This window comes from Blastococcus mobilis, assembly GCF_900188025.1.
GTDB classification, from domain to species: Bacteria; Actinomycetota; Actinomycetes; order Mycobacteriales; family Geodermatophilaceae; genus Blastococcus_B; species Blastococcus_B mobilis.
This window is the reverse complement of sequence record NZ_FZNO01000001.1, coordinates 224,076-281,746: the sequence shown is the minus strand read 5'-3', so window position 1 is coordinate 281,746 and position 57,671 is coordinate 224,076. Positions and strand designations below refer to the sequence as shown.

Annotated in this window: 43 protein-coding genes and 2 pseudogenes (1 of these 45 only partly in view); 21 read left to right on the top strand and 24 right to left on the bottom strand. The window is 72.5% G+C overall.

What is annotated here, in order from left to right; translation table 11 throughout:
- Positions 1-152: 152 nt before the first annotated feature.
- Positions 153-413: a hypothetical protein gene (locus CHB94_RS01310; RefSeq protein WP_141137390.1), complete on the bottom strand. Its 261-nt coding sequence runs from the start codon at positions 411-413 to the stop codon at positions 153-155.
- Positions 414-1,494: 1,081 nt separating this feature from the next.
- Between CHB94_RS01310 and CHB94_RS01300 the strand changes: the two genes are divergently transcribed.
- The 6 genes from CHB94_RS01300 to CHB94_RS01275 all read left to right on the top strand — a co-directional run bounded on the left by CHB94_RS01300 (position 1,495) and on the right by CHB94_RS01275 (position 7,744).
- Positions 1,495-2,076 carry a flavin reductase family protein gene (locus CHB94_RS01300; RefSeq protein ID WP_176445349.1) on the top strand — a complete coding sequence of 194 codons (582 nt, stop codon included), beginning with the start codon at positions 1,495-1,497 and terminating at the stop codon, positions 2,074-2,076.
- 158 nt (positions 2,077-2,234) lie between these two features.
- Positions 2,235-3,608, top strand: a complete 1,374-nt coding sequence (locus CHB94_RS01295) for a hypothetical protein (RefSeq protein WP_089334754.1) — start codon at positions 2,235-2,237, stop codon at positions 3,606-3,608.
- Positions 3,605-5,698, top strand: coding sequence for a tetratricopeptide repeat protein (locus CHB94_RS01290; protein ID WP_089334753.1), 2,094 nt, complete (start codon positions 3,605-3,607; stop codon positions 5,696-5,698). Before CHB94_RS01295 ends, CHB94_RS01290 begins: the two co-directional genes overlap by 4 nt.
- A gap of 40 nt (positions 5,699-5,738) precedes the next feature.
- Entirely contained in the window at positions 5,739-6,551 is an 813-nt protein-coding gene (locus tag CHB94_RS01285; protein WP_089334752.1) for a PIG-L family deacetylase, read from the top strand.
- Positions 6,552-6,872: 321 nt separating this feature from the next.
- Entirely contained in the window at positions 6,873-7,079 is a 207-nt protein-coding gene (locus CHB94_RS01280) for a hypothetical protein (RefSeq protein ID WP_089334751.1), read from the top strand.
- Positions 7,080-7,168: 89 nt separating this feature from the next.
- Positions 7,169-7,744: an RNA polymerase sigma factor gene (locus CHB94_RS01275; RefSeq protein WP_089334750.1), complete on the top strand. Its 576-nt coding sequence runs from the start codon at positions 7,169-7,171 to the stop codon at positions 7,742-7,744.
- A gap of 34 nt (positions 7,745-7,778) precedes the next feature.
- Here the strand turns inward: CHB94_RS01275 and CHB94_RS01270 are convergent, their stop codons facing one another.
- Entirely contained in the window at positions 7,779-10,475 is a 2,697-nt protein-coding gene (locus CHB94_RS01270; RefSeq protein WP_141137389.1) for a CHAT domain-containing protein, read from the bottom strand.
- Positions 10,476-10,598: 123 nt separating this feature from the next.
- On the opposite strand from CHB94_RS01270, the gene CHB94_RS01265 reads away from it, so the two are divergent.
- Positions 10,599-11,963: a S8 family peptidase gene (locus CHB94_RS01265; protein ID WP_089334748.1), complete on the top strand. Its 1,365-nt coding sequence runs from the start codon at positions 10,599-10,601 to the stop codon at positions 11,961-11,963.
- Between the two features lie 81 nt (positions 11,964-12,044).
- Here CHB94_RS01265 and CHB94_RS01260 read toward each other — a convergent pair whose 3' ends face one another.
- The 6 genes from CHB94_RS01260 to CHB94_RS01235 all read right to left on the bottom strand — a co-directional run bounded on the left by CHB94_RS01260 (position 12,045) and on the right by CHB94_RS01235 (position 22,214).
- On the bottom strand, positions 12,045-12,497 hold the full coding sequence (locus CHB94_RS01260; protein ID WP_089334743.1) for a hypothetical protein: 453 nt from the start codon (positions 12,495-12,497) through the stop codon (positions 12,045-12,047).
- 976 nt (positions 12,498-13,473) lie between these two features.
- Positions 13,474-15,165 (bottom strand): ABC transporter family substrate-binding protein, encoded by a 1,692-nt coding sequence (locus tag CHB94_RS01255; protein ID WP_141137388.1) that lies wholly within the window; start codon positions 15,163-15,165, stop codon positions 13,474-13,476.
- A gap of 111 nt (positions 15,166-15,276) precedes the next feature.
- Complete coding sequence (locus CHB94_RS01250) at positions 15,277-17,361, bottom strand: dipeptide ABC transporter ATP-binding protein (RefSeq protein ID WP_217899111.1); 2,085 nt, start codon at positions 17,359-17,361, stop codon at positions 15,277-15,279.
- A 56-nt stretch (positions 17,362-17,417) separates the two neighbouring features.
- Entirely contained in the window at positions 17,418-18,377 is a 960-nt protein-coding gene (locus tag CHB94_RS01245) for an ABC transporter permease (protein ID WP_089334745.1), read from the bottom strand.
- 22 nt (positions 18,378-18,399) lie between these two features.
- Complete coding sequence (locus CHB94_RS01240) at positions 18,400-19,386, bottom strand: ABC transporter permease (protein WP_089334744.1); 987 nt, start codon at positions 19,384-19,386, stop codon at positions 18,400-18,402.
- 176 nt (positions 19,387-19,562) lie between these two features.
- A complete protein-coding gene (locus CHB94_RS01235; RefSeq protein ID WP_217899110.1) occupies positions 19,563-22,214 on the bottom strand; it encodes a CHAT domain-containing protein in 2,652 nt (883 codons plus the stop codon).
- 103 nt (positions 22,215-22,317) lie between these two features.
- Between CHB94_RS01235 and CHB94_RS01230 the strand changes: the two genes are divergently transcribed.
- The gene (locus CHB94_RS01230; protein ID WP_176445348.1) at positions 22,318-23,565 is read left to right on the top strand and encodes a S8 family peptidase; all 1,248 of its coding nucleotides are present in this window, start codon (positions 22,318-22,320) and stop codon (positions 23,563-23,565) included.
- A 44-nt stretch (positions 23,566-23,609) separates the two neighbouring features.
- Here CHB94_RS01230 and CHB94_RS01225 read toward each other — a convergent pair whose 3' ends face one another.
- From CHB94_RS01225 to CHB94_RS01215, 3 genes are all read right to left on the bottom strand, one after another.
- A complete protein-coding gene (locus CHB94_RS01225) occupies positions 23,610-24,062 on the bottom strand; it encodes a hypothetical protein (RefSeq protein ID WP_089334743.1) in 453 nt (150 codons plus the stop codon).
- Positions 24,063-24,255: 193 nt separating this feature from the next.
- Positions 24,256-25,494, bottom strand: a complete 1,239-nt coding sequence (locus tag CHB94_RS01220; protein ID WP_254920324.1) for an FAD-dependent oxidoreductase — start codon at positions 25,492-25,494, stop codon at positions 24,256-24,258.
- Between the two features lie 99 nt (positions 25,495-25,593).
- On the bottom strand, positions 25,594-27,297 hold the full coding sequence (locus CHB94_RS01215; RefSeq protein WP_089334879.1) for an esterase/lipase family protein: 1,704 nt from the start codon (positions 27,295-27,297) through the stop codon (positions 25,594-25,596).
- A gap of 411 nt (positions 27,298-27,708) precedes the next feature.
- Between CHB94_RS01215 and dhaK the strand changes: the two genes are divergently transcribed.
- The 3 genes from dhaK to dhaM are packed head-to-tail and all read left to right on the top strand — an operon-like array spanning position 27,709 to position 29,783.
- Positions 27,709-28,710, top strand: coding sequence for a dihydroxyacetone kinase subunit DhaK (gene dhaK, locus CHB94_RS01205; RefSeq protein WP_089334740.1), 1,002 nt, complete (start codon positions 27,709-27,711; stop codon positions 28,708-28,710).
- Between the two features lie 2 nt (positions 28,711-28,712).
- Entirely contained in the window at positions 28,713-29,348 is a 636-nt protein-coding gene (gene dhaL / locus CHB94_RS01200) for a dihydroxyacetone kinase subunit DhaL (RefSeq protein WP_089334739.1), read from the top strand.
- Positions 29,349-29,351: 3 nt separating this feature from the next.
- Positions 29,352-29,783 (top strand): dihydroxyacetone kinase phosphoryl donor subunit DhaM, encoded by a 432-nt coding sequence (gene dhaM / locus CHB94_RS01195; protein WP_089334738.1) that lies wholly within the window; start codon positions 29,352-29,354, stop codon positions 29,781-29,783.
- A 53-nt stretch (positions 29,784-29,836) separates the two neighbouring features.
- Here the strand turns inward: dhaM and CHB94_RS01190 are convergent, their stop codons facing one another.
- The gene (locus tag CHB94_RS01190) at positions 29,837-30,439 is read right to left on the bottom strand and encodes a hypothetical protein (RefSeq protein ID WP_089334737.1); all 603 of its coding nucleotides are present in this window, start codon (positions 30,437-30,439) and stop codon (positions 29,837-29,839) included.
- A 261-nt stretch (positions 30,440-30,700) separates the two neighbouring features.
- On the opposite strand from CHB94_RS01190, the gene CHB94_RS01185 reads away from it, so the two are divergent.
- From CHB94_RS01185 to CHB94_RS01165, 6 genes and pseudogenes are all read left to right on the top strand, one after another.
- On the top strand, positions 30,701-30,970 hold the full coding sequence (locus CHB94_RS01185; RefSeq protein WP_089334736.1) for a hypothetical protein: 270 nt from the start codon (positions 30,701-30,703) through the stop codon (positions 30,968-30,970).
- 142 nt (positions 30,971-31,112) lie between these two features.
- A pseudogene (locus CHB94_RS26630) lies at positions 31,113-31,586 on the top strand (DUF5996 family protein); the annotation flags it as partial.
- Positions 31,587-31,729: 143 nt separating this feature from the next.
- A complete protein-coding gene (locus CHB94_RS25560; RefSeq protein WP_217899109.1) occupies positions 31,730-31,900 on the top strand; it encodes a DUF5996 family protein in 171 nt (56 codons plus the stop codon).
- A 65-nt stretch (positions 31,901-31,965) separates the two neighbouring features.
- Complete coding sequence (zwf, locus tag CHB94_RS01175) at positions 31,966-33,456, top strand: glucose-6-phosphate dehydrogenase (RefSeq protein ID WP_089334735.1); 1,491 nt, start codon at positions 31,966-31,968, stop codon at positions 33,454-33,456.
- Between the two features lie 125 nt (positions 33,457-33,581).
- Positions 33,582-33,863 (top strand): annotated as a pseudogene (locus CHB94_RS27005) (hypothetical protein); the annotation flags it as partial.
- Between the two features lie 292 nt (positions 33,864-34,155).
- The gene (locus CHB94_RS01165) at positions 34,156-35,802 is read left to right on the top strand and encodes a PHA/PHB synthase family protein (RefSeq protein ID WP_089334878.1); all 1,647 of its coding nucleotides are present in this window, start codon (positions 34,156-34,158) and stop codon (positions 35,800-35,802) included.
- A 47-nt stretch (positions 35,803-35,849) separates the two neighbouring features.
- Here CHB94_RS01165 and CHB94_RS01160 read toward each other — a convergent pair whose 3' ends face one another.
- The 4 genes from CHB94_RS01160 to CHB94_RS01145 form a co-directional block, all read right to left on the bottom strand.
- A complete protein-coding gene (locus CHB94_RS01160; RefSeq protein ID WP_089334734.1) occupies positions 35,850-37,814 on the bottom strand; it encodes a 3-oxoacyl-ACP synthase III family protein in 1,965 nt (654 codons plus the stop codon).
- A gap of 35 nt (positions 37,815-37,849) precedes the next feature.
- Positions 37,850-43,357: an ATP-binding protein gene (locus tag CHB94_RS01155; protein WP_089334733.1), complete on the bottom strand. Its 5,508-nt coding sequence runs from the start codon at positions 43,355-43,357 to the stop codon at positions 37,850-37,852.
- A gap of 68 nt (positions 43,358-43,425) precedes the next feature.
- Positions 43,426-44,241, bottom strand: a complete 816-nt coding sequence (locus tag CHB94_RS01150; RefSeq protein ID WP_089334877.1) for a beta-ketoacyl-ACP reductase — start codon at positions 44,239-44,241, stop codon at positions 43,426-43,428.
- Between the two features lie 509 nt (positions 44,242-44,750).
- Positions 44,751-45,923, bottom strand: coding sequence for a YncE family protein (locus CHB94_RS01145; protein ID WP_089334732.1), 1,173 nt, complete (start codon positions 45,921-45,923; stop codon positions 44,751-44,753).
- A 194-nt stretch (positions 45,924-46,117) separates the two neighbouring features.
- On the opposite strand from CHB94_RS01145, the gene CHB94_RS01140 reads away from it, so the two are divergent.
- Both CHB94_RS01140 and CHB94_RS01135 read left to right on the top strand, forming a co-directional pair.
- The gene (locus CHB94_RS01140; protein WP_089334731.1) at positions 46,118-47,581 is read left to right on the top strand and encodes a protein adenylyltransferase SelO; all 1,464 of its coding nucleotides are present in this window, start codon (positions 46,118-46,120) and stop codon (positions 47,579-47,581) included.
- A 74-nt stretch (positions 47,582-47,655) separates the two neighbouring features.
- Positions 47,656-47,982: a hypothetical protein gene (locus CHB94_RS01135; RefSeq protein WP_089334730.1), complete on the top strand. Its 327-nt coding sequence runs from the start codon at positions 47,656-47,658 to the stop codon at positions 47,980-47,982.
- Positions 47,983-48,031: 49 nt separating this feature from the next.
- Here the strand turns inward: CHB94_RS01135 and CHB94_RS01130 are convergent, their stop codons facing one another.
- From CHB94_RS01130 to CHB94_RS01115, 4 genes are read right to left on the bottom strand one after another with little or no spacing between them, the layout of a single operon-like run.
- Positions 48,032-49,171, bottom strand: a complete 1,140-nt coding sequence (locus tag CHB94_RS01130) for an amidohydrolase family protein (RefSeq protein WP_254920323.1) — start codon at positions 49,169-49,171, stop codon at positions 48,032-48,034.
- A 2-nt stretch (positions 49,172-49,173) separates the two neighbouring features.
- Complete coding sequence (locus CHB94_RS01125; protein WP_089334729.1) at positions 49,174-50,475, bottom strand: aspartate aminotransferase family protein; 1,302 nt, start codon at positions 50,473-50,475, stop codon at positions 49,174-49,176.
- Complete coding sequence (locus tag CHB94_RS01120; protein ID WP_089334728.1) at positions 50,475-51,917, bottom strand: APC family permease; 1,443 nt, start codon at positions 51,915-51,917, stop codon at positions 50,475-50,477. Before CHB94_RS01120 ends, CHB94_RS01125 begins: the two co-directional genes overlap by 1 nt.
- Positions 51,918-51,956: 39 nt before the next feature.
- The gene (locus CHB94_RS01115; protein ID WP_089334727.1) at positions 51,957-53,336 is read right to left on the bottom strand and encodes a type I glutamate--ammonia ligase; all 1,380 of its coding nucleotides are present in this window, start codon (positions 53,334-53,336) and stop codon (positions 51,957-51,959) included.
- Here CHB94_RS01115 and CHB94_RS01110 point away from each other — a divergent pair.
- Together CHB94_RS01110 and CHB94_RS01105 are read left to right on the top strand one after the other, a co-directional pair.
- Positions 53,271-54,257 carry a class II glutamine amidotransferase gene (locus CHB94_RS01110; protein WP_089334726.1) on the top strand — a complete coding sequence of 329 codons (987 nt, stop codon included), beginning with the start codon at positions 53,271-53,273 and terminating at the stop codon, positions 54,255-54,257. The two genes, CHB94_RS01115 and CHB94_RS01110, sit on opposite strands and share 66 nt — an antisense overlap.
- A gap of 4 nt (positions 54,258-54,261) precedes the next feature.
- The gene (locus CHB94_RS01105; RefSeq protein WP_176445346.1) at positions 54,262-55,107 is read left to right on the top strand and encodes a MurR/RpiR family transcriptional regulator; all 846 of its coding nucleotides are present in this window, start codon (positions 54,262-54,264) and stop codon (positions 55,105-55,107) included.
- Positions 55,108-55,247: 140 nt separating this feature from the next.
- Here the strand turns inward: CHB94_RS01105 and CHB94_RS01100 are convergent, their stop codons facing one another.
- The 4 genes from CHB94_RS01100 to CHB94_RS01085 all read right to left on the bottom strand — a co-directional run.
- Positions 55,248-55,949 carry a hypothetical protein gene (locus CHB94_RS01100; RefSeq protein ID WP_089334724.1) on the bottom strand — a complete coding sequence of 234 codons (702 nt, stop codon included), beginning with the start codon at positions 55,947-55,949 and terminating at the stop codon, positions 55,248-55,250.
- Positions 55,950-56,258: 309 nt separating this feature from the next.
- Positions 56,259-56,882 (bottom strand): DNA-directed RNA polymerase subunit alpha C-terminal domain-containing protein, encoded by a 624-nt coding sequence (locus tag CHB94_RS01095; RefSeq protein ID WP_176445345.1) that lies wholly within the window; start codon positions 56,880-56,882, stop codon positions 56,259-56,261.
- A 112-nt stretch (positions 56,883-56,994) separates the two neighbouring features.
- The gene (locus tag CHB94_RS01090) at positions 56,995-57,246 is read right to left on the bottom strand and encodes a hypothetical protein (protein WP_089334722.1); all 252 of its coding nucleotides are present in this window, start codon (positions 57,244-57,246) and stop codon (positions 56,995-56,997) included.
- Positions 57,247-57,326: 80 nt separating this feature from the next.
- Positions 57,327-57,671 carry the 3' portion of a M14 family metallopeptidase gene (locus tag CHB94_RS01085; protein WP_089334721.1) on the bottom strand. It continues 798 nt past the right edge of the window, so only the last 345 of its 1,143 coding nucleotides appear in the window; the start codon falls outside the window, past its right edge; its stop codon occupies positions 57,327-57,329.

The following is a 57,671-nucleotide window of genomic DNA, read 5'->3' as shown; positions in this document are numbered from 1 at the left end:
GGCAGACGGGGCACGGCAGGCCGTACCGCCGGGCCGGCCGCGGACCGGGGCTCGTTCGTCGCCCGGTTCGGAGTGCGCGGTCCCCCGACGGAGGACCCGACGACGCCGGCGCGCTGACCGCGGTCCTGCCCCCCGTGCCGTGGCAGGGCGCGTCACACCCCCGACGTGACCTGCGTGTTGATCAGCTCGACGAGTTCCCTGGGCGTCGTACACCGGAGGGCCTCGGGCAGCAGCGGGACGAAGAAGCACGTCTCCAGGACGGCGATGACCTCGGCGAAGCGGTCGGACGGCAGCCCCAGGCAGTTGGCCTCCCGGGACCACTCCCGAGCCGTTCCCAGGTGCACCGGATCGCCGTCGCACACGGTGGCCACCACCTCGGTCAGCTCCCGCATCGTCAACGGGCCCGTGATCATGCTCCGCCCCGCATCCGGTCGATCCCGGCAGCGCGACCGTGTCGACGCTCCACGGGGCCACCTCCTCGATCAGATCCGCATCGCCCGCTGGGAAGAGCGGCCCCGGTCGTGACCGGTGGCCTCCTGGGGCTGCGAGAGGCAGAGCCCAGGTCGGGCGCACCTGATACCTCGCCGGGACGTGCCGGCCCGAGGCCCCGGTCGTCCCGGTCCGCCGACCGGCGGGGGTGTATCAGGGGCCTCCGGCCCGGTTCTGTCAGGCAGGTCGGCGAGCCGACGGCTCCTCCCGGAGCGGAGGCCCACCGGGCGACCGCCGACCCGAGCCGACCGTCCACGACAGGTCCGTGGCGACCAACCGGAAGCGAGGACCGACCCATGAAGCCGAACAGGCCGTGCGTCAGGCATTCGCACGTGTGGATGGCACGGTGCCCCGACTGCACCGCGTGGCACCTGCCTCTCGAGATCGCCCGCCGCACCGCGACGGACGCACGCACGCCCCGCCCACCTGTCAGCCGGGTGCCCTGAAGGCGCCAGACCGGCCGCGCCTCGACTGCTCACCCGCCGGTGCGACCGACTTCCCGTCACTCATCCCCGGGAGCACGTCATGACCTCTCCGACCACGGACCTCCGCGCGGAGTTGGAGGCCGACTTCGGCCGAGCCCGCGAACGGCTCGTCGAAGCCCGGCGCCGCCAGCAGGTGAAGGACACACCGCGCCACCGGGCGGCAGTCGCCGATTGCCGAGCGGGGATCGACATGGTCCTGGATCTCTACCTGACCGTGGTCGCGGCGCCGGCGGAACTGCCCGCCGCGCCTGCCGCGCCGCCACGTTCGTCCGGGCCTGTCGCGACCGCTGCACTGCGACCCGCCTGCGGAGCCGCTCCGGGGGCAGCGTGAGCGCGCCACGCCGAGGATCGGAGGCACAGACCCACGACCTCGGCAGGCGCGGCCGGCCGTCGGAGCGGCGCGGCTGGTCGCCGGAATTCCCACCCGCGCGCTGTATCTCGGCTCCCGGCTGCGCCTCCGGTGTGGAGTGACCAGTCCCGTGCGCCGAGCGCACCGCCCGCGACCCGGCGTGGGTCTCCCGTGACCGCCGTCGTCGCCGACGCCGTCGCCGACGACGGGGCAGCACGCGGCGCCTGGGCAGCAGCGGCCCGCCGGTGCGCCCGGGCCGTCACCATCCTCTCGGTCGCAGCCGGTCAGTCCGTCCACGTGGTCACGGCCGCCACGTTCGGCGTCGTCTCGGTCGATCCCCCGCTGGTGCAGGTCACCGTTGCCGCCCGTGGCCGCACCCGTGCCCTCATCGAGCGCGGCGGCGGCTTCGGTGTCAGCCTGCTGTCCGCCGAGCAGGAGTCCGTCGCGTCGGGCTGCGCCGTGCCGGGCCGCCGGCTCGGCTGGGCTCACCTGCCCTCAGGACTCTGGTGGCCTGCCCCGGGCTCGGGCGCCCCTCTGCTGTGCGGCGCGCCGGCCTGGCTGGACTGCCGCCTGCACTCCGTCGTCGACCTCGCTCCTCAGGCGCTGGTCGTCGGCTCCGTCGAGCACGCCGGCACCGGGCCCGCAGCGGCCCCACTGGTGCGCTTCGACGGCACGTACCGCCCGCTGCACGCGGATGGCTCTCTGGTCGCCGGAGAGGGGGTGACCCATCGTGAAGAAGATCCCGGTTCGTAAGGCCGGCGAGATCCGGCTCACTGCCCGCGGCTGCTACTGCTACTGCTGCTGCTGCTGCGGCGCTGTGGCCATGCAGTGAACCCACGAACCGGCGGGCGCGGTCGTGGCCGCGCCCGCCGGTCCCCCCTGACCGATCCAGCGCAGGGAGACACCCCGGCATGCCCGTAGCCAGCGACAGGGCGTCCCAGCGAGGCGAGGGTCCGCCCGGGCCACTGCGCTTCCCGTCGCTGACGTTCCTCGACGAGGGCGAGGACGTCGTCGTGGGCCGAGCCGACACCGACTCCTACGTCGTGCTGCCGGCCGACGGCGCAGCCCTCCTGCGCCGGCTGTGCGACGGCGTCGACCCCGCCGAGGCCGCGGACTGGTACGCGCGCGAGTTCGGCGAGTCCGTCGACATCGACGGATTCCTGGACACGCTGCGCGAGATGGACCTCGTGTCGGACGCTCCCGACGCTGCTCGAGCGGGGTCGGACGCGCCCGCGGATGCCTCCGGAGGACCGACCGCCGTGCGGTACAGGCGCCTCGGCGCTGCGGTGTTCTCCGGGCCGGCGTGGGTGGTCTACATCGCCGTGCTGATCGCCGGCGTGGCCGTCGTCGTCGCCGATCCGAGCCTCGCGCCCCGGCACGAGCACGTCTTCTTCAGCGACTCCCTCGTCGTCGTCGAGCTGAGCCTGCTCGTGCTCACGTTCCCGCTCGTCGCCGTGCACGAGCTGGCCCATGTGCTCGCGGGGCGCCGGCTGGGTCTGCGCACGCGGCTGCGCGTGTCCCGTCGGCTCTACTTCGTGGTCTTCGAGACGGTGATGAACGGGCTGGTGGCGGTCCCCCGCGCCCAGCGCTACCTGCCGATGCTCGCGGGGTTGCTCGCCGACCTCGTCCTGGCCGCCGCGTTCACCGTCACGGCCTGGCTGGTCCGTGGCCCAATCGCCGAGATCGGCTGGCTGGCCGGGGTCTGTCTGGCGCTGGCGCTCACGACCCTGCTGCGGGCGGCCTGGCAGCTCTACTTCTTCCTCCGCACCGACCTGTACTACCTGGTGACCACCGTCCTGGGCTGCGTGGACCTGCACACGGTCGCACGGGAGTACCTCCGCAACGCCGTGAACCGACGGCTCGGCCGCTCGCACCGACTGGTGGCGGAGGACCGGTGGCACCCGCGCGACCGTCGGGCGGTCCGCTGGTACGCACCGCTGGTGGTGGTCGGCTACACCCTGGCCATCGGCCTGCTCGTCGTCGTCATGCTCCCGGTCGCCTGGACGTTCCTCTCGCAGGCCTTCGGGCGGGCCTTCCTCGGGCAGTCGTCGTCGACCGCGCAGCTCTGGGACTCCGCCCTCCTGCTCCTGCTCAACGCGGCCCAACTGGGCGCGGCGGGTGCCGTTGCGGTGCGCGACCGACGACGCATCCTGCGGCAAGCCCGCCACCGCGCCCCCCGCGTCCGCCGGCCCCGTGCCGGGCGCCGCCTCCGCCCCGCGCCGTACGCCGGCGCCCCCAGTACCGCAGCCTGGTCCGCCGCCGCACGCCCCTTGGAGAGCTCATGACGTCGCCATCCCGCCACCTCTGGGTCACCGGCCCCGATGCCCCGTCGGCGCGGTCGCTGTCCGCCGTCCACGCCCTGCCACCGGCGCTGGCGGAGGTCAGCGCCCACCGACGGCTCCGCGGCCCCTACTCCGCGGCCGGGGAGGTGGTCCGGACGGTCACCCCCTGGGTGCTCCGGAACAACCCCGCCGTCGTGAGCCACCACGACATCGAACTGGTCGCCGTCGCTCCACAGCTCGCGGCGGCCCTGCCCCACCGTCGGGCGACCCTGACCACGCTGACCAGCCCCACCAACCGGACACGCTTCTACCCCGGGGGGCGGACCACTCGCCTGGCCCACGGACTGGTGGAGTTCCTCGGGAAGTGCGCGCGGCTGCACGGCAGCCCGCGCAGCCTCGTGCTCACCGACGTCGACGACGCAGACATGACCGACCTGGAGTGGGTGGGAATCCTGCTGCGCCGGACGGATCCGCAGATCCTCCGCGTGGTGGTGCACACCCGTGGTACCGACGTCCCCGGACCTCTCGGAGCCGCGCTGCGGGCCTTCACCGATCGGCACGACCTGCCGGCCGACCGGTCCGTGGGGCCGATGACCCAGGATGTAGCCACCCTGGCCGCGGCCTACGTCTCCGGCGACGGCACGTCGCGGGACCCGGCGCTCCTCGCGGCGTACGAGGCGACCGATCCGGCGACCCGGGCCGCGCTGCACGACGCGCGGGCCGATGAGCTGGAGCGCGTGGACCCGAGCAGCCTGGCCCTGGGCGCCATCCCCTACCACCGTGAGCGCGGCAGCGACCCCGCCGGAGCCGGAGCGGAGGCGCTGCTCGAGGCGATCGAACGCTGCGTGCTGGAGGGCTTCTACGACGCCGTCGTAGATCTCGCTCCGCGTTGCCTGGCTGTCCTGGACTGGCGGACCCGCGTCACGGACTGCTGGCTGGTCGTCGCCAAGGTGACCACGGCGCTGACCGCCCTAGAGCGTCCGGATGAGGCGGAGGCCTACTACGACCAGGCCTGCGCCGCCACCACCGACCCGAGCGTCCATCTGCAGTCGGCGTACGGCCGGGCGATGCTGTTGACCCGGTTCTACACCGACGCGCGCCGCAACCACGCGAAGGCCAAGTCGTGGGTCAACACCGCGATCTGCATCTCGGCCCTGCTACCGGACGAACAACGGCGTGCCTTCAACCTGACGTTCAACGAGAACGGCCTGGCCCTGGTGGAGATGCACCTGGGCAACCTGGAGGAGGCTCTCCGGCTGGTCGAGGCCGGGATGGCGCGCCTGGACGCGCAGGTCGACCCCGATCAGCACACCCAGCACCGTTCGGTGCTGGCCTACAACCGGGCCCAGCTTCTCGCAGCGATGGGTTCGCTCGACGCGGCGCTCGCGGAGTACGGGGCGGTCATAGCGGAGGACCCGCACCACTCGGAGTACTACTTCGAGCGCGCCTCGGTGCTGCGGCGGATGGGCCGGCTCGACGAGGCCGCCAGGGACTACGAGACCGCCATCGCGGAGAGTCCCCCCTATCCCGAGCCGCACTACAACCGGGGGGACCTCGCCGCACAGCAGGGAGATCTGGAGACGGCCATCTCCGAGTTCTCCTACGCGCTGGAGCTCGAGCCGACCTTCGTCGATGCCTTCGCCAACCGTGCGGCGCTCCGACTGCAGACCGGTGACGTCGCAGGGGCCGACGCCGACGTGTCCGCGGGCCTCCGGCTGCGTCCCGACTCCGCGCAGTTGCAGTGCCTGCGCGGCCTGGTGGCCCTCGAGTCGGGCGACCGGGCGACGGCGCTGGGAGCTCTGGACCGGTGCCTGGCCCTTGACCCCGCCCTCGCCGAAGCCCTCGCCAATCGGGCGGTCCTGCGCTTCGAGGACGGCGACACCGCCGGGTCGATCGAGGACCTCACCGCGGCCCTGGAGCTGACCGACGACCCGGCCATCCGGGAGAACCGGGCCCTGGCCTACAGGGAGGCCGGCCGGCTGCGCGAGGCCATCGCCGACTGCGAGCTGGCGGTCGCACATCCCGACGCCGATCACCAGTCGATCCGCGCGCTGAGGGCCAGGTGCGAGGCCGACCTGGCCCTGCCGGCCTGACGGCGGACGCGCCACCCACGGACACCGCATCGGAGCTCTGATGTCCCCACACCCCGAACGGCGTGACCTCACGGGGCGCACGGCCGTGTTCCTGCACGCGCACCCGGATGACGAGGCCATCTTCACCGCGGCGACCATGCACCGGCTGGCCCGGCGGGGGGCCCGGGTCGTGCTCGTCACCGCGACCGCCGGCGAGGAGGGCAAGCCACTGATCCCGGTGCCCCGCGGCACCAGCCTCGCCGAGCTGAGGACCAGGGAGCTGGAACGGGCGTGCACGGAACTGGGGGTCGCGCGGCTCGTGCTGCTCCCCTTCCGCGACTCCGGGATGGCGGGCACGCCACCCAACGACCACCCACGTGCCTTCGCGCGGCACGCCGACCGCACGGTGGCCGACCTGGCGAACCTGCTCCACGACGAGGCTGCGGAGACGCTCGTCCACTACGACAGCGGTGGCGTCTACGGCCATCCCGACCACGTCGCGGTGCACCGGCTCGGGCGCGCCGCGGCGCGGGCCACCGGAGCCAGCGGCTACCAGGCCACGGTCGATCGCACCGCACTGCCCGCCGTCGGCCGGCACCTGGTGGAGGGAACCCGGCCGCGGCACCTACGCAGCGCGATCGGTCGCACCTCCGTGAACATCAGCACGGTGGTCCGGGCCGACGCCGCCGACCTGCGGGCCAAGCGGGCGGCGATGCGGGTCCACCGCAGCCAGATCCCGATGTCCGCTCTCGCCCGCACGCGGTTCGCTGGCACGTACGGCACCGAGTGGTTCGTCCGCGAGGGGCGCCCCGGCCTCCTCGACGTCGTGGCGGATGACAGCTCCACGGGGGACACACGGGCCGCGGAAGGCTGACCACCAGGCGCTCGGGGACGCCCGCATTCCCGACGCCCCCGGGAGCGAGGTGACGCCGGACAGGTCGGCCGGCGGCCTGACCGGGTCGGCGCGGCCGCATCGAAGTCCAGGGCCGCCGGTCGATCCGGTATCAGCCGATTCCTCCCGGGCTCCGAGGAGGTACAGCGCGTCGACCGTGGCACGGCCGGTGATCGGACCGTGGACCACAACGCAGAACGCGCCCATCGGAGGTGGATCTGCCGTGCTGACCGTCTCCTTTCCGGCATGCCCGTCCGTGGGGCAGTCCGCTGTGCCGGTCATCCCCACCCACCGAGGACCACGATGAACGATCAGACGGCTGCCGGCTCCACGGCCTTCCGGCACCTGAGCCTGGCGGAGAAGCTGGAGTACCTGCAAGTTCTCTCCGACGTCGTCTCCGACATACGCGCGGAGCTGGCCCGGGCGGAGGCCGAACGGGCCGCGCTGACCAGCAGCGTCCTCGAGTCCGATCTGCACCGGGTGTCCGCCGTCCGCGGCACCCCCCACTGAACACCGACGGCGGGTCCGCGCGGCCTCGCTCCGACAGCGACGCCGCTACGCTGGCCTGCACCGTCACAGCCCCGCGAGAGGGGGGACCGTTGGATCGCGACGGAGACGAGAACCCGGTCTCGCAGCTCGTGGCCGCCGCTCTCGACGGTGACCACGCGTCCTGGAACGCCCTCGTCGACCGGTACACGCCGCTGGTGCTGTCGGTCGTCCGCCGGCACCGCCTGCAGGGCAGTGACGCCGAGGACGTGGTCCAGACCGTGTGGCTGCGGCTCGTGGAGAACCTCGGCGGCATCCGGGAACCCGCGGCGCTGCCCGGCTGGATCGTCACGACCACGCGCAACGAGTGCCTGCACGTGATCAGGAAGCAGCGGTTGGTGTCCCCGGCCGATCTCGGGGAGGAGGGGTGGCCGGACGGGGCCGGCGAGCCCGCCGTGGACTCCGACCTGCTCGCGGCCGAGCGGCACGAGGCGCTGCTCATGGCCCTGGCCGAGCTGCCGGAACGGCAGCGGACACTGCTGCTGCTGCTCGTCGAGGACCCGCCCGTGTCCTACGACGAGATCAGCCGGCGCCTCGGCATCCCGATCGGGAGCATCGGACCCACTCGGGCCCGCGCCCTCTCCCGGGTGCGCGCCTTCCAGGCCGTTCAGGCGCTGCTCAACGCCTGAGCCGCCGACGGCCGACGGCCGACGGCCGACGGCGCTACCCGGCCCCCAGGCACACGAACGCTGCGGCGGCAGCTCGGGAGGCGGTGTCCTCGGCGTCGAGCCCCGACTGGGCGGCCGCGAGTGCCTCGGCCGGCGACCGACCGGTCCGCAGCCCCTCGTGGTAGGACCGCATCAACGGCACCGTCGCGGCGTCCGGTACCGGCATGACGGGCGCGACCAGCGTCGCGGTACCACCGCCGAGCAGTGCGGCGCCGAAGCCCAACAGCTCCTCGCCGGCGACGATGTGCGGCCGACCGGTGTCGCAGGCGGCCAGGATCACGTGATGGGGCGGGTGGGTCAGGCGTTCCAGCTCGTACACGGTCAACGGACCGTCCGCGAGCGTCAGCGACGAGAACAACGGGTTGTCCGAGCGCATGTTGCCGTGGGCGGCCAGGTGCAGCACGGCGGCGCCGTTCATGTGCGCGGTCAGCCTCGGGGCCGTCGCCGCCGCGCCGGACAGCAGGATGGAGCCGCGGTACAGCTCCGCGATGGCCGAGGCTTCGATCGTCGCACCCGGCAGGCCGGGACCGGCCACGACGACGACCGGAGCGCCGTCCGGCGGGCGGGGCCGGCTGACCGCCTGGTGCCACATCGTCGCCGACGGACTGACGGTCACCGGCCGGCCCCGGCAGGAGGGCAGGACCGACCAGGGCAGCGACTGCAGGGCACCGGTGGGGACCACGACGAGCGGGCGATCTCCCACCTCGCGCCGCAGAGGGCCCAGCAGCAGGTCGTCGAAGCCACTCGCCGCCCGCTGGAGCACCGCCTTGGCCGCGGCCTCCCGACCGGCCTCCCGACCCGCCGAGCCGGCCCGGGGCTTGACCAGCCGGTGCAGGGCGAAGGGCACGTGCGTCAGCACCTGTCGCACCGTCTCCGTGCGGCCGAGGAAGTGCATCCGGATGCGGCCACCGGCGATCGTGACGGCGTGGAGGTCACCCTCCAGTTCGACGTACTCCACGAGAGCGGCGTCGCCGAGGGGTTCGGTCAGCTCGCTCACGGAGTGCCGGCGCATCCGGCGCTCGCCGTCGTCACCAGCCGTGAGGGTCCGACAGCGGTCGCGGATGCGGCGCTCGAGCACGACCTGACGGGCGACCAGCGCGTAGTCGGAACGGCCCTCCCCGCGGGCCGCTTCGATCTCCGCCATCGTCGACCGGAGGTCCGCCAGGTCGCGGGCGAGCTCCGGGTGGTCCGGTGGCTGGGCAGGGCGAAGCCGCAGGGCACTGGCGCGCCCGCGTTCGGCCCACCAGAGCACGCCCCGCGGATCCTGGCCCTCGAGCGCCATCCGCAGGCCCACCCGGGCGATCGACCCACGCTGGAGGCTGACGTGCGCCCGGAGCTCGGTCGCACCCAGGGTGGCCTGGTACTCCTCGACGATGCGCAGCCCGGCCCGCAGCGCCGACAACGCGGCTGTCCGGCGCCCGTCGGCGCGGCGGAGCAGCGCCTCCGCGTGCCATGCGCGGGCACGAGCGTCGGCGGGGCCGGCGTGCCTGGCGCGGCTGGCCGTCGACAGATGGTGGCGTGCCACGGCCGGGCGGCCCTGGTCCAGGGCCATGCGGCCGGCCAGGACGCGCGCCTCGAGAGCCGGAACCTTCCAGCTGGCCGCCTCCAGGTCCGCTGCGACCCGTGCCGCGCGCTCCGGGCTGATGCCCCGGGGGTCGGCCGCCACCTGGGCCTGCAGCCGGGCGAACCGGGCCAGGGCCAGCGAGTTCGCTCGTCCCAGCCGGCGGAAGCCGGCCACCGCGGCGTCGGCGCTCGCGGCGGCGGTCACCGTGTCCCCCTGGACGAGAGCCACGGTCGACAGCAGAAGCTGCGCCTCGGGCTGGTGGACGTCGCGCTTCTGTTGCTGGTAGGCGACCACGGCGGCCTCGACCGTCTCCCGGGCCTCGTCGAGCAGTCGCACGGACAGCAGGACCTCGGCCCTGTCGACCAGCAGCGACGCCTGCACCACACCGCACCGCCGGTAACGCTCCTGGGCGGCGTCGAAGTGCCGCAAGGCGACCGGCACATCGCCCCGCTTGGCCTTGACGCAACCGAGGTTCTGCTCGGCGAACGCAACCAACAGGTCGAGATCATGATCGAGGGAGAGCCGACGGGCGTCGCGCAGGTCCGCCTCAGCCGCCCCGAATGCACGCCGCCCGGCGTGGATCAGGCTGCGGTTGGAGAGAGCGCGGACAGCCCACTCGATCTCGCCGGCCTGCCGGAGCACCGGTAGGGTCCGGCGGAGCTCCTCGAGCGCGGCGTCGTCCTTTCCCAGTTCCTGCATGATCGCCGCCCGCTGGACGCGCGCGCGGGCAGCCTGCACTCCCTCGAGGTCGCGGACGGCCGCGTCGATCTCGCGGATCGCCGGGCCGGCCTGCCCGCGCAGCACGAGCGCCGAGGCCAGGCTCATCCGTGCCTCTCCCGTGCGGGCCCGGGAACGGGCCCGCGCCCCCGCCGCCACCGCCGCCCGCAGGTGAGCCACCGCCACGTCGATTTCGTTGAGGTTCATGGCCGCGACCCCGAGGGCGCGTTCGGCCAGGCTCACCGTCTGCCAGGCGCCCATCCGGCGAGCAGGCTCCACCACCGGCGTGCCGATGGCACGCGCCTCCTCCGGGCGGGTGGCGGCCAGCTGCATCGCCCGGGCCGCCGATTCCCGCAGCTCTCCGTCGGGGTCGGGCGCTTCCTGCGTGAGCAGGTGACCCACGGAGCTCATGTGACGACGGTGCGCTCGCGGCACGGGTCAGTCAACCGGCTTCGCGGCCCCCGTGATTCCGCCCAGGTGCCATGGACCGCGAGACTCGCTGACTCAACGGGCACACCGGCGTAGGGGGCAGTCATGGGCGAGCCACAGGGGGAACGCAACGCCTTCTACAGGACGGCGGACCTCGTCGTGGCCCTCGAGCACGCAGATCTCGTCGTCGCGACGCTGGAGGACCTCGGCGTCGACTTCACCGAGGCCGAGCGCAGCGACGACCTCGGCCTGGCTCTCCTGCGACTCAACGACGAGGACACAGCGAACCGCATAGCGGCGAAGATCGAGGAGCGCACCGAGCAGGAGCAGGCCCCGCATGCCCGGACCGCCCTGGACCGGGACCTGACGGCGCTGCGCGACTACTTCGCGGCCAGGTACGCGGGATGGACCCCGACCCTGGGGAAGAACCGGCTGGTCGGGCGCGTCGAAGGTGCCGGAGAGACGGGACAGATCGGGCACGGCGGCGAATCCGACCCCGAACCGCCGACCGGGGGGCCGCGGCCGCGGCCGCGGATGGCCCATCGGCCGGGACTCGGCGCCCGCGTCGCGGTGCTGGACACGGCGGTGTTCGCGCATCCGGACCTCGAGGGACGCTGCATCGGTTCCCCTGCGGACTTCCTGGATGATGAGCCCGAGTCCTCGATCGGCTGCCATGGCACCTTCGTCACCGGCCTCGTGCTGAGTATGGCGCCCGGCTGCACGGTCGAGGTGCGGAAGGTGCTGGGCGAGGAGGACGGTGCGGCCGAATCCTGGGACCTCGCCAAGCAGATCGTCGCGGTCGGCAGGACCGGCGTGGACGTTCTCAACCTCTCGATCGTGTGCTACACCGAGGACGGCCAGCCGCCCCTGGTCCTGGCCACCGCGATCGACCGCCTCGACCCGGACATCGTGGTGGTGGCCGCCGCCGGCAACCACGGTTACCCGGAGAAGGAGAAGCGTTCCTGGGAGAAGAACAAGCCTGCCTGGCCGGCGGCACTCGACGACGTCATCGCCGTCGGCGCGGCGGGCAACGAGGGGAAGCCGGCGAAGTTCACACCGGACGACGCTCCCTGGATCGACGTGTGGTCCAACGGCGTGAAGGTCACCTCCGCCTTCCTGCACGGAGACATCCCCGTTCGCACCGACGACGCACGGACGAAGGAAGCGCCCGAGGCGCAGACGAAGGAAGAGCCCGAGGTGCGGACGTTCGAGGGCTACGCCACGTGGAGCGGCAGCTCCTTCGCGGCCGCCCTGGTGAGCGGAGCGATCGCCGCCGGGACCGTGCCGGGGCGTACGTCCGCGCGAGCCGCATGGAAGGAGCTCTCGGAGCGGGCGGCGAAGGAATCCGCGAAGGCGCGGGCTGCCGGGGCACCCCAGCCCGTCGTCACCGCGCGCAAGGGGCCGGCTGCCGAGGAGGCGCGCCCGAAGCCGGCCCCTCGGCGACCGCCGTTCCTGCGCCTCCTTGCCTGAGGCTGCTCGCGCCAGGGAGGACCAGAGGGGCGCCGGCGACGCCGGACGATCGAGGCGGTGCAGGGCCCGGTGGGTCGAGGGTCAGAGTCGGAACCAGTCGGTCAGCAGCGCACCGGACCCGGTTCGGCAGCGCAACCGGACCGGACCGGCCGCCGACGACTCGAAGCAGAAGCAGCCCAGCTCGTCGATCTCGGCATGCGCCAGCTCCGCCCCGTCGGGCCCCAGCAGGGACACCTCCCCGGCGGCCGGCGGCAGCAGCTGACCGACCAGGCCCTCCTCGCCCTCGTCCAGCTCCACCGACAGCCGCCGCCCCTCGAAGACCAGCGACCGCGGCGCCGCCTCCCCGCTGCGGACCAGCACCGACTCCCCGGCCAGCGAATCATGGGTGAGCGCGGCCAGCTCGGCGTCCACCGTCCGCCAGGAGAACGCCGCCTCCCCCGCGGCGACCATCCTCGGCGTCGGCGCCCCGGCCCGACGCAGCGCCGTGCGCAGCTCCTCCAGCAGGTCGTCCTCGTCCCAGCCCTGCGATGTCACCGGCGATGACCACCCTTCACCTGGGTCCAGGCCTGCTGGTGCATCGTGCACCCCCACGCGACGGACCGCCAGGAACTGCCCGTCGCACTCCCACCCCTCCACCGAGCCAAGCCCTCGCACAGACGGATACCGCACACACCCGCCCGGATACGCGGTCCCGGAAGTGCGCCCCGCCGGCCGACGATCGATGGCCTCCGTCCGCGACGGCGCGCACCGGTCGGCGACCGGCGCGGGACTCCTGCGCCCGGGGCCTCCCGAGTCAGCCACCCACTCCCCCATGGGCTGCGCGCCGCAGGGTCCGCCTCCCACGCATCGTCCTCCCCATGCATCGTCGTCCCGACGCTCGCCCGTCTCTCTCGCTCCGAGTCGTCCGCGAGTCGATGCGTACGTTTCCGCGGCATTTCCGCGGACTCGGACGGGTCGACCTTCCCTCTCCGGAAGTCACCCGATCACGAGGACCGTTCCCACCCGTCCGGACCGGGCCGGAGGCCTGGTCGAGCCGGATTCCGGGCCGGTATCAGAAGACATCGGCTCGGCTCTGAGAAGCAGGTTCGCCAGCCACGTCCTCTCCGGAGGAGCGACCCGCGGACCGACCGGCCACCGCGATCCGGCGGCGACCCGTGTGGCCCCCGGGCTACCGCGCAAGGCACAGGAGGAATCGGTGAACACCTACGATCCTGCCGACGCGATTCTCTACGTCCACATGACCCGGGAAACGGATCCGTACGCCATTCCCGTCGAGAACCGGCGCACCTGCACCCGACTGCCGGCCGGATATCCGAACCATTCCGCCCGAACCCGCATCCGGGGCCCCCGGATGTGCCGGTAGAGGCTGCGACGCGATCCGCTTCGTCGGCTGACGGGGAGAGCGCCGATACGGCTTCAGCCGGTCGTCCCGGACCGTCGCACGTGAGTTCTCCCGAGGTCCGTCCGTCCTCCGCGCCACCGTCCCCCGGCGGCCGGAGGCGGGCGGACCTCACTCGGTGAAGCCGATGTCCTGGTACCGGACAGAGGCGAATCCCAGCGCGCCGTAGTTGGCCAGGGTGTCCGCGGCCGCGACGACGTCCGGCCGCTGGTAGAGGGGCAGCGAGTGGACCTCCTCCCAGATGAGGGCGTCGATCCGGTTGGCCGTCTCGCGGGCCTTGTCCGGGTCCAGCTCCTGGATCGCCTGGGCGAAGAGGTCGTCGATCTCCTGCGTGCCGATCCGGGCGTAGTTCTGCTGGATCTCGTCACCCTCCGGCTGCTCGTAGAACGATGCGGCGGCACTGATGGGGAACGGCGTGCCGTACAGGGAGAACACCGTCATGTCGAAGTCACCGGGGAAGACGTAGGTGTCGAAGAAGTCCCCGACCGGGACGGTCTGGATGTCGACCCGGGCTCCGACCTCTTCGAGCATGCCCTGTACCAGCTGCGCCTCCTGAGTACCGATGGCGACGGCGGAGGGGATGACGAAGCGGATGACCAGCTCCTGGCCGCCCTTGGTGCGGGTGTCCCCGCCCTCGCGGGTCCAGCCGGCCTGTTCCAGCCGCGCGTTGGCCGCCTCGATGTCGGGCTCGGAGAGGTCTCCGGCGTTGTCCTGGTAGCCCGGCTGATTGGGCACGAAGATGTGGTTGTCCAGCTTCGCGGGGTCCCCACCCAGCGGGCCGATCAACGCGTCGGCGATGGCCTGGCGGTCGATCGCCGCGGCCAGGGCCTGCCGGACCGCGACGTCGGACAGCACCGGAGACGTGCCGTTGAGCGTGATCACCCGGAAGCTGGGCCCACGAGCGCGGCGGATCTCGATGCCGTCCGAGCCCTGCGCCCGCTGCAGCTTGTTCACGTCGGGTCCGACGTTGATGAAGTCGAGCTCGCCGTTGATCAGGGCGTCGACCTGCGCGTCGGGGTCGAGCGTCCGATAGATGATCCGGTCGAGGATCGGCGGGTCGCCCCACCACTCCGGGTTGCGCTCCAGCGTGATCGTCTGGGCGGTGGGGTCGACGCCCTGCAGCCGGAACGGCCCCGCGGTCACCTGTGGCCGCTGGACCCATCCGGTGTTGAACACGTCCGGGTCGCCGTTCGTGGACGCCGGATAGAGCGGGTCGAACAGCCCCCGCCAGTCCGTGTAGCGGTTGGCGAAGGTCACGACAGCCTGCTTGTCGTCCTCGCCCTGCTCGACCGACGCGATGTCCTCGTAGCCGGTCGCGACGGAGATCCGGTACGCCGGATCACTGCCGTTCAGAGCCCGCCATTGGGCGGCGAGGTCGGCGACGGTGATCGGGGTGCCGTCGGACCAGACCGCGTCGGGGTCGACGTCGTAGGTGACGACCTGGGGGTCCTCCGAGGTCAGCTCGATGCTCTCGAAGTAGTCCGCGTTGACGCTCGGTGTGCCGTCCCCGGTGAAGGTGAACGGCCTGGGCATCAGCGCGAACACGACCTGGGCGTTGCTGAGGAGCACGCCGTCGAGATGGTTGTAGTTGTAGTTCGGCGGCAGCTGATCGAGCGGCCACCGCAGGTCTCCGCCTCCGGCCAGGTCGGTCCGGTCGACCGGGTTGACGTCGTTCCCGGTCGCCGAGACGGCCGAGCCGCCGCCTTCCGCATCGCCCGGGTCCGAGCCGCCGGTGCAGCCCGCCAGCACGAGGACGGCGGCGGCGAGGGCAGCCGCGGCAGCCTGGGATCGAGGTCGTCCCACGAGGTCCTCCACGGTGCGGACCGGCGCCGGGTGAACGAGCCTGGTGAACGGTCGGTGGGCTCGGACGTCCTGAGAGTAGGCCCGGAATCCCACGGTGCCGTCACTTCCGCCCTAATCAGTGTCGGATCGACCGGTCCTGCTCCTGCCGGCCCCCGCGGGCAGGATCGGGTTGTCGCGGGCCCAGTGACATGCCGACTGATGGTCACCGGTGCTGCGCGGCTCCAGCGGTGGGTCGACGTCGCTGCAGCGCCGCCGTCGCTCGGGGGGAAGTCGGGCGAACAGCGGGCAGCGCGACCGGAACCGGCAGCCTGACGGCAGGTCCGCCGGATCGGGCAGGTCCCCATCCAGCAGGATCCGGGTGCGCTGCCGCTCCGTGCCCGGCTCAGGGATGGGGACGGCGCTCAGCAGCGCCTGCGTGTACGGATGGGTGGGGTGTCCGAACACCTCGTCTGCGTCGCCGACCTCCACGAGCCGGCCCGCGTACATCACTGCGACCCGGTCGGCGACGTGGCGGACCACCGACAGGTCGTGGCCGACGAACAGGTACGCCAGCCCCAGATGGACCTTGAGGTGCTCGAGCAGGTTGAGCACGCCGGCCTGGATGGAGACGTCCAGGGCCGACACCGGTTCGTCGAGCACGAGGAGGCGTGGCTCCAGGGCCAGTGCGCGCGCGATGCCGATCCGCTGCCGCTGGCCTCCGGACAGGTCCGCCGGGTACCGGTTGGCGTGCTCAGCGCTCAGACCCACGAGGTCGAGCAGGTCCCGCACGCGTCCGTGGCGCCGGTCGAGGGACACACCGAAGGCCCTTAGCGGCTCGGCGATGATGTCGCCTACGGGCAGCCGCGGGTCGAGTGAGGCGAAGGGGTCCTGGAAGACCACCTGGACCTCCCGACGCAGGTGCTTGCGACCGTCGCGGCTGAGGGAGGCGATGTCCCTGCCCAGCATCGACACCCTGCCCTCCTCGGGCGCGGCCAGTTCGAGCAGCTGCATGACCGTCGTCGTCTTGCCGCAGCCGGACTCGCCCACCAGGCCCAGCGCCTCACCCTCGCGGATGTCGAAGCTGATCCCGTCCACCGCGGTGATCGTGCCGATCCGGCGGCGCAGGACCACTCCTGTGGTGATCGGATGGCGCTTGACCAGCTGGCGCACCTCGAGGACGGCGGGACGGCCGTCCCGGGGACTCTCCTCCCGGGCGGAGGCGATCTCCGGAAGGGGAAACACCGGTGCCCCACCGATCCGGCCGAACGCGATCTCTCCGCGGCGGTGGCAGGCGGCGCGACGGTCGCTCCTGGCGACCGGCTCGAGGGCGGGCTCGATCGTCCGGCAGACGGGGACGTTCACCGGGCACCGGGAGACGAACGGGCAGCCCTGCGGCAGCCGCGCGAGGTCGGGCGGTGCCCCCTCGATCGGCGTCAGCGGCCGCCCGGGACGGTCCAGTCGGGGCACCGAGCCCAGCAGGCCGATCGTGTAGGGCATCCGTGGATCGGCGTACACCGGCACGACGGGACCGCTCTCCACGGCCTTGCCCGCGTACATGACGACGATGCGGTCCGCGATGCCGGCGACCACGGCCAGGTCGTGGGTGATCACCACGGTGGCCGCACCGGTCATCCGCCGGGCGGTCTCGAGCAGGGCGAGGACCTGGGCCTGGACGGTGACGTCCAGCGCCGTCGTCGGCTCGTCGGCGATCAGGACGTCGGGGTCGTTGGCGATCGCCATGGCGATCATGACCCGCTGCCGCATGCCGCCGGAGAACTCGTGCGGATAGGCCCTGGCCCGCTGCGCGGCGTTCGGGATGCCCACGGCGTCGAGCAGCTCCACCGCCCGGTCGTGCGCCGCGGCCGCGGAGACACCCTGGTGGATCCGGACCGCCTCGGCGACCTGATCACCGATCCTGTGGACAGGTGTCAGTGCCGACAGCGGGTCCTGGAAGACCATGGCGATCCTGCTGCCGCGGATCCGCGCCAGCCGTCGGTCGGACAGCCCGAGCAGCTCCTCGCCGCGCAACCGGACGCTCCCCGACACGGTCGCCGACGACGGCAGGAGGCCCATGACCGCCAGCGCGGAAGCCGACTTCCCCGACCCGGACTCCCCGACGATCCCGAGCACCTCGCCCCGGGAGAGCGCATAGCTCAGTCCGCGGACGGCGGGAACCGGCCCGGACTCCCCCACGAACGCGACCGTCAGGTCGCGCACCTCGAACAACGGTGCTGTCCCCTCCGGGGCCCGCGACGTGGTCGGTTCCTGCCGGATCACCGGCCCGCCCTCCGCGTCGAGCCGGGGTCGAGCGCGTCGCGGAGCCCGTCGCCGAGGACGCTGACCGCCAGCGTGGTGAGCACCAGCAGGCCGCCGGCGAACATGAACAGCCACGGAGAGGTGAATGCCGACGGGGTGCCTACGGCGATCATGCTGCCGAGTGAGACGTCGGGAGGCCGGACCCCGAACCCGAAGTAGGACAGCCCGGACTCGGCGATGATCGCCGTCGCGACCGTGATCGTGGCGTCGATGATCAGCAGGGAGGACATGTTGGGGATCAGGTGCCGGAAGACGATGCCCGGCACCGACACCCCCGAGAAGCGGGCGGCCAGGACGAACTCCCGCTCGCGGAGGCTCAGCGTCGTGCCGCGGACGATCCGAGCGGTGATCATCCAGGCGAAGAGTGCGATCAGCAGCGTCAGGACGGGCCAGCCGGCCTCGCCGAGGCCACGACCGAGGACGGCGACGACGAGGAACGCCGGGATCACGAGCAGCAGGTCGACCAGCCACATGAGCCCGCGGTCCACCCAGCCACCGAGGTAGCCGGCGAACGCGCCCACGACCGCCGCCAGGCCGGTCGAGATCACCGCCGCCAGGAAGCCGATGAGGAGAGACTTCTGCAGACCGCGCAGCGTCTGGGCGAAGACGTCGACGCCGATCAGCGTGGTGCCGAACCAGTGCTCGGCCGACGGGGGCTGCAGGAGTGCGGTGCGGTCCTGGCCGATGTAGCCCCACCCGGTGATCCAGCGGTAGGTCACCGGGCCGAGCACAGCGGCGACCACCAGCAGGACGAGCACGACCAGCGCGGCCATGGCGGCCCGGTTGCGCCGGAGCCGGGCCAGCACCAGGCGACGCCGCCCGAGGACGACGACGTCCTCCGGTGCACCCGTCCTTCCCCCAGCGCTGGGGACGAGCCGGTGGTCGGCGGCGAGGAAGGGGTCGGTGGGCAGCGACATGGTCGCCTCATTTCCGCCGGGCTCACGCGGTGACCCGCACGCGCGGATCGAGGACGGCGTGGAGGACGTCGGACAGGAGAGCCGCGAACAGCACGAACACGGCCGTGAACAGCGCCACGGTCGCGGTGACGTTGATGTCGTCGCGGGTGATCGAGTCGACGACCCATTCCCCCATCCCGTGCCAGCCGAAGATCTTCTCGGTGAAGGTCGCGCCCACCACCAGCGTGCCGAACGAGTACGCCAGCAGGGGCGCCATCGGGATCAGCGCCGTCCGCAGTCCGTGCCGGTAGAGCGCCTGCCTCCGGGTCAGTCCCTTCGCCTGGGCGGTACGCAGGAAGTCGCTGTTGAGCACGTCGAGCATCGCGTTGCGCTGGTATCTGGAGACGAGCGCGGTCAGCCCCAGGGCGATGGAGAGCGTGGGCAGGATCAGGTGCGCGACCTGGTCGGTGACGGTGCCCCAGAAGCCGGCCTCCAGCCCCGGGGTCTCGTAGCCGGTGTAGAAGAGCACCGTCTCCCCCGCGGCCTCGTTGACCTGCAACGCCCCGAACTTCAGCAGCACAGCGGTGAAGAAGACCGGGGTGGCGATGAAGAAGAACGACACAGCGGTGAACAGCCGATCGATGAACGAGTGCTGCTTGACGGCACTCACCACGCCGACCAGCACGCCGACGGCGGCGCCGAGGACCGAACCGATCACCAGCAGGCGGAGGCTGACCAGGGCACGTGACCAGAGCTCGTCGTTGATGCTGCCGCCCGTGACCGTCGTGCCGAAGTCACCTCTCAGGACGCCGCCCATCCAGTGCACGTAACGCTCCGGGAGCGGGTCCTCGTCGTTCACCCCGTACTCGGAGAGCTGCGCATCGATCACGGCCGGGGGCGCCGGCGGGTTGCGCCCCTCGTACCGGGACCGCGGATCCAGGGCGAGGGAGGCGAGGACGTAGGCGAGCGTCACCGCCACGAACACCAGGACGAGGTGGTGGACCAGGCGCCTCAGCAGGAACCGCCCCACGAGATCCTCCACTGCTTCGGAGCAGGGGCCCGCAGCCGGGCAGCACGAGCGTGGCACGAGCTGCTCGCCCAGTGGGGCTGGAGCGGCACGGTCGGTCGGCGCAACCGCCACACCTGTCCGACCTCGAGCGGTGTGCCTGCTCCGCCGACGTCATCGGGCCAGGGGCCGGCCGCTCCTCACCGGATCGGCGAGGCGGCCGGCGACGCGGCGCCGAGACAGATGAACGACGACGCCGTCGCCACCGCCAGGGGGTCCTCGCCCGCGGACCGTGTCCGGCACAACGCCTCCGCGAGCGAGGCGCCGCGTCGCAGGTGGTCGTGCAGCGCCACCATCAACGAGGCCGTGGCCGCGTCGTCCACCTCGACGACGGCGGCGACCACGCTGGCGGTCCCGAGCGGGATGAGTGAGCTCGCCAGGCCCAGCAGCTCATCCGCTCCGGTCGGTGCCAGCCGACCCGCGTGACACGCGGACAGCACCAGGCGGGCCGGCGCCCGGCCGAGCCGCTCGAGGTCGTAGACGGTGAGCGGGCCGTCGTCGAGGTGGAGCGCGGAGAACAGGGGGCTGTCGGCACGGAAGGTGCCGTGTGCGGCGATGTGCGCGAGCGTCGCGCCGTCGAGGGCCGTGCAGACCGCCGCGCAGCGCGCCGCACCTCCGGCGAGCCGCACGGCACCGGGGTGGCGACGGGCGAGCTCGGCGATCTCGTGGTCGCCCCCGGGGAGTCCGGGCCCACCGACCAGCACCACTCGCTCACCCAGGGGCGCGGCGACCGCCCGCGCGCGCAGCCACGTCCTCGCCGACGGGGCCACGACGACCGGGCGCTCACGCAGCTCCGGCAGCAGCCCCCACGGGATCGCCTGAAGGACGCCCGGCGGGACGATCACGATGTCGCTCTCGCCGAGCTGCCGTCGGGCCGGGCCCAGCACCAGCTCCGACAGCCGTGCCGCCCGTGCCGTGAGCAACTCCAGGTCCCGCGGTCCGTGCCTGGACCGGCCTCTGGCGATGCGGCGCAGGGAGAACAGGAGGAACTCGAGCTCGCGACCGACGTCCTCGGTGCGACCGGCGGTGGACAGCCGGACCCGACCACCGCCGCACACCAGCACGTGGAGCGTGCCGTCGACGTCGACGATCTGCAGGAGCCGGTCCTCGCCGACCGCGTCGAGCAACCCGTCCACGTCCAGCGATCCAGGCGTTCCCGGGCCGTCCCCGGGCGCACGCAGCGCGCGGTCCCGGACGGCTCGCTCCAGCCGCGCCTGCTCGGCGGCCAGCCGGCTCGTGGGGAGCCCCTCGGCCAGGGCCCTCTCGAGCTGCACCGCGACCTCCCGCACAGCGGTCAGCTCCGCCCGTGCCGCAGCGTCGTCGACCGGCCGGGCAGGGGGAACGGCGAGCGCCGCGGCCCGCCACCGCTCGCTCCACTGCAGCACCAGGCGCGGCCGCGCCGTCCGGAGGGCGTGCCGTTGCGCGACGGCGGCGAGTTCGGCGCCGTGTGCGGTGGCGCGGGCGCGCAGCTCGGACGAGCCGAGCACGGCGCGGTGCTGGTCGAGGACGTCCAGGCCGCGGTGGCAGGCGAGCAGGAGCCTGCGCCCGTCCCCGGTGGCCTCGCAGCGCAGCGCCTCGGCGAGCCAGCCCTCGGCCCGGCGCAGGGCGGGTCCCGATCGTCTGCCCCTCGCCGCGGTTCCCAGCGCGTCCTGCGCCTGGTCCGTCGCCCCCAGTGCGAGCGCGACCCGCCCGACCAGCAGTCGGGCCAGGCCCGAGTCCGGCGACCTCAGAGCCTCCAGCTCGGCGGCGCACCGGAGCGCTGCGCCGAGCAGCCTGCGCGTCGGGGGATCTGCGTCGACCAGTGCCCGCAGCTCGAGCAGTCGGGCGTGCGCCCGCCACCACGACCGCCGCTGCACCGTGAACAGCCGCCGGGCGGCGGCCGCCCGCTCACCTGCCGCCGTGGGGCACCCGGCCGCGAGGGCGCACTCGGCCGCGGTGAGCAGCAGCTCGGCGCGCTTGCATGCCTGCTGGGGGGTACCGGCGTCGAGACGGGCGAGGACGGCGTCGGCCTCCTCGGCCGCGTCGCGAGCCAGCCCCGCGGTCAGCAGCGCCCGGCAGCGGTCGATCGTCAGATCGGGCACCGTCACGCTCAGCGCGGCATAGCGCTCGCCCGCCAGGTCCAGGCGGGTCAGCGCCTCGGGCACGTCCCCGGAGCGGATGGCCACGATGGCCCGGTTGTGCACCGCGTAGGCGACCTCCAGCTCCTGGGCCGATCCGGACAGCAGCCGCTCGGCGCGCTCCAGGTCGCCGACCGCGCGCTCGCTCGCTCCCAGCGCGAGGTGGACGAACGCGCGCGTCGTGAGCGCGCGCGGCTGCCACAGGACGTCGCCGCTGCGGCGCAGCTCCCGGACGGCGCGGGTCAGGTCGGCCAGTGCCGCGGCGTGGTCGCCCAGGACCCAGCCGGCGATCCCCCTCCGGACCAGGACCTGCCCGAGCTGCTGGGTCCGCGCCAGCCCGACGGCGCGATCGAGCACCCGCCGCCCCGCAACCGTGTGACCGGCGAACACGAGCGCGACACCGAGAGTGGCCAGCACGTCGGCCTCCCGCGCGGAGGAGCCGGCGGCGCGGGCGAGCCGCAGCGCCGCGCGCAGCTCCCCGATCGCCTCGGCGGTCTCCCCGCGGTCCCTCAGGACGATGCCGATCGCCTGCCTGGCGATCGAGGCGGCCAGGGGTGGCGGGTGGGCGGCGAGCGTCGCGCGCGCCCGCGTCAGGGCCTCGTGTGGCCGAGCGACCGCGAGGGGTAACAACCCCTCGGCGTCCGGGTCCTGGACGGGATTGACGGCAGGAGCCACGAGCTCAGGGGTAGCGGCTCGGTCGCGCGGTATCAAGCATGTGTCTCCCGGGGATCTCCCGCCTCGTCCGGTGCGGGACCGTGGGCGGTGCGGGAGGTGGACGGTGACCGAGAACTCCCAGTTCGCGGACGAGCGGTTCCGCAGGCAGTACGAGCTCATCGAGGCCTCGTACCGGGCCCAGGGCATCCCGCTCGCGGTCCATGAACGCGACGGGCGGCCGGTGGCCGTCTACGCCGCCGACCGGATCGTCGTGCGCAGGGACGCTGAGCAGGACGTACGGCGCCTCTTCGGCCCGGACGACCTCCCGCCGGCCGAGGTGCGGACCATCCGCGGCCTGGTCGTGCTGCTCGTTCCGGATGGCAGGGTGCCCGACGTCCTGGCGGTGATCGAGGGCAGGCTGGGCCCCGGCATCGCCTCGTACAGCTACGTGCTGTCGATCACGCCGGTGGCCGCCTGCCCCGCGACCGAGCCCGAGCCGCCCGCCTTCCCCGGCAACGACATCGAGCCGTCTCCGCCACCCCGGGACGGCGACGGGGAACACCCCGTCCGGGTCGGGGTGTCCGACACCGGGCTGCTGGCGGATGCCGCCAGGCATGGCTGGCTGCAGGGCGTCACGGGGGAGGCCGACGCGCTCGGTGGCGTGGACCTGGCCACGGGAGAGCCCACGATCCCGCCGTACGGGGGGCACGGCACCTTCATCGCCGGGGTGGTGCGGTGCATCGCACCGGGCGCGGAGGTGCACGTCGCGGACCACCTCCCGACGGGGAGCGCGGGGACGGCGCTGGACCACGAGGTCGTCGCGAACCTGCGTGAGCTGCTCGACCGCGGCGTCGACGTGATCAACCTGTCCGCCGGGAGCCCCACCATCGACGGCGCGGCCATGCTGGCCTTCGAGGTGTTCCACGACGAGGACCTGTCGGAGTTCCCCGAGGTCGTGATCGTCGCCGCCGCGGGGAACAACGCCGACGACGTCCCCTTCTGGCCCGCGGCGGCGGACTGGGCGACCGGCGTGGGCGCTCTCGCGGCGGACCAGCTTCATCGCGCGTGGTTCAGCAACTGGGGAACCTCGGCGGACGTCTGGGCGCCCGGAGAGGCCCTGGTCAACGCGTTCGCCTCCGGTTTGTACACCTACACCGAACCGCCCCGCACCGGCGCCCGCGAGGTCTTCACCGGGATGGCCCGCTGGAGCGGGACGTCGTTCGCCACGCCGCTGGTCGTGGGGCTCGTAGCCGCCCGGATGATCCGCACCGGGGAGACCGCACTGCAAGCTCGGGACGCCGTGCTGGCAGCGGCAGCGGCACGGGCGCTCCCCGGCCTGGGACCTGCGCTCGACCCCGCGCAGGTCATCTGACCGTGGATCCGGGCTGAGGGGGTGCGGTCGGGACGCGTCGAGGGTCAGAGTCGGAACCAGTCGGTCAGCAGCGCACCCGACCCGGTCCGGCAGCGCAACCGGACCGGACCGGCCGCCGACGACTCGAAGCAGAAGCAGCCCAGCTCGTCGATCTCGGCATGCGCCAGCTCCGCCCCGTCGGGCCCCAGCAGGGACACCTCCCCGGCGGCCGGCGGCAGCAGCTGACCGACCAGGCCCTCCTCGCCCTCGTCCAGCTCCACCGACAGCCGCCGCCCCTCGAAGACCAGCGACCGCGGCGCCGCCTCCCCGCTCCGGACCAGCACCGACTCCCCGGCCAGCGAATCATGGGTCAGCGCGGCCAGCTCGGCGTCCACCGTCCGCCAGGAGAACGCCGCCTCCCCCGCGGCGACCATCCTCGGCGTCGGCGCCCCGGCCCGACGCAGCGCCGTGCGCAGCTCCTCCAGCAGGTCGTCCTCGTCCCAGCCCTGCGATGTCACCGGCGATGACCACCCTTCACCTGGGTCCAGGCCTGCTGGTGCATCGTGCACCCCCACGCGACGGACCGCCAGGAACTGCCCGTCGCACTCCCACCCCTCCACCGAGCCAAGCCCTCGCACAGACGGATGCGCCCACACCCGCCCGGATACGTCATTCTTCGAAGTGCTCGCTCCGAAGGATCACTCCGGACCGTCACGGGCGCGGCCCCGCGCCCGCGGGGAGGGGGCGGGCGGCGTGCTCGGGCAGCACCCCCATCCCGATGGCTCGGGCCGGCAGTCCCTGCAGGACGGGGTGCCGGTCGAGGAGTCGCAGGAGCCGTGGTGTGCCGATCGGTCGGTCGCCCGCCAGGATGCGGCTGACCATCCGCGTCTGGATCTGTCGCTGCACCAGCTGGGTGACCACGGTGGGCAGCAACCGCCGCAGCCGCACCCGGCCGAGGCGCCGAGGAGGCACGACGCCGCTCCGCAAGGGAGCGGCGAGGAGGCGGGCCGCGGCAGCGGCGTCCTGCACGGCCAGGTTGATGCCCACGCCGCCGATGGGCGACATGGCATGTGCGGCGTCCCCGATGAACAGCAATCCGGGCTGGTGCCACCGGGGCAACCGGTCGACCCGCACGCTGAGAACCCGGACGTCGTCCCAGCTCCGGAGTGCTTCCAGGGCGGCGCCGTCGGGCAGCAGCCGCGCCAGGTCGGTGCGGAACGATTCCAGGCCGGCCTCCTGCAGCGCCGCGTAGCCACCCTTGGGAACGAGGTAGGCGCACTGCCAGTAGTCGCCGCGGTCGAGCCGGACGAGCATGCGCCCGCGCGTGATGCGGCCGGCGCCCCCGAACGACGGGCTGGATTCTTCCGGTCCCTTGGACAGCCGGAACCACAGCACGTCCATCGGGGCCCCGAACTCCCGAAGGCGGGAGCCGGCGTCCACGCGCAGCACGGAGTTGCGGCCGTCGGCCGCGACCGTCAGCGGCGCACGCACCTCCTGTTCGCCGCCGTCCGGGATCCGGTACCGGGCGCCGATCACCTGGCCGTCCTCGCGCAGCAGTCCGACTGCCTCGGCGTTCATCAACAGGTGGAAGTTCGGCAGACGCCGTGCCCGGTCGGCCAGGAAGTCGAGGAAGTCCCACTGGGGCACGAAGGCCAGGAAGGAGAACTTGCCGGGAAGACGGCCGAAGTCGGCCAGCACGTAGGTGCCGTCGTCAGTGGTGACCCCCAGCCGGGTCACCTCCTGGTGAGGCAACTGGAGGAACTCGTCGGCCAGCCCCAACTCGTCGAGCAGGCGCAGCGTCGAGGGGTGGACGGTGTCCCCGCGGAAGTCACGCAGGAAGTCCCCGTGCTTCTCCAGCACCATCACTTCCACGCCCTGGCGGGCGAGCAGGAGCCCGAGCATCATCCCCGCCGGACCACCACCGGCGATGCAACAGCCCACCTCGGACACACTGACCTCCCAGGCATCAGTCGGGCCCACGTGGCGGCCCGCGACCCATCGGTGGCGTACCGACCGGTCACCGTCGGAGTCCGGCACTGCTCGTGCGCGTCAGGAGTCGGTCGTCGCCACCGTCGGCGCCGGGCCGGGGATGGAGCCGGACGCTCCGGTGTCGGCCTCCACCCGGGTGAGGCTCAAGCCGAACGTGGCCTCGAAGCCCGTTCCCTTCACCGGTATGAGCCATTCCCCGTCCCCGCGCTCGCAGGCGGTGACCGACGGGTCGTCCTGGTCTCGTGCCGCCTCGTCGACGACCCCGATCAGCTCGCCGGCGTCCGCCGGGCGCTGAGCCGACAGGTAGTGCTCGCCGGTGTGCAGGTACAGCCGCAGCTCCGGATCGGAGAAGGCCTGGACGTAGTACTGCTTCTGGAAGACCAGGTTGTCGGAGAAGCCCAGCCCCCAGCTGTCCCGCTCCCCCACGTAGACGTCGAACCGGATGACGAGGTCGCTGCGGGCGGGACCGGCGCCGCCGCGGGCGCGGGTGTCCAGCCACCCCTCCCACACGAGCCGGTCGGCCGGGTCGGCCCAGTCGAAGCCGCGCTCGGAGATGTCGTCGTCGAGCTGCACGCTGGTGAACGGGCCGTAGCAGTTCTCGGCCTCGGCACTCTGGTGGAACAGCTCGAAGTCGACCCCGCGCGGCTTGACGCAGACGCCCAGGAAGAACTCGCTGCGCCCGAACGCGTCCTTGCCGCGGGTCACACGCCCGTCGGCCAGCCGCAGCCGTGCACGGACGTCGCCGTGGAGGAACCGCATCGCGACCTCGAAGGACTCCCGGCTGGTGACCAGTGAGTCCTCGCCCCCGTGGCACTTGTGGACGAACGTGCGTGGCGCCCCGGGCACCTGCGCGTTCGCCTGCTTGACCAGCCCGTCGCTGCGGTTGTACCGGGGCCCGAACTCACCCGGGACTGCCGCCAGCCGGTTGAGCAGGCTCGCTGCCCCGTTGCCGTAGGTCCGGTAGTTGGTGCCCACGACGGTGAGCAGTCGACGCGGATCCATGTGCTCGTGGAAGGTCCGGAACGACCAAGCGCCGGCGTCCGGTGAGGTGGCCGCCGGCCCGTCGGGTGAGAACGCCTCGATCTCCTCCGACGCACCCAGACCGCCCAGTTGGTCCAGTACCTGGAAGCTGATCCCCTGGTGCGGCGTCCCCAGTGTCACGATCTTGTTGATGTGCTCCTCCGCGGCTCTCGGGGCACCGCCTTTGAGGCGCGGATAGTCGACCTGCACCGCGTGCCGGACGATCAGCCCACCCATCGAGTGCGCGATGACGTCGACCTTCGGCACCGGCTGACGCAGCTCCCCGGCCAGCGCGCGGATGAAGTCGATCAGCCGCACCAGTTCGGCTCCGTAGGTCGAGAAGGAGCGATCCTCGAAGTCGTAGTAGCGGAAGACCCAGATGGTGTTGGCCACCGACCGCGTCTGCCGGACGATGTCGAGGGCCATCGCCGGGTCGGCGACCAGCCGGCCCTCGAAGAAGCTGCGCAGGCCGGTCAGCTCGGACGGCAGCACCTCCGGGGCCGTCTGCGGACGCGAGTGGTAGCTGACGATGTTCGTGGCGTCCTGGTACTGCCAGTCGGACTTCAGCAGCCGGAGGACGAGCCCCTCGTAGATGTAGTTCTCGCCGCGCTTATGCGGATACACCGTGCCGTCGTTGAAGCCCTGATAGGCGACCCGCCGCTCGTCGGCGGTGCCCAGGCCGCCGAAGCCGCGGATGAGGATGAGTGGGCGTGCCTCGTGCACGTCACCGTCCACGCTGTTCATCGCGTCCTCGGCTCCCGGTCGCACCCCGGGGCGCCCACGACCCCGGTGGCGCCGTCCAGCGACGTGGTCCGTGGGGCGGTCGCAGCATCCATCGGGGGCACCCCCTTCGGCACCTGCGGGTCCCCCGAGGTACCCAGGCACCAACTCTGGAGGTTGCGATACTCGGACTGCCGGTCGGCCCCGTCAATCGGGTCCGGTACGTGAGCGAGAGACTCGTCCGCGCAGTCACTCATGGCGGACACGACGTCACGGGGTACGTGGGGCAACGGCGAACTCCTCCTCCTGCCCTCGTCCCCTCTGCGGGCATGACCGGGCGGTCCGGCCGCTCCTTGTCCGCCGCCTCACCCGCCCCTAGCCTCCAACGCGCACCCTTCTCACCGGGCACACCGCATGCCGACGCCAGGAGCCCTGATGAAGAAGTTCATCAACGACCCAGCGGACGTCGTGGCCGACGCGCTGCGCGGCCTCGCCGCAGCCCACCCCGACCTCCGGGTCCAGCACGAGGACCGGGTCGTCCTCCGGAGGGACGCCCCGGTGCACGGGAAGGTCGGCCTGGTCTCCGGTGGCGGGTCCGGCCACGAGCCGATGCATGCCGGCTTCGTCGGCCTCGGCATGCTCGACGCCGCATGCGCGGGAGAGGTGTTCACCTCCCCGGTCCCGGACCAGGTGGTGGCCGCGACCCGCGGCGTCGACGGCGGCGCCGGGGTGCTGCACATCGTCAAGAACTACACCGGTGACGTCATGAACTTCGAGATGGCCGCCGAACTGGTCGCCGCCGAGTCCGACACCGAGGTCGTCGCGGTGGTCACCGACGACGACGTCGCCGTGCAGAACAGCCTGTACACCGCCGGCCGGCGCGGCGTCGGGGTCACCGTCCTGGTCGAGAAGCTCGCCGGCGCGGCGGCCGAGGAGGGCCGCCCGCTGAGCGAGGTCGCCGAGATCGCCCGCCGCGTCAGCGGCAACGGTCGGAGCATGGGTGTGGCGCTGACCTCCTGCACCGTGCCGGCAGCGGGCCGGCCGACGTTCGACCTGCCCGAGGACGAGATGGAGGTGGGCATCGGCATCCACGGCGAGCCGGGGCGCCGCCGGGTTCCGCTGGCCCCGGCCCGGGAGATCGCCGAGATGCTGGTCGAGCCCGTGCTCGCCGATCTGGACTTCACGGGTGGGGACGGCGTGATCGCCTTCGTCAACGGCATGGGCGGCACCCCCCAGCTCGAGCTCTACCTCATGTACGCCGAGGTGGTCGCCGTCCTGGAGAAGGCCGGGATCGGCATCGCCCGCAATCTCGTGGGCGATTACATGACCAGTCTGGAGATGGCCGGCTGCTCGGTGACCCTGCTCAAGGCCGACGACGAACTGCTGCGGCTCTGGGACGCCCCGGTACGGACGCCGGCGCTGCGCTGGGGCACCTGACGGTGGCCGACGCGCTCGACGCCGCCGCCTGCACCACCTGGGTCCGGGAGTTCGCCCGCCTGGTGCACGAGCAGCGGGATGCGCTGACCCAGCTCGACGCGGCCATCGGTGACGCCGACCATGGCTCCAACCTCGACCGCGGCCTCACCGCGGCCGTGTCCGCGCTCGACGCCGCGTCGCCCGCGAGCCCCGCCGCGGTCCTCGCCATGGTGGCGACGACGCTGATCCGCACGGTCGGCGGCGCGAGCGGCCCGCTGTACGGCACCTTCTTCCTGCGGGCCGCGGGCGCGCTCGACGGCGGGGACCGAGCCGCGCTGGCCGCGGCGCTGCGGGCGGGGCTGGACGGCGTCGCCTCGCGGGGAAAGGCGGCGCCCGGCGACAAGACGATGCTCGACGCCCTGAGCCCGGCCTGCGACGCGCTCGACGAGGCGCTGGCTCAGGGCCGACCCTTGGACGAGGCGCTGCGGGCGGCGGCGGAGGCGGCTGCGCGCGGGCGGGACGCGACGGTTCCGATGGTCGCCCGCAAGGGCCGGGCCAGCTATCTCGGTGAGCGCAGTGCCGGCCACCAGGACCCGGGCGCCACGTCGGCGGCCCTGCTGGTGGAAGCGGCCGCGACCGCGCTGGCCGGCAGGGGCTGAGGCGTGCCCGTCGGGCTGGTGGTCGTGTCGCACAGTCGCGCGCTGGCCGACGCCGCGGTCGAACTGGCGCGCGGCATGCTCCCGGGTCGTGATCTCGCCGTCGAGGTCGCGGCGGGCGACATCGACGGCGGCCTGGGCACCGATGCCACGGCGATCGCGGAGGCGATGACCGCGGCGGACAGCGGGGACGGCGTCGTCGTGCTCATGGACCTGGGCAGCGCCGTCCTGTCCGCCGAGACCGCCCTGGACCTGCTCGACGACGACGCCCGCGCGCGGGTGGTCCTCTCCCCCGCGCCATTCGTCGAGGGCCTGGTCGGAGCAGTGGTGACCGCGGCCGCGGGCGCCTCGCGCGCCCAGGTGGCGGCCGAGGCGCTGCGCGGGTCGGCACCCAAGCAGGCCCACCTCTCCGGTGGACCGGCCGATGGCACCGGCTGACCGCCCGGTCGGCGCCCCGGCACCGTCGGAGCGACGGGCCGTGCGCCGGTCTCTCAGGCGGCCCTCCGCAGCGCCGTCGACCTCAGCATGGCTCCCTTGACCGCGAGCAGTCCCTCGCCCACGGCACCGCGGACCGGGGAGGCGGTCCGCTGCTGCTCGCTCTGGTGAGCAGCGAGCACGATCAACGCACCGGTCAGGGCGGGGGACACCCACTGCAGCGGCTTCAGTGCCTGCTGCGCGGCCGCAGCGTCCTGCGGTGTCTCGGCCGAGGGTTCGGTGGCGGTGGCCGCCGGGGCCGGCGATCGTTGTTCCACCTTGACACCGAGCACACCACTGGCGGCGGTCGCACCGAGGGCCGCTGCGGTGAGCACGGTCTTGACCGCTGTGTTGGCGCGCGCGTCGCTCTGCACCGCCACACGTCCGCGGTCGGCTCGGAGCAAGCCGACCGACCCGACGAGGTGAGCGGCGACAGCGGCGGCCTGAACGGGACGCCAGGCGCCCCAGCCGATGGAGCTCAGCCGCGTCCGCTCGGAGGGGTCGCGAGCTTCGGAGGCTGCCTTGTTCACGCCGACGGCACCCATGAGGGTGCCCCCGAACCAGGCGGCCAGCCCGAGGTCGTGCAGGGAACGGAGGACGGTGTGCCGCTCGTAGGCCATGGTGGGCTCCAGGTATCGACGGTGGTGCTCCCGCCACTGCCCCCGTAGCGCCCGAGCCAACCTCCGCGGCCGGCGGCAGAACCACACGCGTCGGCGGATGGTCGCGGATGCTGCGCCGACCCGTGGCCGTGGGTAATCGGCCACCACCTCGGTGACGGGTGGGCAGCGGAACCGGACGTGGTCGGGCGTACGACATGGTGCCGACCGGGTAGTGGCTCCCCGGCTGAGCGTCGCTCAGCTGCCCCTCACGGAGGAGACGACATGTCCGACGTTCCGCAGCCCGTCACGGACAACAGCATCAAGGTCCGTCAGCTCAGCCACTACCAGTTCAGCTGGATCGCCGGAGAACCCGGCAAGCCCGGCACCTACACCCTGCAGCTGGTACTCGACCAGGGTGCATGGGAAGAGGTTCTGACACTCGACCCGGACGACGCCGACAACCTGCAGGACCTGCTGGCCAACACCGGCACCGTGCACTACGACATCGAGCGGCGCGTACTCATGTTCGGGGTGACGCCGGCCGGCAGTTGACCCGGCAGCACCAATCTGTTCGATCACGAGAACCCCCACGGTCGGTGGCCATGGGGGTTCTCGTCTGCGACGTCATGGGCTGTCGGGCCTCGGTCGCGTGGGACGGGCCAGGGACGTCGGGCCGATGCGGGTCGGTTGACCGATGCGCGGGCCCGGCCGCAGCGGGAAGCATCCTCGGATGGACGCCCCCTCCCCCGCCGCTGAGGATCAGCGCGACGGCTGGCCGGCCCTACCGGTCGCCCAGTGGCAGGAAACTCGCGACACCCTGCACCTGTGGACGCAGATCGTCGGCAAGGTCCGGCTCGCGCTCGCCCCGGCTGTCAACCACTGGTGGCACGTACCGCTCTACGTGGATGCGCGAGGGCTCACCACCTCGCTGATGCCCCATGGCGGCGGGCCGGGTATGGAGGTGGTCTTCGACTTCACCGACCACGAGTTGCTCATCGTGACCACGAAGGGAGCCATCCGGCGGATGGCGCTCGAGCCTCGCAGCGTGGCGGACTTCCACGGCGGGTTCCGCGGCAAGGCCAGCCCCGTGCACTTCTTCTGGGGCGCGTTCGACCTCGCCACCACCCGCTTCTCCGGCCGTGCGGCGCCCCGACATCCCGGTGGCGTCCCCCACTGCCCGGACCGGGTGATGACCGATGCGTACAGCGAGGAGGTGTCAGCTGCGGGTACTGGCCGGGTGGCGCCGTGGAGGGCATCTTCTAGCCCGAGCCTTCCGGCTACCGGCAGCGCGCCGTCGAGCCGGCCACGGCTGTGTTCGACGACGCGCTGGGCGAGTTCGTCCTCCCCTACGCCGATGTCCGGGCCGCGGCCGACCCCGACGAGCATCTGCTCCGGTTCCTCGGCTCGGCCCATGATGCCGCGGTGGGCACCGCCCGCTGGCCCGAGCCGGTCACCGGCCTTCCGCGGGCCGGCGGGTCATGACCGGGGCAGGAGCACGGGGCCGGGCACCTGTCCGTGGTCGGTCGACACGGGCATGCTTTCCGGACATGAACGTGGACGCGGGTCGTCGCTCCCCGCCGTGTGCCCTGGTCATCTTCGGCGCCTCCGGGGACCTCACCGAACGCAAGCTCCTGCCCGCTCTCGCGCGGCTGGCGGGCTACGGGGCCCTCCCGCCGGAGGTGGCGCTGATCGGCGTCGCCCGCACGCCCATGACCGACGACGAGTTCGCGGACCGCTGCCGTCGCAGCGTGTCCGGTGAGGGTCACCCGCGATGGAAGGACCTGACGGCGACGGCCCGGTACGTCAGCGGTGGCTACGACGATCCGGCCACCTACCAGCGGCTGGCCGACGTCCTGGCCGAGAGCGATTCCCGGCACGGGACCGCGGGCAACCGGGTCTACTACTTCGCCACACCACCCCGCCTGTTCGGTCCGATCGCGGTGAGCCTGGGCAAGGCCGGATTGTCCGTGCCGGACGGTGACAGCTTCGTCCGCGTCGTCGTCGAGAAGCCGTTCGGCTGGGACGAGGCCAGCGCCCGAGAGCTCTACGCGGACCTCTCCTCGGCGTTCGTCGAGGAGCAGATCTTCCGGATCGACCACTACCTGGCGAAGGAGACGGTGCAGAACCTGCTCGCGCTGCGCTTCGCGAACTCGATCTTCGAGCCGATCTGGAACCGGACATGGGTCGACAACGTGCAGATCACGGTGGCCGAGACCCTGGGCGTCGGCGAGCGGGGAGGCTTCTACGAGACCACCGGCGCGATGCGCGACATCGTCCAGAACCACGTCCTGCAGGTGCTCTCGCTCTTCCTCATGGAACCGCCCACCTCCTTCCACCCGGAGGCGATCCGCGACGAGAAGGTGAAGCTGCTGCGCGCCATCCGGCCGTTGGACGAGGAGGCGGAGATCGCGGCGAACGCGGTCCGCGGGCAGTACACGCGCGGGGGCACCCGCGAAGACCTCATGCCCGGGTACCGGGACGAGCCGGGTGTCGACCCGCTGAGCTCAACCGAGACCTTCGTGGCGATGCGACTCGAGGTCCAGAACTGGCGCTGGACGGGCGTACCCGTCTACGTGCGTACCGGCAAGCGGCTGCCCGCGCGGCTCACCGAGGTCGCCATGGAGTTCCGCCGCCCCCCGCAGCTTCCGCTGTTCCCCGGTACGGCGGAGCGGCTGGAGCCCGACGCCCTGATCGTGCGCGTGCAGCCCGACGAGGGGCTGAGCCTCCGGTTCGGGGCGAAGGTGCCCGGGCACGCCTTCCGGGTGCAGAAGGCGTCCATGGACTTCTCGTACGAGAGCTTCGAGGAGCAGTCCCCGGACGCCTACGAGCGGGTCATCCTGGACGCACTGATCGGCGACCCGACGCTCTTCATCCGCGCCGACGAGGTCGGCCGCTCCTGGCGAATCGTCGACCCGGTGATGCGGTACTGGGCCGGCGACGCGCGGCCCATCCCGCTGTACCAGGCGGCCACGTGGGGCCCTCCGGAGGCGGGCTCGCTGATCGCCCGGGACGGTCGGAGCTGGCGCCACTCGGCCTGACGGGTGCGGGTGCCACTGCGACAACCTGCCCCGTCGTCCCGGCCGTGGTTGCGACCGGCGCGAGCAGGGGCCGGACGCCGCACCCGCGCGCGAGACAGCCGTCCCGCCGTCCGGATCGTGCTTCGATGGCGCCACCATCCCTCGACGCCTGCCGGTCCCCGGAGCCGGTGACGGTGACGGTGACGCCGGCCGGCACGGCGTGTCGGCCACGTCCGTCATTCAGCACGCAGCAGTGGCTCAGCGGACCTCACCTCACCGCGGTCCCGGCGTGCACGTGTGGACCAACCTCATCGACAACGCCCCTCGATGCGATGGACGGCCGCGGGACGCTCCGCGTCTCGACGCACGTCGACCGGGGCACGGTGGTCCTGGAGATCGCCGACACCGGCGACGGGATGTCGCCGGAGACCCAGGAACACGCCTTCGACCCCTGCTACACGACCAAGGGCGTGGGTGAGGGCACCGGCCCGTGCCTGGCCGGGCGCCGCTCCCGACGGGCCGCACCCCCGCTACCCCGGCCGCGCCCGAAGAACGCACAGGACCGCCGCGGGCGGTTACCGTCGTCGAGTCCAGTGACCCACGTCACAAGGGGGACCCGTGTCGACCACGACGACCGTGCCGAGCCGGACCTCGACCGATCACCGCAGGCGTACCGCGGAGGATCCGGCACCGCAGACCGAATCCGAAGCGCTCGCCTCCGTGGAGAGTGGCGAACCGATCGCCCTGCCCACATCCCGAGGGATCGTCCGCGGACTGTTCGCCACCTTCGCCCGGCCCAGACCGCTGGCACGCGAGGCGGCACGCCTGGGGCGCGACACCGTGCGCATCCTCCGCGGCACCGACGAGATCGCTCCCTCGCCGAAGGACAAGCGGTTCGCCGATCCCGCCTGGTCGCAGAACCCGGCCTACCGGCGCCTGGCGCAGTACTACCTGGCACTGTCGGACTCACTGACTCGTCTCGTCGACGACTACGAGACCGGTGGCCCCGACTGGCGCGAGGTGGAGCAGGCACGCTTCGTCCTCAACGCCTACATCAGCGCGATGGCCCCCACCAACACCCTCCTCGGCAACCCGGCGGCGCTGAAGCGAGCCTTCGACACCGGCGGGCGCAGCGTCGTCCGCGGGCTGCGCCACATGCTCCACGACATCCGGCACAACGGCGGGCTGCCCACCCAGGTCGACCGCAGCGCATTCACCGTGGGCAAGGACCTCGGAGTCAGCCCCGGGGCCGTGGTCCACCGTGACGAAGTCATCGAGGTCATCCAGTACACGCCGTCCACGGCGCGCGTGCGCCAACGGCCCCTGGTCATCGTGCCGCCCCCGATCGGGCGCTTCTACTTCCTCGATCTGGCCCCGGGACGGAGCTTCGTCGAGTACGCGGTCAGCCGGGGCCTCCAGGTCTTCATGGTCAGCTGGCGGAACCCGACCAAGGAGCAGGCGGACTGGAACCTGGACACCTACGCCGGCGGCGTCCTGACCGCGGTCGACGTCGCGCGGGAGGTCACCGGCTCCCCCGACGCCACCACGATCGGCTTCTGCGCCGGCGGTCAGATCATGACGACGGCCCTCAACCACCTCGCCGCCACCGGCGACGACCGCGTGTCCGCCGCCGGCTACGCGGTGACCCTGCTCGACTTCTCGAGCCGGGCGCCGCTCGGCGCGTTCTCCGCTCCCCGCCTGCTCGACGTGGCACGACGCAACTCACGTCGGGGCGGGGTGATCACCGCCCGGCAGATGGGGTCGATGTTCACCTGGATGCGACCCGACGACCTCATCTTCAACTACCTGGTCAGCGAATGGCTCATGGGTGAGGACCCGCCCGCGTTCGACATCCTCGCGTGGAACGCGGACGGCACGAACCTGCCGGCCCGGCTGCACGAGCAGTTCCTCGAGATCTTCGGCAAGAACGCCCTGGTCCGCCCCGGGGCGCTGCGGGTGCTGGGGACCCCGGTCCACCTGAGCCGGATCACGCTGCCCACGTTCGTCACCGGTGGTGTCACCGACCACATCACCCCGTGGGACGGGTGCTATCGGACGACGCAGCTGCTCTCCGGGCCCACCACGTTCGTGCTGAGCCACAGCGGTCACATCCAGAGCCTGGTCAATCCCCCGGGCAATCCCAAGGCCAGCTACTGGACGGGCGGCGAACCCGGACCGGACCCGCACGCCTGGCGCGCCTCGGCCGAGCAGCACACCGGCAGCTGGTGGGAGCCCTGGGCCGAGTGGATGCTCGAACGTTCGGGCGACGAGGTGCCGGCGCCCACCGCATCGGGCAGCTCCGCGCACCCACCGCTGGAGCCGGCGCCCGGCTCCTACGTGCGCGACCGCCGGCCCGGGGCCGGCTGAGCCCGAGCCCTCCCCGCCCATCGCGGGCGGGGAGGGCGGCCGGCGGCTCAGCCGAAGGCCTCCCGCATCTCCTCCGAGGCCGGCGTCGGCTCCTCGGTCGGCGCCGGCATGGGAGCCTCCGTCGTCCCGGCCTCGTGCGGAGCGGGCGCCGCCTGGACGGCGACCACCGCGGGGTCGACCCGCATCACGGTGTACCCGGCCACGGCGCCCGCCCCGAAGCCCGGCGCGAAGACCCGCAGCGGCTCGGTGATCACCCCGTCGCGCACGGCGTCGTGGATGGCCAGCGGGATGCTCGCCGACGAGGTGTTGCCCACCTGCTCGATGTTGAAGTACAGCTGATCGGCGGTCAGCCCGGCGCGTTCGGCCAGCTGGATCACCATCGTCTTGTTCGCCTGGTGCGGCACGATCAGGTCGATGGCGTCCATCAGCGACCCGTCCCGGCCTTCCGGGGCGGGCAGCTTCCCGAGCTCGTCGATCATCTGGGCGAGGTAACGGCCGGCCAGCGCCTTCACCTGGGGACCGAACACCGTGATGTTGTTGTCGAACTCGGGGTTGGGCCAGAGGATCGAGTTCACCTCGCTGGCCGGGCCGCTGGCGTAGGTCTTCATGTAGTCGATGTCGCCGTCGGCGCCCTCGGGTGCCGGGCCGACGACCAGCGCCGCCGCGCCGTCGCCGAAGATCATCCGCGAGGTGCGGACGTTGCCGATCTTGTCGGAGAACTTCTCGACGCAGACCACGAGGACCGGCCGCTCGACCTCCTGCAGCATCCGCACGGCGTCGGCGACGCCGTAGGGCATGCCCGCGCAGGCGGCGATGATGTCGTAGGCGGCGTAGACCTGGTGCATCCCGAGCTGCCCGCAGAGGTAGGTGGCCAGCGACGGGATGAGCCGGGACGTGGTGCAGGTGCAGACCAGGACGCCCCCGATCTCCTCCGGCTGCCGGCCCGCCTTGTCCAGCGCCGCCTCGGCGGCCTGCAGGGCGAGCTCCTCCACCGGGAGCGTGCTGTACTCGCGCTGCTCGATGCCGGTCTTCGACGCGATCTCGTCGGCGCTCATGGGCGACCAGTTGTAGGCCGTGTTGCGGATCAGGTCGTCGTTGCTGCACACCTGGTCGCCGTGCACCGCGGCCAGTGCCTCGATCCGCGGCTGCACCGAGAAGCGTTGCCGCACGTCCAGCTCGGGGTACGGCCGCACCGGCGGCCGGGACTCCCGCGGCGCGGCGGCGTGCCGGGGCTGGGCACCGACCCGCAGCCGGCGCAGGAAGGCCCGCACCTCCTTGTCCCGTGGGTGGAAGGCGACCACGTAGTCGTCGTCCTTGAGGTCGCCGACCTCCGCCAGCTCCACCTTCGACCGGTCCCAGGGGTACTGGTTGTGCAGGACCATCGCCCAGCGGTGCAGCGCCTCGAGCTCCGGCACGTCCTCGGAGACGTCGAGGATGTCGGTGTAGTCGTAGACCGGGTAGTCCGCGTCGTAGTCCGGCAACCGGAAGGTGAGGTTCCCCGGCTGCTGCAGGAACTCCGCGACGGTCGGCTTGAGCGCCGGCAGCGTCGACGCGTGGTGCCGCCGGTTGGCGAAGACGTCGAACAGGATGTCGAAGATGCGGTCCTCGCAGCTCTCGTTCCACCGCGCCGGGAGCTGCGGATAGGCCTGCTGGACACCGGTGACCTTGGCCTCGCCGTCCTCCCAGGGCTCCAGGACCGGCAGGAACACATCGGGGCGGGTTCGCGGGACGTCGGCCCAGCGGGTCGGCCGCTTGTCGTACATGGTGATCGAGAAACGGTTGGCCCAGAACAGGTTGAGCGCCACGTCACGCATCAGGTCGTAGCGGGTCTCGTAGGCGCCCGTCCGGACCCGCTCGAGGATGTCCGTGCCGCTCGGGGCCTTCGTCTCGAAGTCCCGGCGGATGACGCTGTCGAGCTGTTCCAGGGTCTCCATGGTGGAGAAGTCCAGCTCGGGCATGATGTTCGAGGGGAACACCAGATGACCGTGGCGGTTCAGGACGAAGGCGTTCACGGAAAGTCCTTTCGGTCCGACAGGGACGACTCGGGTCAACTCCGGCCGGCGCGTTCCATCCCCCGCTCGACGGCGGCGATGAGGCGGGGCCGCAGCTCGGCGGCGGGGATGATGGCGTGCACCGAGCCCACGCGACGGGCGCGCTCGATGTCGTGGATCGACTCGAACTCGTCGGCGACCTCGCCGAGCTTCTCCGAGCGGACGGTGGCGCGAAGGCTCGCCAGCTCGGCCCTCAGGTGCGCCTGCTCGGCCCCCTGGGCCGACGCGATCGCGGCCTCGAGGTCACGCACCCGGCTGTCGGCCGCGGTGCGCTTGTCGACCTCGCGCGTGAAGACGACGGCGGCAGCAGGGGCGCCGCCGAGGACCGACGCGTAGGAGCCCTCGACGGCCAGGACCTCCATGTTGTCGTTGAGGACGCCGGCGAAGACGACGAAGGCGCCCCCGTGGTAGCGGGAGATGACGCAGAACACGATCGGGCCGTCGAAGTTGGTGATCGCCCGGCCGATCTCGGCGCCCAGCTCCAGTTGCAGGTTCCGCAACGACTCCGGTGAGCCGTCGAACCCGGACAGGTTGGCCAGCACGACCAGCGGCCGGTTGCCGCTGGCCGCGTTGATGGCCCGAGCGGTCTTCTTCGACGAGCGCGGGAACAGCGTGCCGGCCGTCCACTGGTCCGGGCCGTCGGCTGGGAAGCTGCCCCGGCGCGGGATCGGCCGGGACTCGATGCCGATGACCTCGACCGGGTGGCCGCCCAGGTGGGCGTCGTAGACGACGGCCGTGTCGGCGTCGGCCATCCCGGCCCACCGCTCCAGGACCTCGTGATCCTGGTCGGCGACGGCCTGCATGACCGTGCGGATGTCGAACGGCTTCTTGCGCTCGGGGTTGGCGTCGGCGGAGAAGATGTCGCCCACCGTGGTGAAGTCGCTCGACGGGTGGCTGTGCGGGAAGGTGCGGACGTCGCGGTCGCGCGGATCGTCCGTGTCGGCCGGCCGCGGCCAGCGCTCACCGGGCGCGGTGTAGGTGTGCTCGTAGTGCCGCACCAGCAGTTCGGTCGCTGCCGTCAGGTTCGGCGCCCAGTACTGCGCCTGGCCGTTGGGACCCATGACGCGGTCATAGCCCCCGATCCCGAAGTTGTCCTCGGCCGACACACCGCCGGAGTAGTCGAGGGAGTGCTTGCCGGTGAGCACCATCGCGCTGTCCGGCGTCATGACGAGGATGCCCTTGGTGTGCATGAGCATCGTCGCCTCGGCGTTCCAGTACGGCTGCGCACCGACGTTGATCCCGGCGACGACGACGTTGATCTCCCCGCCGGCCTGGGTGAACTCGATGATCCGGCGCAGTGTGCGCGCCACCCAGTCCATGTTCTCGGTGCCGCTGTCCATCGAGATGCGGGCCCCGGAGGACAACGCGAACCACTCGACGGGGATCCCCCGCTCCTCGGCGAGGTCCAGTGCGGCGTTGATGCGCGCGCACTCGGGCTCGGCCACGGTGCCGAGTGCCTTGGTGGGGTCGCCGAAGAGGACCACCCGGGTCATGCCCTCCGGATAGCGCTTCGTCGGCGTGCTCACGACCCCGACGACGATGCCCGCCTGGTTGTGACCAGGGGCGCGCTGCACCGGTGCCAACCGGCCCTGCTCGTCCAGGTCGTACTCGACGAACGTCCCGTCGGGACCGGCGAGCAGCGGCGTCAGTTCGTAGGGGTAGACGGCGCCGCGGGCCCGCGAGCTCAACACCTTCTCGGCGTACTCGTCGAGCGGGCGCATCGGTTCGGTCGGCCGCTCGGTCACCTCCATGCCGACACCGGTGCCCGGCCGGTAGGAGAAGCGCAGCGCCACGTCCTGGGGCGCGCCGCTCTCCTGTTGCAGCCGCGCCAGCAGCACGATCTGGTCGAGACCAGCGCCGACCGTCAGGGGTGCGGCGGTCTGCGCGAAGGTCGCCACCTCGGACAGCGGGAGCTCGATGGACGGCCAGGCATACAGGTAGATGCGGTTGTGCTGCAGCGGCCGCCGGGACCTCCGTTGCGACTGTCCCCGCCGCAGGCTGTCGAGACAGGCCGTCAGTTGCCGCTCCAGCGTCGGGAGGGTGACGATCTCGCCGGCCTCGTCCCGCAGCGGCGTCAGGTCGCGGATCTCCGCCATGGCGACGAGCCGCTCGTCGTTCGGGTTCTCCTTGCCGGTGAGGTGGAACAGGTAGGTGTCCTCGGCCGACGGCAGCCGCACCCCGTCGAAGTGCTTCAGCCGCCACAGGTTGAGTCGCTGCCCGGTCAGCGGGTGCAGGCCCCGGATGAGCCGGTCCTCGGCCAGACCACCCGGCTCCGAGTCGCCCTCCGACGGCCGGAAGGTCACCACCTCCACGTCGCCGTCGAGGGTGGAGACCGTCACCGTCACCCGACGGACGCTCTGCAGCGCCGGGAAAGCGGCCAGCCGTTCGTGCAGCTGCGCCGCCATGGTGTCGGCGTCGGCGGGACGGTCCGGCCAGGACAGGTAGAGGTCCACGAGCAGGTGCGACGGGTCGTCGACGTCCGCGACCGCTGCCGACAGGGACGTGAGGGCGTCGGGGAGTGCAGCGGCCTCGGCCATCAGGCAGATCAGGTGCAGCCGCCTGCCCTCCAGCTCGTAGTCGGCCGAGACCGACGACTGCCCGCCGAGCAGGAAGGACCGCACGTTCTGCAGGTCGCGGCTGCGGTAGTAGCGCCGGGTGAGGACCTCGAGGATGGGGTCGGGCTCCGGCGTCGGACGCCGGAACCGCTGCGCCAGCAGCCGGATCAGCGGTTCAGGGCTCGCGACCAGCGCCTCGATGCGCGCCACGCTCTCGGCGGTGTCGCCACGGGCGCCGGCGGCATCGAGCTCGTCCAGCAGCCGTTGCGCCTCGTCGAGGACCCCCTGCCGGGCCTGGCGGAGCACGGGCTCCTCGAAGAAGCGGTACCGGACCGCGCGGGCGAGGTCGCCCACGGTCGGGTAGCGGAGCTGGGTGGCGACGACGAGCCGGTCCAGCACCTCCGCCACGTCGGCGCGCGCGGAGCCGGTGGGTGGCCGTTCTGCGGTGAGCCAGCGGTCCAGCAACGCGAGCACGGCCGGCAGCTGGTCACCGACGCGCTGCTGGGCCAGGAACATCCGGTGCACCGCCTCCTGGAGGGCGAGCCCGGGCTCGAGGTCCTCGACGCCGTAGTGGGTCAGCGCCCTGGCGAGCCGGTCACGGAAGCTCTCCGGAAGGGCCTCGCGCTCGACGTCCAGGGAGTGCAGGTAGGCGTGGAAGTACTCCCGCGGGCTGTGGACCTGCTGGTCGGCCTCCTCCTCCTCGCTGGCCGGGCGGTTGCGCGACAGGTCGCAGAGGTCGGCGAACGTGGTGAGGACGGCGAGCTCGGCGTCCAGCAACTCCGGAACGTCCTCCGGGAGCTCGCGACGCGCGGTGCCGTACTCGGCCACGAGTTGCCGCCCGTAGTCGGCGCTGACGTCGTATCCCATGATGAGCGCCTGCAGTGCGCCCAGGAGCGGCACGGCGGCGTCGCGGGCGGCGCGCGGCTGCACGTCCTCGTCGTCCGGGAGCGCGGCCCGCTCGCCGGTCGCCTCCTCCACGTCGTCTCCGGCGGGCTCGATCCTCAGCAGTGCGGCACCGGCGTCGACCTGGGTGTTGGGTCCGGCGAGCACCTCACGGACCCGGCCCGCGACCGGCGCGCGGACCGCTGTCTCCATCTTCATGCTCTCCAGCACGACGACCGTCTGGCCCGCCTCGACCTCCTGGCCGACGGACGCCCGCACCGCGACGACGACCGCGGGCGCCGGGGCCCGCACCAGACCGCCCACGTCGCGTGACACGCGGTGGGTCACGCCGTCGACCTCGACCAGGTGCGATCCGGTCGCCTCGACGGATACGACGGAGAACCGGTCCTCCCCCACCGTGAGCCGGCTCTCCAGGGGGCTGAGGCGGTCCATCTCGACGTCGACGTACCGGCCGTCGAGCTCCACCCGGTAGCGGTCGCGCCCCACCTTGGCCACGCCCAGGCGATAGGGCTGCCCTCGGTAGCCGAGCTCCAGGACACGCCCCGCCTCGTGCGGCGCGCGGGGTCGACCGCCGCGGGCCGAGGCGAGGAACGCCGCACGCTCCCGCGCCTCCTCCTGGTCCGACACGTCGATCGCGACCTGGACCAGCGCCACCCAGGCCTGACCCACGGGACGGTCTCCGCCGTCGATCCCGGTGCGGTCCAGCCAGCCGGTGTCCGCGGTGCCGGCCACCACCTCCGGCCGGTCGAGGAGATCGATCAGGAACGACTTCGTCGTGGTCCCACCACGCAGCACCACGGTGGTCTCACGCAGTGCGCAGCGCAGGCGGGCCAGCGCCTCGGGACGGTCCCGCCCCCAGGCGATGACCTTGGCGATCATCGAGTCGTACTGCGGGGGGATGACGTCGGCGACGCCCATCCCCGTGTCCACCCGCACTCCCGGTCCGGTAGGCAGCCGCATGAGCTCGACCCGGCCCGGAGCGGGGGCGAACCCCTGCTCGGCGTCCTCGGCGTTGAGCCGCGCCTCCACGGCATGGCCGGACTGCGCAGGTGGCTCGCCGGTGAGCCGGCCACCTTCGGCCACGTGCAGCTGCAGCTTCACGATGTCGAGGCCGGTCGTCTCCTCGGTGACCGGGTGCTCGACCTGCAGCCGGGTGTTCACCTCGAGGAAGGTGAAGAGCTTCTCGTCCGGCTGGTAGAGGAACTCGACGGTCCCGGCCCCGACGTAACCGGCGGCCTTCACCAGCGCGACGGAGGATTCCCGCAGCGACCTGTCCTGCTCGGGGGTCAGCGCGGGAGAGCTCGACTCCTCCAGCACCTTCTGGTTGCGCCGCTGCACCGAGCAGTCGCGGACGCCGAGGGCCCACACCGTGCCGTGCTGGTCGGCGATGACCTGGACCTCGACGTGCCGGCCTCCCTCGACCAGCCGCTCCATGAAGATGACCGGATCGCCGAAGGTGCGCTCCGCCTCGGCCTGGGTCCGGGTGAGCGCCTCCCCCAGCTCGCCCTCGGAACGGACGATGCGGATGCCGCGCCCGCCGCCGCCGCTCCTGGACTTGACGATGAGCGGATAGCCGATCGCGGCCGCGTGCAGGCGGCCGTCCTCGAGGCCGTCCACGGGCCCACCGCTCCACGGCGCGACGGGCACCCCGGTCTGCTCGGCGAGCACCTTCGCCTCGATCTTGGCGCCGAGGAGGCGCATGGCCTCCGGTGGCGGCCCGATGAACACCACGCCGAGATCGGCGCACAGCTCGGCGAAGGCGGGGTCCTCCGCGACGAATCCCCAGCCGACCCACGCCGCATCGGCGCGGCTCGTGCGCAGGGCACGAGCCAGCTCGTCGTGGTCGAGGTAGGGGTTGCCCGCACCGGTCTCGCGGAGGACGACGGCCTCGTCCGCGGCGCGCACGAAGGTCGCCCGGCGCTCGGCCTCGGTGTGCAGTGCGATGACACGTGTCCCGCCGCCGTGCTCTGCGTTGAGCTCGCGCACGGCGCGGATGAGCCGAACGGCAGGCTCGCCCCGATTGATCACTGCGATTCGGCCGAACACCCGTGCACCTCTCCCTTGTGGTCAGTCCACGTCGACGCCGGTGGGCCGTGCCTTTGCTACCTGTCCAACTACATGTCCAGGCCGCCGTTGACGCCCCAGACCTGTCCGGTGATGTACGCGGAGGCGTCCGCGGCCAGGAAGTGCACGACGCGGGCGACCTCCTCCGGCTCCCCCAGCCGGCCGAGCGGGATCTTCGACCTGAGCGCGTCCAGGACCTTGTCCGGAACGCTCTCGAGCATCTCCGTCGAGGTGTAGCCCGGGGTGACTGCGTTGACCGTGATCCCGAGCCCGTCGGTGGCGCCCATGCGCTGCACCTGCATCGCGGCCTCCCGAGCGAGGGTCTTGGTCAGCCCGAACAGCCCCGCCTTGGCCGACGCGTAGTTGACCTGCCCGATGCCGCCGGTCTCGCCGATGACCGAGGAGATCATCACGATCCGCCCGCTGCCGCGCTCGAGCATGTGCCTGAGCGCGGCCTGGGAGAGGTAGAAGGCGCCGGACAGGTTGACGTCGATCACCCGACGCCAGTCGTCGTCGGTCATCTTGAGCACGGTGCGATCCGCGGTGATGCCGGCGTTGTTGACGAGGATGTCCAACCGGCCGTGCCGCTCGATGACCTCCGCGACGGTGCGGCGGCAGTCGTCCGGGTTCGCGATGTCTCCGCGGTGGACGCTCATGTGGCTCTCCGGGTAGGCGCCGGCGAAGTCCTGGGCGAACATCTCGGCCCGCTCCTGGTTGCCGCTGTAGCCGGCCGCGACGTCGGCGCCCTGCCTGGCCATGCTCCGGCAGATGGCGGCGCCGATCCCCCGGGTACCGCCCGTCACGAAGGCCACCCTGCCGAGCAGCTTGTCGCCGGTCCTCGTCGTGCTCGCCTGCGTTGCTGTCACCGGGTCCTCCTCGGAGGCGGGCATCGCCGCCTCGATCCAGGTCCGGAGCCGGGTGGCGGACGAGGCCCTCCGCTCAGGCGCCGGTACGGGCAGCATCCTGCGGCGACAACGCCCTAGCAAACGGGGCCCGGTGGACGCCTTCGGCGGTGGATCACCACCCGACGGTGGGTCCCCACGCGGCACAGCCGGCCGGCCACGCGGAGTCACACACCTGCGGCCTCGGCAGCCGATCCACGAGACGTTCGACGGCGTGTGCGAACAGCCCGTCTCCCTCCGAACACCGGCAGAACTGCGACCGACCGGCCCGGGGCTCCGTCGTCCAGGGCGGCTCCGGGGCCGGGTGTCGGTCGCTGCCGTGCGTCGCGGGAACTGTCCGGCGGGCCGGAAGAGAACTGGGCGAGGGTCGCCTCCGCCCTCGCGCTGATCCCATCGGCGGCGGTGGGGGGCTGCCCCGCGCGATGTCCTGCCCGACCCCGCCTCGTCCGAGGTCCTCGCCGGTCCCTCGTCCGCTAGCCGGCAGCGGCTGTGTCGATCAGGCGCACGGTGCCGTCCTCGAAGTTCGAGACGAGCGCCTGCCGCCCGTCGGGCAGCACCGACACGCTGGTCGGGCTGTCACCGGTGGCGAGCCGAGCGGTCACGACACCGCTCTCGGCATCGACCACGGCCACGGTCCCCTCGTCGACGTTCGCCGTGTAGAAGTGCCGGCCGTCCGGGGCGTAGGTGATGTCCTGCGGTCCGGCGCCCACCTCCGGCACGGTGCTGACGACCCTGTTGGTGGCCGTGTCGATCACCGAGACGTCGTCGCTGATGTAGTTGACGACCGAGACCCGGGTCCCGTCCGGGGACAGCTCGATGCTGTGTGGACCGTCGCCCACCGGGATCGTCGTCACCACGACGTTGTTCCGGAGATCCACGACCGTCACCACGTCGGAGAAGTGGTTGGTGACGTATCCCGTCCGGCCGTCCGCGGTCACGGCGATCCAGTGTGGGCTGGGCGCCGTCGGGATGCGGGCCACCAGGTCGCCGGAGCCGGTGTCGATCACGTCCAGGTAGTCCTCGTCGTAGTAGGGCACGTAGAGCAGTCGCCCGTCCGGAGTGGTCGCCGCCGCGTACGGGCCCCTCCCCACCGGGACGGCCTTGACCACGGTCTCGGTGCGCGTGTCGAGGAAGACGACGTGGTTCCCGGTGAAGTCGTCGCCGTAGATCGAGACGTAGGCCCGCGATCCGTCGGGTGCGAAGGTGACCATCTGCGGGGGACCGTGCGGGATCGGGATGACGACCATGGGCTCGTCCGCCCTCGTGCTGAGCCGGATGACGGCGCCGGCGGCCGGATCAGCGACATAGGCGAACGTGCCGTCGGGTGAGACCGCGACGTGGTGCGGCGCCCGTCCGACGGTCATCGCCGTCCCGACCGCAGGGCTGGCCCCGCTCGCCGCCGGCGGAGGAGTGCCCGTCGACGTCGCCGGCGCGTGCTGGTGCGCCCGGCTCGAACTCTCCCCTACGGGGCGGGGAGCCGAGGCCTCCGCGCGGCCCTCCGAGGGCATGTCGACCCGGCCCCCCGCCAGCACCACGACGACGAGCACACCTGCGAGCACCGCCAGGACCACGACGGTGAGGGCGGCCTGGCTCCCGCTCGGCCGCCGTCGGTGCCTTCCATGGACGACCGGGTCGTTGCGGTTCATGGAAGATCTCCATCCGACGCTCGTGGAGATGCATGCCCGTGGAGTTGCATGGTCGAGCGGCGCGGCACCGGTCGCAAGGGAGTGATGCGCCGTTCGGACGCAGACGGACCCATGGCGACGGCTTTCCGCGCACGTCCCGAGGTCCGGACGCCGGGGCGGCTCCCCGGTCCGGTTGTCCACGTAGTCTCGGTCGGGTGAGCGTCGCCCCGCCACCGACCGTCAGCCTCGACGACCGCTTCGCCCGCGAGCTTCCGGAGATGGCCCTTCGCTGGCAGGCCGAGGAGGCTCCCGACCCCCGGCTGCTCGTGCTCAACGAGCCGCTGGCCGATGACCTCGGACTCGACCCCGCCTGGCTGCGCAGCCGCGCAGGCCTGCGCCTGCTCGTCGGCAATCTCGTTCCCGACGGTGCCACCCCGGTGGCGCAGGCCTACGCCGGGCACCAGTTCGGCGGCTTCGTCCCGCGCCTCGGGGACGGGCGCGCGCTGCTGCTCGGCGAGCTGTCCGACGGCGAGGGCCGGCTGCGCGATCTCCACCTCAAGGGCTCCGGGCGCACGCCGTTCGCGCGGGGCGGCGACGGCCTCGCCGCGGTCGGCCCGATGCTCCGCGAGTACGTCGTCAGCGAGGGGATGCACGCGCTCGGCATCCCCACCACCCGCTCCCTCGCCGTGGTGGCAACGGGACGGCAGGTGCGGCGGGAAACCCTGCTACCCGGAGCCGTGCTCGCCCGGGTGGCCAGCAGCCATCTGCGCGTCGGGAGCTTCCAGTACGCGGCGGCCACCGGCGACGTCGAGCTGCTGCGTCGCCTCGCCGACCAGGCGATCACCCGCCACCACCCCGCCGCCGCGCAGGCCGGGCACCCGCACCTGGCGCTGTTCGAGGCGGTCGTCGCCGCGCAGGCGTCGCTGGTGGCGCAGTGGATGCTCGTCGGCTTCGTCCACGGGGTCATGAACACCGACAACATGACGATCTCGGGCGAGACGATCGACTACGGGCCGTGCGCCTTCCTGGAGGCCTTCGACCCGACCACGGTCTACAGCTCCATCGACCACGGCGGGCGCTACGCCTACGGCAACCAGCCGCTGGCGGCCGAGTGGAACCTCGCCCGGCTCGCCGAGGCCCTGCTCCCCCTCCTCTCCGCGGACCGGGAGGAGGCGGTCGCACTCGCGGTCGAGTCCCTCGGCACGTTCCGTCCGCAGTACGACGCAGCCTGGTCGACCGGCATGCGCGCGAAGGTGGGCCTTCCCGCAGGCCTCGACGACGCGGTCGTGTCCCCGCTGGTCGACGAGCTGCTCGCCCTGCTCCAGGGCAACCATGTCGACCACACGTCGTTCTTCCGCCTCCTGGGCGCGGCCGCACGCGGCGACGTCGAGCCGGCGCGCCTCCTGTTCCTCGATCTCGCCGGATTCGACCGCTGGGTGGCGCGCTGGCGCGACCTCGGTCCGGAGGCCGACGGGATGGACCGGGTCAACCCCGTCTACATCCCGCGCAACCACCTCGTCGAGGAGGCCCTCACGGCCGCCGGCGAGGGCGACCTGAGTCCGCTCGACCGCCTTCTGGAGGCGGTGGCCGCTCCCTACGACGAGCGCCCCGGTCTCGAGCGCTACGCCGCCCCCGCACCGCAGGACTTCGGCGCCTATCGGACGTTCTGCGGCACCTGAGGCCGGTGCGGCCGTCGGCCTTTCCCCGGGTGTCGAGCGTTCCGTCCGTGACGGGGAGTGCCGATGACACAGGCATGCGTCCCAGCCCTGTCGCCACCTTCGCTGCCGTCGCCGCCGGCGTGACCGTCGCGGTCGCTCTGCGCCGACGTGCCGGCCGTCGCCTCGTCGCGACGACGACGGCTCCCTCTCCCCTCGCTCCCGTGGAGCCGGGAGAGCCGGTCGCCGTCCGCGAGGCCGTCGTCCTCCCCTTCCTCCGTCCGGTCGTGCCGGCACCGGCCACCGAGCAGCCGGCGGCGCCGGCCCGCTGCGGGGACAGCGGAGGCCGGACGAAGGCGGGTGTCCCGTGCGCGGCCCGGGCGACCACCGGTGGGCGCTGCCACCGCCACCCGATCGCCGCCTGAGCACGGCAGCTGCCCGCATCGAACCCGCCTGCCGGTCAGGCGAGCGGTCTCAGAGGCGGTAGACGCGCTCGGCGTTCTGGTGACCGACGAGACGAAGGACGCGCTCGGCGTCGCCGCGGGACCAGTCCCCGTCCCGCACCCACATCCCGACGATCCGGCTCATCCCGCGCCGCCACAGCAAGGAACCCAGGAAGTGCAGTTCGCTCGGTCCCCAGGCGTCCGACGAGTACAGCTGCTTGGTGAACGGAGCCACCTCGAGGGACTCGGCGATGAGCTGGGGGCTCTGGCTGCCGGCGTAGTTCAGCCCCAGGCCGATGTCGAAGTAGACGTTGTCGAACATCTGCGCCAGGTAGCCGGCCTCACGGTGGTACGGGTAGTTGTGCAGCAGCATGACCGGGACCGCGGTCGACTCCACCTGGCGCAGCCAGGGCATGAGGAGCAGTGGATTGGCCCGGTGCAGATCGAGGTCCGGATCCCCGTACCCGCTGTGCAACTGCAGCGGCAGACCACGGTCGACGCCGCACCAGAGCAGGTACCGCAGCAGCACCGGGTCGTCGAGCCGGATCTCGTCACCGAGCGACCGCAGCAGGCGTTCGGCGGCCGCCGCGACGTCGTCGTCGGACGGGCGTCCGGGGTCGACGTCGAAACCCGCGCGGTAGGCGATGATGCTCTTGGTCCCGACCGCCGACCGTGTCGCCTCCGCGAGCACCGACGGGTAGTCGGCAACGAACGCGCGCCCCGACGCCACCCGCTGGAGGAGCCCCTCGGCCACCGTCTCGAGCCGGACGACCTCGCGGGCGTCGGCAGCCGCCACCTCAGCGTGCTCCGCGGGCGTCAGGACGGCGTCCCCGAGGTAGCCGGTCTCGATGAGGTAGTTCGCGGTGCCCGCCGCCCGCAGCAGGCGCCGGTTCACCTCGTCCTCCCCCAGCGCGCACCGGCGCTCCCAGTAGTCGTCGGCGGACGCGTGCGGGTCCAGATCGAGGAGGGGTGCGCACCAACGTCGGATGGCGAAGCCGATCTGCGAGTCGAACTGGGTCCCCGCCGAGGGCGCCTTCGGTCCCTCGCTGATCATCGACTCGAACGTCGGCCGGTCGACCGACGCCCGCAGCGCGCCGTGCACGTGGTGGTCGACGAGCGGGAGGCTCGCGACCGTCTCCCCCAGTGGCCCGGGGTACGCCTGCAGATCCACCGTCACCACCCCGCGAACGGCGCGACCTGGGCGTCGCTGACCTTGCCGGCGGCCGCCTCCTCGATGCCCTGCGCGAGCAGTTCCACGGCCCGGTCGACCTCCTCGTCGGTGATCACCAGGGGCGGGGTCACCTCGAGGACGTTGCCGCCCACGTAGAAGACCACGCCGCCGAGCTCCCACACGCGGTACACGGTCTTGGCGACCAGTCGTGGATCCTTGCCGCGGCTGGCCCGGTCCGTCACGAGATCCACGCCGATCGCGAGGCCCCGACCACGCACCTCACCGACGACGTCGAGGTGCGCGGTGGCCTGCCGCAGGCCGTGCCGGAGCCGGCGGCCGGCTGCGGCCGCCCGCTCGACCAGCCCCTCCTTCGTCATCGTCGCGAGGACGGCCCTGGCAGTGGCGGCGCTGTACGGGTTACCCGCCTGCGTCAGCAACGCCGACGCGCCCGGCTCGTCGAAGACCCCGGCGGGGCCGACCGCCGCCGAGATCGGCACGCCCGCTCCCAGCGACTTCCCGAAGGTGACGATGTCCGGGGTGATCCCGTCGTGGGTGAACGCGTGCCAGCTCCCCGGTCGGCCGAGGCCGACCTTCACCTCGTCGCAGATCAGCAGCGTGCCGGTCGCCGCGCACCGGGCGGCCACGTCGGCGAGGAAGCCGTCGGGCGGCACGACCAGGCCGCCGTCGGAGAGGATCGGCTCCACGAGCAGGCAGGCGACGTCCTGGCCGGCCAGGGCCTCGTCGAGGGCAGTGAGGACCTCGGTGTACCCCTCCCGGTTCCGGTAGGGGTCGGGGTACGGCGTGAACAGCACCTGTTCGTCCGGGGCGACGCTGCCGGCCTCGACGTGCACACCGGACGCCTTCATCGCGACCCCGATGCCACCGTGGTAGCTGTGCTCGAAGGCGAGCACTTTCGGGCGGCCGGTCGCGTGGACGGCGCACCGGACGGCGACGTCGTTGGCGTCCGTTCCGGCATGGCCGAGATAGACGCGGCGGTCGCCGGAGCCGGGCGTGAGCTTCAGGAGCTCCTCGGCCAGCGCGACGGCGTCCTCGTGCACGGCGCTGAGCGCCCCTGCTCCGGGCGGCGCGGCCGCCGCCCGGAGCAGGGCCTCACGCACGGCCGGGTGGCCGTGCCCGAGACAGCAGGCCGTCCACGTCGCGGACATGTCGAGCAACCGGCGACCGCCGGCCTCCACGAGCCAGGATCCCTGGCCCGACTCGAGCGCCAGCGGGAAGAACCGGAGCTTCTCGACGCCGGCGATGATCCGATCACGGTCGTACAGGCGCTCTGCGGCCTCGTGCATCAGCGGACCTCGGAGTCGATGAAGGTGTGGTCCTTGTCGACGTCGTCGAGCTCCTGCGTGAGGGATGCGCCGATCCGGTCGGCCAGACCGCCGGCGAAGAGGGCGACGAGCAGGCCGAACACGACCCAGCCGATGGCGACGAAGGCCGGCGACAGGCCACTGGCGTCCTTCACGCTGTAGAAGATCACGACCAGGATGAACAGGCCTCCGAGCGCCGGGAGCACGAGTTCGACGGTACGGACGGTGACCTGGCCCCTGCGCCAGGCAGCGAAGACCGCCACCTCGACGAGCAGGTAGGCGAAGAGCAGGCACGTGGCGCCGACGACGGCGAAGAAGAAGTAGGCGTCGATCGCCGCGTCACCGGTGCCCATGACCGGCCAACCGGTCAACCAGGTCACCAGGTTGACGACGATGCCGACGGCGGCCATGGCGAGGACGGCATTGCGGGGGGTCCGGTGCGCCGGGTCGATGGCGGCGAACTGCCGTGGGCCGAACCCGTGACGGGCGAGCGCCATCGCGAGCCGGGCCGAGGCCATGACCGATGAGAGGTTGGAGGCGAACGCCGACAGCACGGCCGTGATCAGCAGCAGCAGCCCGAACCAGTGGCCGACATAGCCCTCGCCGAGGTCGCCCAGGGTGTTCCCGGAGCCCTGGAAGGCGGCGAGTCCGGACTCGTCGGTGCCGAAGCCGATCGTCTGGGCGAACATGACCACGACGAACAGGACGCCGGTGAGCAGGACGGAGCCGAAGAGCGCGCGCGGGATGTTCCGCCGCGGGTCGTCGGTCTCCTCGCCCAGCGCGGCGCAGGCTTCGAAGCCGGCCCAGGACAGGAACGCCGCGACCACTGCCGCGAGCACCGCGCTCAGGCCCACGCCGTCGGGCGTGAAGGTGGAGAAGTCCACGCCGGTGGAGTCCGCACCACCCTGGCCGAAGACCGCCACGACGAGGACGAGCATCGCGGCGATGCCCACGCCCTCGATCGCCAGCAGCGACCGCGACACGGTGGTGGTGTCGCGGGTGTTCATGTAACCCGTGACCAGCAGGCAGGCGACGGCCGCGATCCCGTAGCCGAGACTCGTGCCGGCGTCGAAGAGGGATCCGAGGAGCGCGTTCAGGAAGGCCCCGAACACCGCGGCGGTGCAGATGGTGAAGAACAGGTACGTGCCGAAGAGGGCGAAGCCCGCGACGAAGCCGGCGCGCGGGCCGAGCGTCGCGCCGACGAGGGCGTAGGCGCTGCCTGCGTGGTTGTACCGCTGGGTCAGCCGGATGAACCCGTAGGCCACGAGGGCCACGCCCATGAAGCCCAGGAGGAAGACCAGCGGCACGGCCTTGCCGACCGTTCCGATGATGCCCTGGCCGTTGCCGGCCATGGCGAGCGTCGGACCCATGAGGCCGAGTGAGAGCGCGAGCGCCTCCCACAGTCGAAGCTTCCGCTTTGCCATGTCACTCCTCGGTCTCGGATGGGTGGAGCACGACGTGATTCAGGAGGACCAGGCGAACCTGGTGAGTGCGTGGGCGTCCTGGTCCGCGTAGAGGGAGGACTCGTACTGGCGCACGGCGAGCACGGCGTCGTGCAGTTCCGGGCCGAGGACCGCGCGAGCCGCACCGCTGTCCCGGAAGTGCGCGATGCGACCGGCCGCGTCGTTCGGGAGTGGGACGACGGCCGCGGCCCGGGCCTGCTCCGGGGTCAGCTGGGTGGGATCGGCCTCGACGGCGGCCGGCAGCTCCAGGTTCTCCTCGATGCCGAGGGCCGCGAAGCCGAGGACCAGACCGGTCGCGAGGTAGGTGTTGGCGCCCGCGTCGACGCACTTGACCTCGACGTTGGCCCCGTGCGGGTTCCCGTTGGTGGCCAGCAGGAGGCGGACGGCGGCCTCGCGGTTCTCCACACCCCAGCAGGACGACGCGCCGGACCAGTGGCCGGGCTGCATCCGCTCGTCGGAGACGACGGTGCCGGCCAGGACCGCGATCCCGCCGGGCAGACAGCGGACGATGCCCGCGATCGCCGAGGCGCCGTCCTCCGTCAGGCCCTCGGGGAGCGAGCCGCCGGTCAGGAGCGGAACGCCACCCCGGGTGAACGAGACGTGCATGTGAGCGCCGTTGCCGGAGCCGCCCGAGAAGGGCACCGGGGAGAAGGTGACGCGCAGTCCGTGGTCCCGGGCGGCCCGGCCGATGACCGCCCGGGCGAGCAGCACGTCGTCGGCGGCTGCGACCGGTTCTCGCGGTGGCAACGAGATCTCGAACTGCCCCATCCCGTACTCGGCATGGATCTGCTCCACCGGGGTCCCGGCGGTGTCCAGCCGCTCGCACAGGTCAGCGGCGAACTGGCTCAGCTCGCTGTACACCCCCGCGCCGTAGCAGGGCCAGCCGTCGCGCTCGCCCAACGGGCGCCCGGCCTCGTCCAGCAGCCCGAACTCGAGCTCGTTGCCGACCAGCGCCTCGATGCCGAGCGCCGCCAGCCGCTCGACCTGGCGGCGGGTCACGCTGCGCCAGCAGTACGGCGACAGCTCCCCGGTCTGGTCCCGGACGTCGGCAGGGGCCCAGCCGAACCCGTGGTCGAGGACGACCGCCCGCTCGAGGTCGGCGGTGAGCCGGAGATCGCCGACGACGCCCAGCTCGGGGGTCATGGCGATCCCGTTGTCGACGCAGAAGACCGGCCACGTCAGTGAGGCGCCCATGCCGGACCGGGCGAAGGACTCGATCCGCCGCGCCGGGACGGTCTTGGCGCGGATGACCCCGCCCGAGTCGCTGATGACGCCGGTGAGCGTCCGGACGCCCGCTTCCCGGAGACGTCGGGCATGCCGCTCGACCTGCCCCTCGACACGGAGCTGGGCAGAGGAGTCGCTCGGTGGGGCTGGTGGCACTTGACGCGTCCGTTTCGTGAAAGCGATTCTCGGACCCGATGTAACGTTTGTTACATGGCGGGGTCTTTATACCGGTCAGGGATCCGCCTTGAGAAGGGTGTTGTCGACTTGTGTCGGTTGCTGGGATACGTGTCCGAGAGGCCCTTGTCCGCCGTCGAGGGCCTGGGCCCCACGGAGTTCCAGACCTTCACGTCGTTGTCCGCCGTGCACGGCGACGGCTGGGGAATGGCCTGGGCCCGACCGGGGAGCACGCGGGTGGAGGGGGCGACCTCACCGGTGTCGGCGGCTGACGACCCGTCCTACTTCGAACTGGCCGGGCAGGCCCTCGGCTCCGCCGGGCTGGTCCACCTCCGCTGGGCCACGGACGGACTCGTCGTCCACTCGATGAACACGCACCCGTTCATCGACGGGGCCTACGCGCTCGCGCACAACGGCAGCATCTCGCCGATCGCCGTGCTGGAGTCCCTGCTGTCGGAGCGCAGCCGGGCGGCGCTGAAGGGCACCACCGACAGCGAGCGGTACTTCCGCCTCGTCCTGCAATGCATCGAGGAGACCGGGGCTGAACGGACCGGCCTCGCCCGCGCGGTCGGGCTGCTGCACGAGCACTTCCCCGAGGCCAGCCTCAACGCCCTCTTCCTGACCCCCACCCGGCTGTACGCGGTGCACGTCAACAGTGGGGCCGCCACTCCTCTGGACGACCTCCGGGAGCTCGTGGGCTCCGACGACGCCATGCCCCACGGGCACGCCACCGCGTACTTCGACATGGCGTACAAGGTCAGCCCCACTGCGGTGCACGTCATCTCCAGCGGCCTTCCGGACGAGGGATGGACGCCGGTGCCGGCCGACAGCATCCTGGCCATCGACCTGAGCACCCGCGAGACCGAGGTCCTTGATCCCCTGGCGCTGCCCTCTGCACAGTGACCCCGTGTCCATCCGCGACGCCCTGAAGGCCGACCTGTCGACGTTCAGCCCCCAGGAGCGGCGGGTCGCCCGCGTGCTGCTCGCCGACTATCCCCGAGCAGGGCTCGGGACCAGCGCGGAGCTCGCGACGGCAGCCGGCGTCAGCCCACCGACGGTCGTCCGCTTCGCCCGCAGCCTGGGTCACACCGGCTTCCCGGCCCTGCAGCAGGCGTTGCTCGACGAGCTCTCCGAGCGCGTCGCGTCGCCGCTGTCGCTCTACGAGGACAGCCGGGCCAACCGCGCCGAGGGGCACTGGCTCGAGCGTGGGGTACAGCTCGCGACGGACTCGATCGCGCGGTCCCTGACGTCCATCCCCAAGGCCGAGCTCGATGCCGCGGTGACCCTGCTGGCCGATCCCCGGATGCGGGTGACGGCCGTGGGCGGGCGGTTCTCCGGTTACCTCGCGGGCTACCTCGCCCGCCATCTGCGGCAGATCCGACCCAACGTCTCGGCACCCGGCGACGGGCAGACGATCGACGCGGCGGACGTGATCGACGCCGACCGCAGGAACGTCTTCGTCGTCTACGACTTCAGGCGCTACCAGGCGAGGACCGTGGAGCAGGTCACCCAGCTCGCCGACGCCGGGGCGCAGATCATCTGCATCACCGACGAATGGCTCTCCCCCGCCGCCCAGGTGGCCACGGTCGTCCTCCCCACCTCGGTGCGGTCGTCCGGCGCCTTCGACTCCGCCGCGGCCGCCTTTCTGCTGACCGAACTCCTGGTCGACGCGGTCCTCGACCGGCTCGGACCGACCGCGATCGAACGCATGGTCAGGTGGGAGGAGGCCAGCGCCAACGAGGTGCTGGACTGACCACCCGGTCGGTCTCCGGCGGCCAGGTAGCCGCCGCCCGCCCCCTCCGCCGCGCGCTCGGGAAGGGCTTGCATCTGGCGCCCGCCGCCGTCCTCCCGGTGACGACGCGCCCCGCGACGCGTCGTCGTGCTCGGGGCCGGTCACCCGGGAGTCGGTCCCTCCTCACTGTCACCGTGCAGCACGCGCTCATTCCCGGTGCGGTGGTGCCGGTGCAGGAAGCCGAGCGCCGGTCGGCGCGGGTGACGTGGAATCCGACGGAAGAACCTCGGGCCGGCAGCGGTGGCCATCCCGGCCCTCCGAACGGCTCGCGCACCTGGTGATCGTTCCGGGGCGAGGGGATCGGGCGTCTCGGCTCCGTCGTCGCCGACGGGTGACGACGCCGTGCGACCCGTTGCCCGGGTCGCCCTGCGGACCCGTTCGCCGACGAGCGAGCGGGCGTTCCCCCACCACCGGGGGGCCGACGGCACGTGGGACGCCACCTGCTTCGGGGCCGTGGCCAGGGCGCCGGCGGCGCCCCGCAGAGGGGCACGGAGCGAAGCGGGGTTGCGCAGCACGGCGACCACCCTCCGCGCCATCACGCCGGAGAGCCGGGCGGCCATGCCGGCGAGCGGTGTGCGTGGAGGGGTCGCCGGGCGCCTGGGCGCGCGCGCCAGTCTCTTCTCGCGTTCCCAGCGAGCGGTGGACGTGCGAGCCAGTGCGATCACCAGGGCCGTCACCGCGACGAACCCGACGGCGGTCAACGTCAGCGATGACACGACGACACCCCCGATACGGCCGCGCATGTTCCGGCTCTCGGTCGTCCGCAGCAGTGAGACGACGATCCCGCCAACAGGACGGGTCATCAAGGCGATCCGCTGCGAATGTCCTCAACCGTTATGGACGGACCCGCGCGCCCCGAGCGCGGGGGCGTCGCGGTCGAGGGTCGTCGACGACGAACCGGTGAGGGACGCGCCAGGAATCCATAGGCACGGGCTCGCCGTCACGCCGCGGCGGCACGGTGGCCGGGCTGGGGACGACCCACCCACGCCGCCGAGAGCTGGCGAGCGGGGCGCACCCGGGGAGGCCCCGGGGCCCCGCCCGTCGCCAGCATGCGGCCGACGGAAGGGGCGTGCAACAGCCGTCCAGGACCGGACGTGTGCAGGTGGCCGGTGTCAGCCCCGCGCGGAACCGGCGGCGCCGCCCGCACGGGCGCGGGAGGCGGCCTGCTCGCCCAGCAGCCATCGCAGGCAGCGCGCCGGCGTCAGGACCGACCACAGCCCCACCCGCCCCGGCACGCCGGCCGCGGCACGGACGACGCGCACCCCCAGGCGCAGCAGGTCGGCGTACTCCGGAGGCCTCGTCTTTCCGGTGGCGTACTCCGGAGGCCTCGCTCCTCCGGTGGAGCGGGGCCCGGCCACTGACGACGCAGCCGGCGGCCCCTGCATCAAGAGGTCGACCGGCGTGTGGCGTCGCGGGTTCCGCAACGAGTCGAACGACGGGATCGCCGGCGCGGCCCGCGACTCCTCCTCGGCCGGTTCGGGCTCCGGATCGCTCGCCGGGCGGGCGAGTTCCCGGTGCCCGACTCCGGGCGAGGCTTCGCCCCGGCCGGCGCTCGTGGACGGTTCCGGCACGACGAGCCGGATCGCGGCGATCATGCCGGGGCCCAGGCCGTTGACGGCGGCCAGATCCCGTCGGGTGAGCGCCGCCAGGTCGCCGATGCTGGCGACCCCGGCGCGGGTCAGCGCGGTCACGGCCCGCCCGGGCAGGCCCAGGTCACCGATCGATCCTGCGCGCACGTCCTCGGGCGACCTCTTCGGCATGACGTCCGACCATATCGCCGTCCCGCCACCGGCGAACGGCGAGCCCGTGGGATGCAGGGTCGCTGGTCATCGGCGGCCGAGGTCGTCGTCAGGTCTCCTCGCCGGTCGCCGGCCGGTTCGCCATCTGCGCTTCGTACTGCCGCTGCGTGGCCCAGCGGTCGACCTCGGCCAGCCGCCGCCGTTCGAGCTCAGCGAGGCGGCTTTCGGGCGCTGCCACCACAAGGAATCCGGCATGCCGCTCCCAGACGTCGAGACCGAGCGGCAGGTTCAGCAGGGCCGCGACGCTTCCTCCGGTGGTCGGCGTCAGGCGGGCGATCCACGTCTGCTCACTGTCGGCCACGCCGACCTCCTTCCGCGCAGCGAATCGCTCCCGCCGCTGGTGCGCGGTGAACGCGGGCTGCGGCAGATCCGGTTCGACGTTCAGCGCTCCGGCTCTCCGAACACGTGCCGGATGAACTCGAGTGCGGCGGGACGATTCTCCTCCCAGCAGGGCTCGATCTGGTCCGCCGGCAGGATGAACCCACCGTCCAGCGCGGACACCGGGCGCAGCTCGATCGTGAAGGACGGGACGTCGTAGACGCCGTAGGCCCAGTCGACGGTGTCCCCCGCCGTCGGGTAGAGCTGCGAGGCCTGCTGCGCGGTGTAGATCTCCCCGTGCGCTGCCCGGATCAGCCGCTCCATCTCCTCGGCCAGACTCCGCATCTCGCTGCGATCTGCGTCGTCCTGGACCGGCTCGAGCGTGTAGCCCCAGGGGAACAGGATCAG

Excerpts from the sequence above, each read along its gene's own strand:
- CHB94_RS01135 (WP_089334730.1), top strand. The coding sequence starts at position 47,656 with ATGCGTCCCAGCCCTGTCGCCACCTTCGCTGCCGTCGCCGCCGGCGTG.
- CHB94_RS01125 (WP_089334729.1), bottom strand. The coding sequence starts at position 50,475 with ATGCACGAGGCCGCAGAGCGCCTGTACGACCGTGATCGGATCATCGCC.
- CHB94_RS01245 (WP_089334745.1), bottom strand. The coding sequence starts at position 18,377 with ATGTCGCTGCCCACCGACCCCTTCCTCGCCGCCGACCACCGGCTCGTC.
- CHB94_RS01290 (WP_089334753.1), top strand. The coding sequence starts at position 3,605 with ATGACGTCGCCATCCCGCCACCTCTGGGTCACCGGCCCCGATGCCCCG.
- CHB94_RS01100 (WP_089334724.1), bottom strand. The coding sequence starts at position 55,949 with ATGACCCGTCCTGTTGGCGGGATCGTCGTCTCACTGCTGCGGACGACC.
- zwf (WP_089334735.1), top strand. The coding sequence starts at position 31,966 with ATGAACGTGGACGCGGGTCGTCGCTCCCCGCCGTGTGCCCTGGTCATC.
- CHB94_RS01185 (WP_089334736.1), top strand. The coding sequence starts at position 30,701 with ATGTCCGACGTTCCGCAGCCCGTCACGGACAACAGCATCAAGGTCCGT.
- dhaK (WP_089334740.1), top strand. The coding sequence starts at position 27,709 with ATGAAGAAGTTCATCAACGACCCAGCGGACGTCGTGGCCGACGCGCTG.
- CHB94_RS01265 (WP_089334748.1), top strand. The coding sequence starts at position 10,599 with ATGGGCGAGCCACAGGGGGAACGCAACGCCTTCTACAGGACGGCGGAC.
- CHB94_RS01295 (WP_089334754.1), top strand. The coding sequence starts at position 2,235 with ATGCCCGTAGCCAGCGACAGGGCGTCCCAGCGAGGCGAGGGTCCGCCC.
- CHB94_RS01285 (WP_089334752.1), top strand. The coding sequence starts at position 5,739 with ATGTCCCCACACCCCGAACGGCGTGACCTCACGGGGCGCACGGCCGTG.
- CHB94_RS01215 (WP_089334879.1), bottom strand. The coding sequence starts at position 27,297 with ATGAACAGCGTGGACGGTGACGTGCACGAGGCACGCCCACTCATCCTC.
- CHB94_RS01310 (WP_141137390.1), bottom strand. The coding sequence starts at position 413 with ATGATCACGGGCCCGTTGACGATGCGGGAGCTGACCGAGGTGGTGGCC.
- CHB94_RS01120 (WP_089334728.1), bottom strand. The coding sequence starts at position 51,917 with ATGGCAAAGCGGAAGCTTCGACTGTGGGAGGCGCTCGCGCTCTCACTC.
- CHB94_RS01190 (WP_089334737.1), bottom strand. The coding sequence starts at position 30,439 with ATGGCCTACGAGCGGCACACCGTCCTCCGTTCCCTGCACGACCTCGGG.
- CHB94_RS01280 (WP_089334751.1), top strand. The coding sequence starts at position 6,873 with ATGAACGATCAGACGGCTGCCGGCTCCACGGCCTTCCGGCACCTGAGC.
- CHB94_RS01270 (WP_141137389.1), bottom strand. The coding sequence starts at position 10,475 with ATGAGCTCCGTGGGTCACCTGCTCACGCAGGAAGCGCCCGACCCCGAC.
- CHB94_RS01145 (WP_089334732.1), bottom strand. The coding sequence starts at position 45,923 with ATGAACCGCAACGACCCGGTCGTCCATGGAAGGCACCGACGGCGGCCG.
- CHB94_RS01110 (WP_089334726.1), top strand. The coding sequence starts at position 53,271 with ATGCCGCTCGACCTGCCCCTCGACACGGAGCTGGGCAGAGGAGTCGCT.